The 40,769-nt window shown below is 68.7% G+C and carries 34 protein-coding genes and 1 pseudogene; 10 read left to right on the forward strand and 25 right to left on the reverse strand.

The annotated features are described in order from the left end of the window. The 14 genes from APY03_RS00100 to sctV all read right to left on the reverse strand — a co-directional run. Positions 1 to 8,895, reverse strand: an 8,895-nt coding sequence (locus tag APY03_RS00100; protein WP_157103353.1) for a DUF4781 domain-containing protein, incomplete at its 3' end; no start/stop codon positions are given. Positions 8,896 to 8,947: 52 nt separating this feature from the next. Further along, positions 8,948 to 9,979 carry an EscU/YscU/HrcU family type III secretion system export apparatus switch protein gene (locus APY03_RS00105; RefSeq protein ID WP_068672714.1) on the reverse strand — a complete coding sequence of 344 codons (1,032 nt, stop codon included), beginning with the start codon at positions 9,977 to 9,979 and terminating at the stop codon, positions 8,948 to 8,950. Between the two features lie 9 nt (positions 9,980 to 9,988). Next, positions 9,989 to 10,771 carry a type III secretion system export apparatus subunit SctT gene (gene sctT / locus APY03_RS00110; protein ID WP_068672715.1) on the reverse strand — a complete coding sequence of 261 codons (783 nt, stop codon included), beginning with the start codon at positions 10,769 to 10,771 and terminating at the stop codon, positions 9,989 to 9,991. Positions 10,772 to 10,773: 2 nt separating this feature from the next. Beyond that, complete coding sequence (locus APY03_RS00115) at positions 10,774 to 11,289, reverse strand: serine kinase (RefSeq protein ID WP_068672716.1); 516 nt, start codon at positions 11,287 to 11,289, stop codon at positions 10,774 to 10,776. Between the two features lie 2 nt (positions 11,290 to 11,291). Then, positions 11,292 to 12,629: a FliI/YscN family ATPase gene (locus APY03_RS00120; protein WP_068672717.1), complete on the reverse strand. Its 1,338-nt coding sequence runs from the start codon at positions 12,627 to 12,629 to the stop codon at positions 11,292 to 11,294. After that, on the reverse strand, positions 12,626 to 13,264 hold the full coding sequence (gene sctL, locus APY03_RS00125) for a type III secretion system stator protein SctL (RefSeq protein WP_068672719.1): 639 nt from the start codon (positions 13,262 to 13,264) through the stop codon (positions 12,626 to 12,628). The genes APY03_RS00120 and sctL overlap by 4 nt, the downstream gene beginning before the upstream one ends. Further along, positions 13,246 to 13,941 carry a SctK family type III secretion system sorting platform protein gene (locus APY03_RS00130; protein ID WP_068672721.1) on the reverse strand — a complete coding sequence of 232 codons (696 nt, stop codon included), beginning with the start codon at positions 13,939 to 13,941 and terminating at the stop codon, positions 13,246 to 13,248. The genes sctL and APY03_RS00130 overlap by 19 nt, the downstream gene beginning before the upstream one ends. Positions 13,942 to 13,953: 12 nt before the next feature. Next, positions 13,954 to 14,736, reverse strand: a complete 783-nt coding sequence (gene sctJ, locus APY03_RS00135; RefSeq protein ID WP_232081109.1) for a type III secretion system inner membrane ring lipoprotein SctJ — start codon at positions 14,734 to 14,736, stop codon at positions 13,954 to 13,956. Between the two features lie 8 nt (positions 14,737 to 14,744). Then, positions 14,745 to 15,170, reverse strand: coding sequence for a hypothetical protein (locus APY03_RS00140; RefSeq protein WP_068672725.1), 426 nt, complete (start codon positions 15,168 to 15,170; stop codon positions 14,745 to 14,747). Between the two features lie 67 nt (positions 15,171 to 15,237). After that, positions 15,238 to 15,444, reverse strand: a complete 207-nt coding sequence (locus tag APY03_RS00145; protein WP_068672726.1) for a hypothetical protein — start codon at positions 15,442 to 15,444, stop codon at positions 15,238 to 15,240. A 144-nt stretch (positions 15,445 to 15,588) separates the two neighbouring features. Beyond that, entirely contained in the window at positions 15,589 to 16,737 is a 1,149-nt protein-coding gene (locus APY03_RS00150) for an FHA domain-containing protein (protein WP_068672727.1), read from the reverse strand. A gap of 5 nt (positions 16,738 to 16,742) precedes the next feature. Next, a complete protein-coding gene (gene sctC, locus APY03_RS00155) occupies positions 16,743 to 18,614 on the reverse strand; it encodes a type III secretion system outer membrane ring subunit SctC (protein WP_232324107.1) in 1,872 nt (623 codons plus the stop codon). Further along, complete coding sequence (gene sctS / locus APY03_RS00160; protein ID WP_068672733.1) at positions 18,611 to 18,877, reverse strand: type III secretion system export apparatus subunit SctS; 267 nt, start codon at positions 18,875 to 18,877, stop codon at positions 18,611 to 18,613. Before sctS ends, sctC begins: the two co-directional genes overlap by 4 nt. Positions 18,878 to 18,920: 43 nt before the next feature. After that, the gene (gene sctV / locus APY03_RS00165; protein ID WP_083944069.1) at positions 18,921 to 20,993 is read right to left on the reverse strand and encodes a type III secretion system export apparatus subunit SctV; all 2,073 of its coding nucleotides are present in this window, start codon (positions 20,991 to 20,993) and stop codon (positions 18,921 to 18,923) included. A gap of 296 nt (positions 20,994 to 21,289) precedes the next feature. Here sctV and sctQ point away from each other — a divergent pair, with 296 nt between their 5' ends. From sctQ to APY03_RS00180, 3 genes are all read left to right on the forward strand, one after another. Continuing rightward, positions 21,290 to 22,366 carry a type III secretion system cytoplasmic ring protein SctQ gene (gene sctQ, locus APY03_RS00170; protein ID WP_068672735.1) on the forward strand — a complete coding sequence of 359 codons (1,077 nt, stop codon included), beginning with the start codon at positions 21,290 to 21,292 and terminating at the stop codon, positions 22,364 to 22,366. 17 nt (positions 22,367 to 22,383) lie between these two features. Then, positions 22,384 to 23,043 carry a type III secretion system export apparatus subunit SctR gene (gene sctR, locus APY03_RS00175; protein ID WP_068672737.1) on the forward strand — a complete coding sequence of 220 codons (660 nt, stop codon included), beginning with the start codon at positions 22,384 to 22,386 and terminating at the stop codon, positions 23,041 to 23,043. Between the two features lie 198 nt (positions 23,044 to 23,241). Further along, a complete protein-coding gene (locus APY03_RS00180) occupies positions 23,242 to 24,615 on the forward strand; it encodes an amidohydrolase family protein (protein ID WP_068672739.1) in 1,374 nt (457 codons plus the stop codon). A gap of 100 nt (positions 24,616 to 24,715) precedes the next feature. On the opposite strand, the gene APY03_RS00185 is transcribed toward APY03_RS00180, so the two are convergent. From APY03_RS00185 to APY03_RS00210, 6 genes are all read right to left on the reverse strand, one after another. After that, positions 24,716 to 25,432: an FCD domain-containing protein gene (locus tag APY03_RS00185; RefSeq protein ID WP_068673062.1), complete on the reverse strand. Its 717-nt coding sequence runs from the start codon at positions 25,430 to 25,432 to the stop codon at positions 24,716 to 24,718. A 46-nt stretch (positions 25,433 to 25,478) separates the two neighbouring features. Continuing rightward, entirely contained in the window at positions 25,479 to 26,504 is a 1,026-nt protein-coding gene (locus APY03_RS00190) for a zinc-dependent alcohol dehydrogenase family protein (RefSeq protein WP_232081110.1), read from the reverse strand. Then, entirely contained in the window at positions 26,488 to 27,066 is a 579-nt protein-coding gene (locus APY03_RS00195; RefSeq protein WP_068672741.1) for an amino acid synthesis family protein, read from the reverse strand. Before APY03_RS00195 ends, APY03_RS00190 begins: the two co-directional genes overlap by 17 nt. Positions 27,067 to 27,073: 7 nt before the next feature. Further along, complete coding sequence (locus tag APY03_RS00200; protein ID WP_068672750.1) at positions 27,074 to 28,042, reverse strand: Bug family tripartite tricarboxylate transporter substrate binding protein; 969 nt, start codon at positions 28,040 to 28,042, stop codon at positions 27,074 to 27,076. 63 nt (positions 28,043 to 28,105) lie between these two features. Then, on the reverse strand, positions 28,106 to 28,969 hold the full coding sequence (locus APY03_RS00205; RefSeq protein WP_068672752.1) for a fumarylacetoacetate hydrolase family protein: 864 nt from the start codon (positions 28,967 to 28,969) through the stop codon (positions 28,106 to 28,108). Between the two features lie 46 nt (positions 28,970 to 29,015). Beyond that, positions 29,016 to 29,579 carry a VOC family protein gene (locus tag APY03_RS00210; RefSeq protein ID WP_068672754.1) on the reverse strand — a complete coding sequence of 188 codons (564 nt, stop codon included), beginning with the start codon at positions 29,577 to 29,579 and terminating at the stop codon, positions 29,016 to 29,018. 90 nt (positions 29,580 to 29,669) lie between these two features. Here APY03_RS00210 and APY03_RS00215 point away from each other — a divergent pair, with 90 nt between their 5' ends. Together APY03_RS00215 and APY03_RS43075 are read left to right on the forward strand one after the other, a co-directional pair. Further along, positions 29,670 to 30,251: an NADPH-dependent FMN reductase gene (locus tag APY03_RS00215; RefSeq protein ID WP_068672756.1), complete on the forward strand. Its 582-nt coding sequence runs from the start codon at positions 29,670 to 29,672 to the stop codon at positions 30,249 to 30,251. Between the two features lie 14 nt (positions 30,252 to 30,265). Beyond that, positions 30,266 to 30,390, forward strand: a pseudogene (locus APY03_RS43075) (hemerythrin); the annotation flags it as partial. A gap of 67 nt (positions 30,391 to 30,457) precedes the next feature. Here the strand turns inward: APY03_RS43075 and APY03_RS00220 are convergent. After that, positions 30,458 to 31,366, reverse strand: a complete 909-nt coding sequence (locus APY03_RS00220; RefSeq protein WP_068672757.1) for a LysR family transcriptional regulator — start codon at positions 31,364 to 31,366, stop codon at positions 30,458 to 30,460. Between the two features lie 96 nt (positions 31,367 to 31,462). On the opposite strand from APY03_RS00220, the gene APY03_RS00225 reads away from it, so the two are divergent. Together APY03_RS00225 and APY03_RS00230 are read left to right on the forward strand one after the other, a co-directional pair. Beyond that, positions 31,463 to 32,443, forward strand: coding sequence for a Bug family tripartite tricarboxylate transporter substrate binding protein (locus tag APY03_RS00225; protein WP_068672758.1), 981 nt, complete (start codon positions 31,463 to 31,465; stop codon positions 32,441 to 32,443). Positions 32,444 to 32,450: 7 nt separating this feature from the next. Beyond that, complete coding sequence (locus APY03_RS00230) at positions 32,451 to 33,947, forward strand: hypothetical protein (protein WP_068672760.1); 1,497 nt, start codon at positions 32,451 to 32,453, stop codon at positions 33,945 to 33,947. A gap of 81 nt (positions 33,948 to 34,028) precedes the next feature. Here the strand turns inward: APY03_RS00230 and leuD are convergent, their stop codons facing one another. Genes leuD through APY03_RS00245 form a run of 3 tightly spaced genes read right to left on the reverse strand, consistent with a single transcriptional unit; the run spans position 34,029 to position 37,052 of the window. Then, positions 34,029 to 34,667: a 3-isopropylmalate dehydratase small subunit gene (gene leuD, locus APY03_RS00235; RefSeq protein ID WP_068672762.1), complete on the reverse strand. Its 639-nt coding sequence runs from the start codon at positions 34,665 to 34,667 to the stop codon at positions 34,029 to 34,031. After that, a complete protein-coding gene (leuC, locus tag APY03_RS00240) occupies positions 34,664 to 36,079 on the reverse strand; it encodes a 3-isopropylmalate dehydratase large subunit (protein ID WP_068672764.1) in 1,416 nt (471 codons plus the stop codon). The genes leuD and leuC overlap by 4 nt, the downstream gene beginning before the upstream one ends. Continuing rightward, a complete protein-coding gene (locus APY03_RS00245) occupies positions 36,069 to 37,052 on the reverse strand; it encodes a tripartite tricarboxylate transporter substrate-binding protein (RefSeq protein WP_162487104.1) in 984 nt (327 codons plus the stop codon). Before APY03_RS00245 ends, leuC begins: the two co-directional genes overlap by 11 nt. Positions 37,053 to 37,168: 116 nt before the next feature. Between APY03_RS00245 and APY03_RS00250 the strand changes: the two genes are divergently transcribed. Continuing rightward, positions 37,169 to 37,924 (forward strand): GntR family transcriptional regulator, encoded by a 756-nt coding sequence (locus tag APY03_RS00250; RefSeq protein WP_068672765.1) that lies wholly within the window; start codon positions 37,169 to 37,171, stop codon positions 37,922 to 37,924. A gap of 47 nt (positions 37,925 to 37,971) precedes the next feature. Then, positions 37,972 to 38,769: an IclR family transcriptional regulator gene (locus APY03_RS00255; RefSeq protein ID WP_068672767.1), complete on the forward strand. Its 798-nt coding sequence runs from the start codon at positions 37,972 to 37,974 to the stop codon at positions 38,767 to 38,769. Between the two features lie 6 nt (positions 38,770 to 38,775). On the opposite strand, the gene APY03_RS00260 is transcribed toward APY03_RS00255, so the two are convergent. After that, on the reverse strand, positions 38,776 to 39,711 hold the full coding sequence (locus APY03_RS00260; protein WP_146039329.1) for a LysR family transcriptional regulator: 936 nt from the start codon (positions 39,709 to 39,711) through the stop codon (positions 38,776 to 38,778). 61 nt (positions 39,712 to 39,772) lie between these two features. Here APY03_RS00260 and APY03_RS00265 point away from each other — a divergent pair. Continuing rightward, the coding region (locus tag APY03_RS00265; RefSeq protein WP_198161196.1) for a TauD/TfdA family dioxygenase at positions 39,773 to 40,769 on the forward strand (997 nt) is incomplete at its 3' end.

Consider the following 40,769-nt stretch of genomic DNA (forward strand, 5'->3'; position numbering starts at 1 on the left):
CGCCCAGCCGCGGCGGATCGCCGATTCCGAGAACCGGGTCGGCTTGACCTTCGCCTCGCCCAGCGGGGCATTGAAGAAGTCGGTGACGCGGGTGAAGTCCACGTCCGCCTTCTTGCCGCGGTTGGATCCGTACTCGTCCAGGTAGTCCTTGCGCGTGCCGCGGAAGATCGCGATGTCGCTCGCCACCTTGGCGACCTGGGGCAGCGCCTGGCCCCAGTTGCCTTCGGCGATGTACATGCCGCCCAGGATCGCGTCGGAGAGGGTCAGGCCGATGGTGCCGCTCGAATCCCCCCACGACGAGTACTGCGGCAGGCGCGCGATGAAGGACGGCTTGACCATGGGGGTGCCGTCCTCGTTCACGCCGGGATGCTTGACCGCGGCGGGCTTGCCCAGCCCCTTGAGGTAGAGCACGAACTTCGAGTTGCTGTCGGTGGCCTTGTAGACGGGTACCGGCTTGCCGTTCTTGCCGACGGGCACCTCCTTCGCCGCATCGGGTGCGGGCGTCCCGTCGGGATCGGTGCGGGCCGGCGTGGCGGCGGCGCTCTCCTGCTCCCCGCGCTCGCCGAAGTCCTTGCCCGTCCTGGCCTTGTAAAGGGTGGCGTAGCGGTTCGCCACCGTCGCGCCCAGGCCGGTGGCGTTGCCGATGGCGTAGTGCAGGCTGCCCTCGTTGCCGATCCACTGGCGCAGCCCGTCGGCGGTCGTGACGTCCCAGCGCCATTGCTGCGTCGGCGCGTCGAAGATCGGATTCAGGTAGAGCCGCGTGCCGGCCGAGTGGCTCAGGCCGAAGCTCAGGACCCGCATCCCGAAGAGCGTGCGCCCCATCGGCGAGTTCGGCGACGTCAGCTTCCCCGGGCTGCCATCGAGCACTTCCTGCGAGCGCGCGTCCTCCGGATTGACGCGCAGGGTTTCCGCAGCCAGCTCGATGCTGTGGCGATCGGCCTTGGGAATGCCGCGCAGCGCGCCGCGGGCGCCGGTCGTGTGCCGCTGCACGGTGTCGAGCGGAATGCCTTGCAGCACCTTGAGCGCCTCGGTGCTGCCCTCCCCCTTCGCGGCCAGCGTCCGGATGGCTTCCTGGTAGCGCAGCCGGTCGGCGTGCGGCACGTTGCGCAGTACGCGCCCGCGGAGGGCGCCGGCGTGCTGGGTGCCGCGCCCCACGTCGGGCGCGGTCGTCAGCAGGGCCGCGGCGTGCACATCCGCCGGGTTGTTCTGCAGGGTCTTCAGGGCCTCGGCGTACTCGCGGCGCAGCGCGGGCGGCACGCGCCGCAGCCAGCCGCGTGTGCCGCTGACCCGGCGTCCGCTGAGTTCCTGTGCGCCGCGCTGCAACGTCTGCAGCGCGTCGATGTTGGCGGGGTCGCGCGCCAGCGTGTCGAGGGCTTCGCGATAGCGCTCGCCGTGCCCGATGCCACGGCGCGTGGCATGCCAGCTGTCGAGCTGGTTCTTGAGCTGGAACAGCGCGGCCTCGCGCCTGGCGGGGTCGGCAATGTTCTCGATCAGCGCGAAGCTGTCCTGGTGCTTCGGGTCGAGGTGCTTCAGCAGTCGGATCTTCGCGCCCTGGCGCAAGCCGGCGACGCCGCCGCGGTAGAGGAAGGCATCGAACGCATAGCGCAGGAAGAAGTTGCGCGCACCCACGTAGGTCGCCAGCGACACGCCGGCCGCCGACAGCCCGAGCGCGCCGCCGCCCCAGCGCACCGCCGCATAGAAGGCGGCGCCGGTGCCGATCATGTAGCCCGCCGTCTTGACGAAGACGGCAGTCTTCTCGCGCGGCGTGAAGACTTTCTCGTTCGGCTTCATGGTGCTGCGCGGATCGATGAACTGCTCGCCGGGCTTCGGCGCATGGGCCGCATCCCGGTTGGCGACGCTGACCGGATGCACGCTGCCATCGGCACGCACGCCGACGATGCCGTCGACCTGGTCGTTGCGGAAGCGCCCGCTCGCAACCACCTCGGCCATCGCCGTCTTGGGTCCGATCAGGCGCACCACGCCGACCAGCGCGCTGGTGCCGTCGTTGGCCTGCGCGGCGGCGGCACGCGCCGTCTCGAAGCTGGAGTACACGTGCGAACGGTCGAGCAGCTCGAAGCCGGCATCGCGCTCGCCCTGGTTGATTCGTGCGGCTTCCTTCGCCAGCACGTAGCGCCCGCCGACGAAGTCCGGCGTACCGAGAAACGCCGGCGCATCGCCGCGCGCCCATTGCGCGAAGCGCCTGCGCAGCGGGATGTCGCGCGCGCCGTGGCCGTCCGGAGAGGACGCGGTGCTGAGGTAAAGCGTCTGCTGGACGTCGGCGTCCGTCGCCGGGATGGAGCCCGCCTCGGCCTCGGCCAGCGTGCGCGGTCCGGCGTAGGCGGGACGCGGCCGGGTGAAGTCCGACGGCCCCTCGAGCAGCGCATCCATGTCCGGCTCGCGCGTGGCGAGGCTGGTCGATTCCCCGGTCTGATGCTCGCCGCCTCGTCCGCCCGCCAGCACGGGGCCACGCCGCGACTGCAGATTGACGACGGGCACGGGCGCGGCCTGGCCGTCGGTGCCGATGCGCACGGCACCGACGATTTCGTCGGGCTCCGCCTGCCCCCGCCGCACGAGGCTCGGCCGCCCTGGCGCGGCCTGCACGCGATGCACCCAGGCACCGCCGGCCTCGGCCGCGGCGGCGCGCGCCTCCTCGAAGCTTGCATAGGTGTTGCGCCGCTTCGCGCCCAGCGTGGCACCGCCGAAGATGACCTCCTCCGCATCGAGACGCGAGACCACGAAGCGGGTCTGCGCATCCGCGGGCGCGGCCATGATCCGGGTGCGCACGGCGTCCCAGTCCGGCGTGGTGCGGACCGGGCCAGTGGGCTCGGCGCTGACGCGCACGACCGGCGCAGGCCCCTCGGTGGTCGCCGGGTCCATGGCCCGCGAACCGAGCGGACGGCCGTCCGCGCCCACCAGCCGCACGCTGCCGTCGCCGCCCAGTTGCGCCTTCAGGTTGCCCCACGGCGAGGAGGCGCGTCCGGGCACCTGCCGCGGCGTGCCCCCTTGCGCCGGCTCGGGCGCGACCGCGGGCGATGGCTGGCGTGCGGCGGGCGCCCTGGCAGCCGCCTGCGCCGGCGCCGAATCCGGCACGGCCTCGGGCAGCGCCAGTTCGGGATCGGGCCGGCGCATGACCACCTGGCGCGGCCTCGGCGCGGCCGCGGCGGCGCCGTAGTCGGGATTGCGGACGAAGGGCCGCACGAAGCGCCCTGTCGCCGCATCGATCTCGGCCCAGCCGTAGACGCGCTGCCACGGCACGGCGCCGTCGATGGCGACCTCGCCCTCCATCGCGATGGTCTCGCGCAGCGGGCCGGGGATGGCGTCGATTCGCCCCGTGCCCACGTAATGCGCGAGCACGTCGGTGCGCGAGCGCGCGTCCGGGTTCAGCACGTACATGTAGGCCGTCTCGCCCTCGCCCACCCGCTGCGGGTTGCGGGCCAGGAAGGCCTTGTTGTGCGCCACCGTCTGCGAGGTGCTGACCCAGCGCCCGGAGGTGTTGGCCTCCACGTAGCTGCCGAGGCTCGGACGCGTCACTGCGCCATTCGCCGGCCGCGGCTGCACGCCGCCCGCGGCGCGCAGTCGTTCGGGGGCCTGGGTGTCCAGCCTGAACAGCATGGAGCCGCGGTTCTCGCCGGGGTCGAAGCCCTCGGGATACAGGTCTTCACGCAGGCGCGCCATCTCTGCGTCGACGGCCGGATCGCGCGGCGGCTCGCGCAGCTGCGCGAGCGGGTCCGGCGCGGCGGACTGTCTGCGCTCCTGCCGGTGCGGCGAACGCTCGCGCCGCTGGACCGGTTCGTCGTTGGCCGCCTGCTGGCGCAGGGCCTCGTCGGAATGGCGCGCCCGCCGCTCGCCGCCGGGGCCGGTGCCGCCGTCTGTGCCGTCGGGCGAAGCGGCCTTGGTGCTGCGCGAGAGCGGCAATGCGACCGTGGTCACCGGGTCGACGTCGGCGGCAGGCTCGGCCGTGTCGTTGCGTGCCGGTCGGCGCCCGGGCGGCGGCACGACGATGCCGTCATCACCGGCGGTGGGCATGGCCGGGCGCGTATCGCGCCCTGGCGGCGGCACGGCGACGTCGGGGCCGGTGTCGGGCGCCGCAGCCCTCGCCTCCGGTGCGCCGTCCGCGGTGCGCAGCGCGACCGGCGTGCCCGCCTGCGGATCGCCCGGCGCATGAAACGTCGCCGCCGCCTGCGAGGGATCGAAGCCTTGCGCGCCACTGCCGAAACGCGCCCGGGTCGCGTCGTGCACCCGCACGTACCCCTTGGCGAACACCGGCGAGGCGAAGCCGCTGGCATTCATCGCCAGCATCGCGAACTGGCTGCTGCGCTCGCCCGGCGCGAGCTGGTCCCAGTTGTCGTGCAGGTAGCGGGCGCCCTCCTCGAAGGCGTAGGCGCTGCCCGCATCCAGCGGCCCCACCTTCTTCAGCACGCCCACCGGCAGGCTGGCGAAGGGCCGCGACATCGCCGAGGCGGGCTGGCCCCAGGCCTGTGCGCTCTGCGTGTAGCGCTGGTAGTCGGCAAAATGCCTGCCGGCCAGCGCGGCGTCGCCGCCCTCCTTGCCGGCTTCCTTGAGCGCGGCTTGCAGCGCGTTGCGCGCGCGCATGGCCTGCACGGTGGCGCGTGTCGAGGCGCCGACCACCGGCACGGCCGCCACCGACAGGCCCAGGTTCAGCCAGTCCAGCCGCGCCTGCGTGCTGGTGAAGGGATTGATGTCCTGGCCATGGCTGCCCTGCTTGTAGAGGCTTTGCGCGGAGGTGACGGTGCCGTAGCCGGCCGCCAGCAAGGTCAGCGAGCCGGCCGCCAGCATCACGCCGGGCGCCGACAGCGTTCCCAGTGAACCGACCGTGAGCACCACTCCCGCGACGAGGCCGACGCCGCCCACCACCCAGTCGATGTGCGACGTGCGCCGGAAGGTCTCCCATCCGGTCTCGGTGCGCGCGTCGCCGGTGTAGAGCTTGACGTTGCCCCGGTCGTCGAGCGTGAAGTTGCCGTCGCTCGGCATCGCGAGCTGGACGCCTTCAACCGGCAGGCTGTTGTTGGCGCGGAAGTCGTCGAGGCTGTCGTAGGTCCAGGCCTGCTCGTCGACGAACTCCACCTCCCTGCCCTTCGGATCGTCCTTGTTCTCGACCTTGAAGATCGCGGTCTTGACGATCCCGCCCTTCTCGCCGTCGAGCGCATAGACCACGGGCAGCACCGTCACGCGCGCCTTCTCGCCGCCGTCCTCGATGATCCGGTCGACGATCTTGTCGCGCATCTCCTTCTGTTCCTTGCCCAGGCCGGTGTAGAGGTCCTGGGTGCGGCGCAGCCGGTCGTTGGTGGCGGGGGCGTTCGGGTCGAGCCCGGTGGTCGGCTGCCAGCCCAGCGCGGTCGCCACCTCGTTGGCGAGGTGGGTGCGGCTCTCCATCTGTGTGGGCTGCCCGCCGTACTGCACGAAGTGGCTGTTGATGATCGACTGCGCCATGCGCGCCGGGTCCTTGTCGAACAGCCGGTAGAGCGCGCGCGGATCGTCGTGCTGTTCGGGGCTCAGGTTCTCGGCGATGTACTGGTACTCGCGCGCAGCGGCCTCCTCGTTGGCGCCGGCGGCCAGCACGCGGTCCGCGAAGCCGTCCTTGACCTTCGCTTCCTGCAGCGCCTTCCAGGTGTCGCTGCCGCTGTCCGACAGGCCGGGATGGGCCTTCTTCCAGTCGTCGTGCGCCTTCTCCGCCGCGCCCAGCTCGCGCGTGGCGACCTGCTTGTAGTGCTGGTTGCGGGCCGTGATCCAGCCGTTGCGCGCGGTCTCCGCCTTGGCGTGCATCTCGTCGGCGTGCTCGCGCGGCGGCTTGGCATGGCTCGCGTCGAGTCGGCCGGCGCGCTCGTTGGCCTCGTAGAGCTGGCGCGTGCGGTTGGCCTCCTGCCACAGCAGCACGGCGTCCACCGCCTTCTGCTCGGCCAGCGCGATGTCGCGCTCGGCCCTGGCGTCGTCGCGTGCCTGGGTGAGCCGGGTCTTGTCCCCGGTGCCCGCGTCGAGGGCGCGCTGTGCGTCGTCGAGCTTGCCGTTGGCATCGGCCACCTTCTGGTCCACCGCCTTCTTGCGCGGGCCCAGGTCGTCGGCGAAGTTCAGCTTCGGCACCGGCTTGCCGTCAGGGCCGATGACCGGCGGCGCGTCCTTCGACGGCGGGGCATCGGCCGCCGTCTGCTTGCGCTCGGCGAGCAGCTCGTCGCGCGCCTGTTGCGCGGCGATCAATCGCCCGCCGCCCACCCGCTTGTCCGTGTTGGTGTCGTTCCAGAGCTCGGCGGTCGCCGGGTGCATCTTGTAGGTGCCCTTCTGCACCACGTAGTTGACGATCCCGTCGCTGCGGCGGCCCAGCACCTCGGAGCTCTTCTTGAAAGTGACGGTGTACCCGCCGCCGCAAGGGTTGTAGCGCACCTCGATGTCGTCCGGCGACAGGCCGCGCGGCAGGCCCTCGGCATTGACCTTGCCGTCCTTGCCCGGGACGATGTTCCAGGTCGGGTCGTAGTTGTCGGCGTAGATGTCGGTGCCGATCGTCTTGCCGTAGTTGCCGCTGTTGGTCCGCTTCTCGACGAGCAGTGTGTCCTGCGGCTTCACGAACGGCGCGGCGGCATAGGCGTAGGGTGCGCCCAGGCTGGCCTGCTTCGCGTGCTCGAGCTCGAGCCGGGTCTCGTAGTCGCGCACGTCCAGGTCGAGCTGGTCGTACTTGTTCTGAGCGGCGTCCTTCTGGGCCTGGGTCGCCTTGCTGTCGGGCGCGGTCAGGCGGGTGACCTCGTCCTCCTGCGCCTCCAGTGCCTGGCGCGCCGCCGGCAGCTTGTTGCTGGTGATGTCGGCCTCTTCAGCTGGCGTGAGCGAGGGCTGCGCCTCGCCGGCCTCGCGCTGCGCATCGCGAGCCTTGGTCTTCAGGTCTTGCAGGTGCTTGGCATCCACCGTCTTGCCGGCGGCCTGGTCGTACTGCGCCTGGCGCAGCTCCCGCATGGCCTTGAGCGCGTCGGCGTTCTTCTGCGCCGCGGCCTGGTTCTGCAGGGCCACGCCCATCTGCTCGGGCGTGGCCGAGGGCGCCCACACTCCCTGCACGCCGGGCGGCGGCGCGGGGTTGCGGAGCTTGGCCTGCGTCGTCGCCACGGTGTCGTTGGCGTCGGTGAGGCTGGTGTCGATCTTGCCGGCGTTGCCGATGAAGCGCGCCGGATCGATCTTCGGGTCCTGCCCGCCATCGCCGATCAGGTCGCTCTGGATCTCCTGGAACTTCGCGGCGGCGCCATCGGCATTCGCGTTGGCGGCATCGGCCTTCTTCTGCGCGGCCCACAGGCGCGCGGTGACCGGGTTCATCTCGGTCTTGCTCTGCTCGCCGTTGCCGAGGTCGATGACGTAGTACCACTTGCCGTCGATGTCCTTGACCTGCCTGGCCATCTCGCTGCCCGGCGTGACCTCGAAGGTCCAGTCGTAGCCCTCGGGCAGCTCGGTGGTCTCGTAGTCGCCCTGCAGGAAGCCGCCGTGGTGCTTGACCTTGTAGGGCTGCGGCTGCTTCTCCTTCTCCGCGTCGTAGGCGGCCTTCGCATCCCGCAGTTCGACGGCACTGTCGCTGCGTTCCAGTTCCGCGGCGGCGTCGTCGCGCACCGCGTGCACGATGTCGCGGGCATCGATGGCGAGGTCCAGCGCGTCCTGCGCCGCCGCCAACTGCTTCGGGTCGTTGGCGGTCTTCGCGAGTTCGTAGGCCCTGGAAGCCTCACTGACCTCCAGGTCCGCGACGCGCACGTTGTAGTCGGCATTCACCGAGCCGATGAAGCTCTGCGTCTTGTCCGGGTCCTTGCGGTCGGGTGCGGTGCCGCCGTAGGTGCGGACCAGGCCGTCGAGACGGTCATTGGCCTCGTTGGACAGCTTGCGCAGCCGCGTGGCCTCGTCCTTCGCGTTCTGCTTCGCGGTGATGATGGTGTCGTTGCCGCCGGGGCCGTCGCCGAAGCTCTTGGCGTAGGCCTCTGCCTTGTCCGCCGCGGCGTCGGCATCGGCGGCGGCCTGGCGGCCGTCGGCCACCTGCTTCCTGCCGTCCTGCTGCACGTCGTACTGCTCGCTGCGCAGCTGGCGCATTGCCGGGCTCTCGGCCTTGACGACGCCGCTCGCCTGGTCGATGTTCTCGCCCATGCTCGTGGGCTCGAAGACCCCGCCCTTGTCGACCGCCGCGCGCAGCTTGTCGGCCTGGGCCCGGATCGCCTTCTTCGGGTCCTGCCCCTGGGCCTGCGCCTGCACGGCCGCGTTGCGCATGTCCTGCTGCGCGGCTGTCAGCCATTCGTCCACGGCCTTGTTGAGCGCGGCCTTGTCCTCTTCCTTGGGCTTCTCGCCGCGGGCCTGCGCGTCGAACACCGGCTTGGCGGCCTTCTCCGCCTTGTCGAGCAGGGCCTGGGTCTTCGGATTCGCGGGCCTGTCCGCGGCAGGCGCCGCGCCGGGCGGCGAGTCGTAGAGGGCCACTGTCTTCTTCGCCGCAGCGACCTCGCTCTGCGCCGCGCGCGTGCCTTCCGAGGGATCGTTCTCCGGCCGGCGCTGCTGCACGTCGTCCAGCTTGGAGCCGGCCAGCGTCTTCTCCTTGTCGCGCAGGTTGGCCGTCGCCTCCTTCTTGAGCGCGTCGGTCTCGTCCTTGCTGGCCTGGGTGCGCAGCTTCGCCGCATCGGCCTGGTCGGCCTTGTCCTTGCTCTGCGCGGCCTTGGCTTCGGCCGCTTCGGCATCCTTGCGGGCCTGGTCGGCCTTCTTGCGCGCCTCTTGCGCGAGACGCCGCGCCTCCTCGGCTTGGCGCCTGGCCTCCTCGGCGGCGCGGCGTGCCGCCTCCTCCGCCCTTCGTCGCGCTTCCTCCGCCGCGCGCAATGCAGCCGCGTTGTCGATAGCGGCCTGGCCTGAGAGCTGGGAGGAACCGGCGGGTGCAACCATGGTGTTTCGCTCGATGTGATTCAGTTCGTTGGAAGACGGTCGTCGTGGCCCATCACTCGACCCCCTGCGCCCAGCGCAGAAGCTTCGCGACCGGCGCGAACAATGACCGCGGGATGGCCTGGTCCACCGGCACCTCGGCGTAGAGGCGCTCCGCCAGTTGCGGCTCGAATTCCATCGGGACCAGGCCCTCGCCCGCGTGGCGCCGGATCTGGGCGGCGACGTCGCCCTCGCCCCGGGCGATCACGCGCGGCAGGTCTTTCTCGCCGAGGTACTGCAGCGCCACCGCGGTGCGGGCCGAATGGATCACGGCCGAGGCCATGCGCACCCGGTCGCCGAGGCTCGCATACACCGCCTCGAAATGGGCCGAGCGGCGGCGCGACTGGTTGAGCGGATCGCCCTCGACCTCCTTGTATTCCTGGCGCAGCTCCTCGACGGACATGCGCTGCTGCTTCATGAACTCGTAGTGCTCGTGCGCGTAGTCCACCATCGCCATCAGCGCGTAGATCACCACCGCCCAGCCGAAGGCCACCAGCACCATGTGGGACGCGGCGCTCATGATGGTGCCGGGATAGGCATACCCCAGCTTCAGCGAGCTGTCGACGAAGCCGCGCACCACGACATACATCAGCGCCGCGAGCAGGATCGTCTTGACGCTCATCTTCAGCAGGTTGATGAGGTTGCGCGTCGAGAAGATGCGCTTGGCGCCCTCGGCCGGGTTCATGCGGTTGACGTCGGGCTTGATCCGCTCCCAGGCCGCCACGCCGCCGACCTGGAACAGCGAGCCCGCGATGCCGGCCACGGCCGCGATCGCCATGATCGGCAGCGTGCCCCATAGCAGCGCCTCGCCGGTGTGCAGCAGCAGCTCGGCGAAGCGGTCGTCGGGCCGCGTCAGCAGCGCGGCGCTGGTGGCATGCAGCCACAGCTCGCGCAGCAGGCTGTAGAGCGTCTCGCCGCCCAGCCAGACCGAGACCAGCACCACCGCGAAGACGGTGGTGGAGGCCACGTCCGAGCTGAACACCACCTCGCCGCGCTTGCGCGCATCGCGCAGGCGCTTCGGCGTGGGCTTCTGGTCCTTCTCGGCCATGCTGCTGCGCTACAGGGTGGCCCGCAGGAAGTCGAGCACCCCGTTCTCCGGCCGCAGGAATTCCTGCAGCGACTCGTACACGAAGAAGACGAAGAGCAGCATCATCAGGTGCGCCAGCAGGCTCTTGAGCGGCTGCGAGAACACGAAGACGTTGAGCTGCGGCGCCACGCGGCTGATCAGGCCCATGCCCAGCTCGACCAGCAGCAGCACGAAGATCACCGGCGCGGCGAGCTTCACGATCCACAGGAACAGCGTGTCGCCCTGCCGGATCGCGAACTGCTCCAGCACCGCGCCCACGTTGGGGAAGAACGAGCCCACCGGCCACAGCCGGTACGAATCGACGACCACGCCCAGCATCGCCAGCAGCCCGCCGGCCGCGACGAAGAGCGTGATCACCAGCCAGCCGAGGAACTCGCCGGTGGGCCCGTTCTCGTGCCCGGCTACCGGGTCGAAGAAGGAGGCGTTGCCCGAGCCGGTCTGGAAGTCGATCAGGTCGCCCACGCTCTGGATCGCCCAGATGAAGATGCCGAAGCCCAGGCCCAGCAGCAGGCCGATCAGCGCCTCCTTGCCGGCGATCAGCACCCAGGTGCCGATGCCCACCTCGGGCATGGCGCCGGCGGCCGGCGACATGAAGATCGCGAGCATCAGCAAGAGGCCGTTGCGCACGATGCCGGTCATCATCCCGCCGGACAGGAAGGGCACGACCGCAAAGATCGCGAACAGCCGCGGCAACGTCAGCACCACCGACGAGAAGAACCTCTCGATGTTGGCGAGCTCGAGCGCGCTTTCCATGGCTACACGGTTCTCCGCGCGGCCCAGGCCTGCGAGGCCGCTTCCTCGGCAGCTTCGTCCTGGCGCGTCTCCTGCAAGGCCAGGCGCTCGGCGCGGGCGCGTTGCTGCATCTGCCGGGCCTTCTCCAGTTCGCCGCTGGCGTCGCGCAACGCCTGCCGGCTGCGGGCCAGCACCGCTTCGCGCTGCGCATGCAACTCGCCCGCCTGCACGGCCTGCTGTCGCGCCTGCGCGATCTGCGCATCGAGCGCGCCGCTCCAGGCGCCGGCGTGGCGCAGCTGCGCGACATTGCTTTGCCCGCCGGCCAGCGCGCCGACCGTGGCCTGCCAGTGCGCCGCCTTGCCCTGCACCTGCTGTTCGCACCAGGCCGCGGCCTGCAGAAGCTGTGCGTGGCTTTGCTCGGCCGCCTCGCGGTCGCGCGCGACCACGCCCAGGGCAGCGGTCTTCTGCCGCTCGCGCACGTCGATCAGCAGCTTCCAGTCGATGCTGTCGGCGTTGCTGCTGCTGCTGCTGCTGCTCATGGTCAGGCCTCCTCCTGGAAGCGCTGCAATGCCGCCAGGCAGGCCTCGTAGTCCTGCTGCGCGTCGGGTGGCTGCGCAAGAAAATTCAGCATCGCCGGCCGGGCCCGGATGGCTGCGTCCGCCAGCGCATCGCTGCCCGCCTTGTACTCGCCGATCTGCACCAGCAGCTCCATTTCCTGGTACTTGGCCAGCAGGCCGCGGAAATGCGCCGCGGCCTCGCGGTGCGCGCGCGAAGTCACCAGCGGCATCACGCGGCTGATGCTGGCGAGCACGTCGATGGCCGGGTAGCGGTTGGCCGCGGCGAGCTTGCGCGAGAGCACGATGTGGCCGTCGAGAATGGAGCGAACGTCTTCGGCGATCGGGTCGTTCTCCTCGTCGCCCTCGGTCAGCACCGAGTAGACGGCGGTGATGGAGCCTGTGCGGCCCTGCCCTGCACGCTCCAGCAACTGCGGCAGCATCGAGAAGATCGAGGGCGGGTAGCTGCGCCGCGTCGGCGGCTCGCCGCTGGCCAGGCCGATCTCGCGCTGGGCGCGCGCAAAGCGCGTGAGCGAATCCACCAGCAGCAGCACCTTCTTGCCCTGGTCGCGGAAATGCTCGGCGATGGTGGTGGCCACGTAGGCCGACTTGATGCGCTCCATCGGCGGCCGGTCGGAGGTGGAGACCACCATCACCGTCTTCGCCAGGCCCTCGGGGCCCAGGCTGTGCGCGATGAACTCCTGCACCTCGCGCCCGCGCTCGCCGATCAGCGCGATCACGTTGACCTCGGCGCTGGAGCCGCGCGCCAGCATGCCGAGCAAGGTGCTCTTGCCCACGCCGGGCGGCGAGAACACGCCGATGCGCTGGCCTTCGCCCAGCGTCAGCAGCGCATCGACGGCGCGGATGCCGGTGGGCAGCGGCGCCTCGATCATGCGGCGCGCCAGCGGGCTCACGGGCTCGCGGTGCACCGGCAGCTGCGCGCGCGTGGCAAGCGGGCCGCGCGCGTCGATGGGCTGGCCCAATGCGTCGAGCACCCGGCCCAGCAGCGCATCGCCCACCGGGCAGACATGGCCACGGCCGGTGGGCAGCACCTCGGTCAGCGCCGAGATGCCGGTGATGGGGCCGAGCGGCGTGAGGACGGCGGTGTTGCCGCGAAAGCCCACCACCTCGGCCAGCAGCGGCGGCTCGCCCGGCGTGACCAGTTCGCAAAGCTCGCCCACGTGCGCCTGGATGCCCGAGGCGTCGATCAGCATGCCTACCGCCTTGCTCACGCGGCCGCGCATCGACACCGGCGTGATGCGGCCGAAGGCCTGGTCGAGGTCGGCGACGATGTCGAGGGCGCTGGCAGACGGGGCTTGGCTCATGGCGCGCTTTCTTTGGCGGGCAGCAAGCCGCCGCGCTCCACCGCGCGACGGAAGGCCTCCAGCTGGGCCTCGACGCCGATCTCCAGCACGCCCGAGGCGGTCTGCACCACGCAGGCGCCGTGCTGCAACGAAGGGTCGGGCGCGAGGCTCAGGCTCATGGTCCATTGCGCCTCGTGGCGCAGCCGGGCCAGCACCTCGCGCAGGGTCGCCTCCTGGGCCGGCGCGACGCGCACGGTGACGAAAGGCTCGCTGCGGATCAGCGTGTCGACGCGCAGCAGCGCGGCCTCGAACAGTGCGGCCGGATCGGCGCCGGCGATGAACTGCCCCACCGCCTTGACCACGATCTGCGCCATCGACGTGCGCAGCGCCTGCATCTGGCGCTCCGCCGCCAGGGCTTCGGACACCAGCTGCGTCGCGTACTCGGCCTTGGCCTGCTGCAGGCCCTGTTCGTAGCCCTGGCGGCGGCTGGCCTGCGCCTCCTGCTGCGCCTGCTGCGAGATGCGCCGCGCCTCGCGCCGCGCGGTTTCGACCACGGCCGAGGCATCGAGCAGGGCCGCGTACTCGTGTTCCTTGAGCACCTTGCGCTCGCTCAGGAGCTGCAGGTTCTCGGTGGTGATCAGAAAAGCCAGTCCCATTGCGGCAGTCTTTCGGGAACGATGCAGGAGAGCATCAGCTCGTGGAGTTGGCGGGCCTGGCGCGGCTCCAATTGCGGCAGCGCGAGGGAAGAGACGCGCCGCGGCAGCTTGTGCTGCAGGCGGCGCAGCACCGCCTCGCCCTCGGGCGCGAAGGCGCCCAGCAGCAGGCGGTGGCCACGTTCCAGCACGATGCGGCCGGCGGCGATGGGGCGCTGCTCCAGCGCTGAATGGTTCATGCGCAGCTCGCTGAGCCGAGGCACGCGGTCGAGCACGAAGTCAACCGCGTCGGCATCCAGGCGGCAGGCCTGGCGGCGCAGTTGCCGGCCCGCGCCGGCGCGCAGGCGGAACAGCGGCAGGTGGGCGCAGAAGCCGAGGTAGGCGGCGAGCCGGCGCAGCGCGCGCGCATCGAGCAGCGCCAGGCGCTTGAGGCGCGAATCGAAGTTGTAGTCCGCCGAGGGCGGCGGCGCCTGGTCGCGCCGCAGCAGATCGGCCAGCACCGCACGGCCGCCCTCCCCCAGGCGCGCCGGCACGCGGTGCTGCGCCGGCCAGTGGGCCGGCAGCCAGCTGGGATGCAAGTCGTGCTCGGGATGCAGGTTGAAGCGCATCACCAGGCGCACCAGGTCCATCGGGCCGGGGGCGGCCTGGGGCGGGCTGGGTGCGGTGGCGGACGTGTGCATTCGACCGCCCGCTCAGCGCCTGAAGACCTGGCTGCGCGACCAGCTGCGCCAATCCAGACCTTGGCGGCGCAGAAGGCCGGGAAGCACCATGAGGCACACGGCCGCCGCGAACAGCAGGCCCAGGAGCAGCATCGCGGTCTGCGTGGAGAACAGGCCGAGCACCTGCGGCTGCGTACCGGCGTTGGTCGCCGGCGTCGCCGCGGACCGGCGCGCCTCGAAGAGCGAGAGCGAGACCTGGTCGTGCGTCAGCCCTTCGATGCTGTGCGCCACCATGTCCTTCACCGCCGGCGCGAGCAGGCGCAGGTCCACATCGGGCCGGTGCTTGATGAAGACGGCGGCCGACGAGGGCCGGATCTTCTCGGACAACGGATCGTTGGCCGGGATGACCACGTGCACGCGCGCCGCCACCACGCCATCGACGTTGCGCAGGGTCTGCGACAGCTCCTGCGAGACGGCGTAGATGTAGCGCATGCGCTCCTCGGAAGGCGTGGACACCAGGCCCTGCTTCTGGAACACCTCGCCCATGGTGGTGTAGCGCTCGGCCGGCAGGCCCTGCGTGCGCAGCACGTCGAGCGCCTGGCCCAGGCGACTTTGCTCGACTTCGACCTGCCAGCTCGTGCCTTCGAGCTTGCTCTTGGCGGCGTCGATGCCCTCGCCCGACAGGGCGGCCACGATCTCGTTGGCCTCCTGCTCGTTGAGGTTGGAGTACAGCGGGACCTTGCAGCCGGCGAGCGCCAAGAGCAGCAGCAAGGCGGCCAGCCAGCGGACGCGGGCGATGAAGGCGACGGGGTTCACCGGCCGCCTCATTGCTGGTTCTTCAGCAGCGTGCCGAACAGGCTGGTCGCGGCGCTGGCCAGCCCGGTGGAGATGTGCATCTTGGCGAACATCATGTGTGCCTCCATCGCGTGGTCGGTCATCACGAACATGGTCTTGATCGGGTCCGACAGGTCGATGGACTCGAGCATGCTGTGGCGCATCTCCTCGTAGGAGCGCACGTTGCCCGAGAACTGCGCGGCCAGCGACCTGGCTGCATCGCCGATGGCGCTGGGCCCGGCCAGGGCCGGTGGCGGGGCCTGCACGCCCTGCATCATGTTGGCGAACATGCGGGTGTCGCCCGGATCGAAGCGGGAGCCGCTCGTGTTTTGTTGCTGTTGCTGCTGCGCCGCGCCGGGCCCGGCGAGTTCGGGCGGCGGCGCGCTTGCGGCGGCCGACGCGATGGGATCGGTCATGGTTCAGCTCCTGGTGAAAAGGGAAACGCCTGCACGAGGCCTTGCGGCCGCGTGCAGGCCTGGACCATCAGGACGACTTCGCCGACTGGCGGATGTCGTTGCCGGTGGACTTGGCCACTTCGCCGCCGGCGGCGCTGGCACCGTTCACCGTGTGGGCGGTGGAGGCCGCACCCTGGATGCTGGTCGATGCCGCCATGCTGGCGGACATGAGGCGCGCGTTGTCGGCCGCGGCCTGGTTCATTTGCTGGATCGAGTTGTCGACAGAGCCTGCCATTTCATTTCTCCTGGTTGATGGGGAATCACTGGGGTTTGAAAGCCCCGTCCGGGTAGGACGAAGCCATTCCACGCGGCGCGCAGGGTCGCTGTCGCCGCATGAAATCGGGGCGCGGGTATCGGGTGCGTGGGTGGGCGCATCTCGTCACCTCGCAGGTTTGCCGTTGTTGGGCACGCCGCCGCTCAGGACCAGCCCGTCGGCGTCGATGCGCTTGAGCTCGGCGCCGGAGCGCAGCACCGAGCCCTCGTAGTAGCGGTTGCCGTTGGACAGCTGGATGTGGCGCAGGCCATTGCCGTCCTCGGTGATGCTCACCATGCGCGCGGGCAGCACGCTCTGCCAGCCTTGCCACTGCGCGCGCAGGTCGGCGTCCTTGTTGTCGGGCTGCGGCTTCTCGCGGTATTGCACCTTGTCGGAGACCAGCACGGCCGGATGCAGGTCCTCGCCCAGGCGCCGGATCTTCTGGCGCACCGCGGCATCCTCCACGGTGCCGCTCAGCACCAACCGGCCCTGGCCCGTGTAGGTGACGGCCACGCCGGGGTCGCCCACGTAGCGCCGCGCCTGCTCGACCATGTCCTCGGCCGAGTGCACGTTGACGGCGACCTTGCCGCCGAAGGGCGCCACCGCGCGCTGCAGCGTCTCGCGGCGCTGCTTCGATTCGACGTAGCCCTTGACGTTGAACTGCCCGCCCGGCGCGGCGACGACCTCGACCTCCGGGAAGGGCACGAGCGCCTTCTCCACTTCCGCCAGGTTCACGCGGCCTACCGCGTCCGCGGACGCGCCGCGCTCGCTGTCCACCCACAGGGCCGCGAGGCCGAGCACGGCCAGGAGCGCCACGATGCCGCCGGCCCAGTCGCCCACACGCGGCCCGCGGCGCTGCGGCGCCAGCGCAGCCGCCTGCGCTGCGGCCGCCGCATCGGGCGCGGCGGCGAACATGCGGTCTTCCTGCACGGCGGCCGGGTAGCTGCGGTCGAGCTGGAAGTCGATCTGGCCCACGCTCACGATGTCGCCGGCCACCACGCTGCGGCGCGGCTGCTGCATCTCCTCGCCGTTGAGCCTGGCCGAGGCGGTGCCCAGGCGCTGCATCGACACCACCAGCTCGCCGACGGTGAAGACGAGGTGCCGCGGCAGGACGTCGCCGCCGGGCAGCATCACCTCGCACTCGCCGCCCGAGCCCAGCACGTTGATGCCGGGCTTCAGCGCAATGGTGCGCCCCTTGACCGCGCCGCTCAGGAAGCGAAGGCACCAGCCGGCATTGGGGGCCGGCGCGGGGTCGAAGGCGGGGTCTTCGCGCATCGGCTTCACGCTCCGGGCGCTGCCGTCGTCGGCGTCGGCGTTGGTGTTGGCGTCGCCATCGACACGGGCGTGGCCTTTGGCGCCGGCATGGGCGCGGGCGTGGAGATGGGCCCCAGCGGCAGCACCGGCGCCGAGGCCGCGGAGCCCGGCACCACCAGGCGCGGGGTCAGCAGGTAGAAGCGCTCCATGTTGACCTGCTTCTTGTCGCTGTACTTGAAGAGGTTCCCGACGCCCGGAATGTCCTTGAGCACCGGCACGCCGGTGGTCGCGTTGGTGCGCTCCTCCGACGAATAGCCGGCGATCAGCAGGCTCGCGCCCTCGTCCACCAGCGCCTGGGTGTTGACGGTGCGGCGCCGCACGATCGGGATGCGGTCCACGGCCTGGCTGCTGAGGTCGCCGTCCACGATATCGATGGACATCATCACGCCGCGGCCGCTCTTCTCCTCGATGATCAGCGGCGTCACGCGCACCGCGGTCCCCGCGGTAATGCTGAAGAGCCCCGCGTCCTGGAAGCCGTCGACCCGCACGTAGAACTCGCTCAGGTTCTCGAGCACGGCCTCGGTGTTGTCCAGCGTCATCACCTTGGGCCGTGCGACGAAGTTGGCGTCGCCGTTGCTGGCCAGCGCGGTCACGCGGGCCAGCAGGTAGTTGCGCGCGCTGTTGCCGATGGCGGCAGTCAGCATGCCGCCCAGCGGCGTCACCGGCTGGCCGCTGGCATTGAAGCCGCCGACCTGGCCGGCCTCGGAGGTCGCGCTGTCCCAGGTCAACGGGCCGCGGTCGCCGCGCCCGGTCTGGAAGTCGCCGTGGCGGCCGTGCAGGCGCCAGTCGATGCCCAGGCTGCTCAGGGTGTCGGAGCTGATATCCATGATCGTCACTTCGATCTCGATCAGCCGCGGGCGCACGTCCATCGATTCGATGAGGCGCTGGTACTGGCCCATGCGCTCGGGCGTGTCGCGCACCAGCACCGCGTTCATGCGGGTGTCGGCCTGGAACTGGGGCAGTTCGTTGCCGAAGGCGGCCGGCATGCCCGCGCCGCCTGCGTCTGCGCTCGCCGGCCCCACGCCCGGCATCTCGATCTTGGGCGCGTTGATCGACTCGCCGCTGCGCAGCTTGATCTGCCGATTGGGCCCCACCGAGAAAGGCGCGCTGGGCCCGCGGCCGGTGCCGCTGCCGGGCGCGTTGCCGTTGCGGCCGTACAGGCTGCGCAGCACGTTGGCCACGCCCGGGATGACGGTCTCCTTGCCCGAGCGGTTGATCCTGAAGTCGGCGGCCCAGGCGTACTTCAGCGGGAACAGCCGGATCTCCGCGCCGTCGGCCAGCGCGCTGCGCTGGTCGGCGAGCTTGACCGCCTGGCGCACCATCTCGACGTAGCGCTTGGGCCCGGTCACATGCACGCTGGCATCGCTCTCGCTGATCGACAGCGGATAGCGCTCGTCGGAGATGCGCAGGCGCACCAGGGTCTCGGCAATGCGGCTGGCGTTTTCGGGCGCAATCGGCAGCACGTCGCTGCGCGAGTCGGCCGCCAGGTCGATGTAGAGGAAGGCCCCGTCGTAGTACCAGGTCAGCCCGTTGACCGCACACACGCTGTTGAGGATGTGCTGCGCCGGCCCCGAGAACTTGCCGCTGATCACGCCGCTTACCTTCGCGTCGATCACCGCCGTGATGTTCTGCGAGGAGGCGAGCTCGCGCAGGAAGTCCGCCATCGGCTTCTCGTTGGCGACGATCTGGAAGGGCCGGTTGTTGTTCCAGCGCAGTTCGGCCGCCGAAGCGGGTTGTGCGGCGGCGAGCAGCAGCGTGGCCAGGCCCAGCAGCAGCCAGGCCTGTTGCCCGGCTTTGCGGGCCTTGCGCAGGGGCATGACGACCATGGCCCAGCTCATGGCAATGACGTGAGCGTGTGGAAGGCACGCTCGGCGAAGCGCATCACGTCGCGGCCCAGCCAGCCGGCCGTGGCGATGATGGCGACCATCACCGCGATCATCCGGATCGACTGGCCGATGCTCTGGTCCTGCACCTGCGTCACCGCCTGCAGCACCGCCACGACCAGCGCGGTGACGGTGGCCACCACCACCACCGGCAGCGAGATCCAGAGCACGAGCAGCAGGCCCTCGCGGGTGATGTCCAGGATGTTCTGCGGTGTCATGGGGCTGGTGGGTTCGCTCGGTGCGCAGGGGGCGGTTCATCGATCAATGGGCTTGCGGATTGGTGACCCAGCCCACCGGCTGCAGGGCCACGTCCTCGTCGACTTCCTGGTAGGACAGCACCGGAAGCGTCGGCGCCACCGGCTCGATCAGGGTCTTGACGTAGCGGCGCACGTCGGAAGACGCGATGGCCACCACGCGGTTGGCGGTCGAGCCGAGGATGCGGCGCACCTGCTCGCGGATGTCCTGCGCCACGGCCGGGCTCAGCAGCAGCAGGTTGCCGCGCGGCGAGCGCTCGACCGCGTTCTGCACGCGCTCGAGCAGGCTGGACTCGAAGAGGATGGCCTCGAGCTGGCGGCTCGATCCCACGTAGCGGCTGGTGATGTAGCGGCCGAGGTGGATGCGCACCAGCTCGGTCAGCGCGATCGAGTCCTGCTCCTTGGGCGCCCAGATTGCGAGGCATTCGAAGATGGCGTGCAGGTTGCGGATCGGGATGCCCTCCTGCAGCAGCCGGCGCAGCACCTCGGCGATGCGCTGCGGCGAGGCCACGCGCGCCACCTCGGCCGAAAGCTCGGGCGCATCGCGCTGCACCGAATGCAGCAGACGTTGCACTTCCTGCAGGCCGATCAGCTCGCGCACGTTGCGGCGCACGGCGTGGTCGACGTGCAGGCCCACCACCTCGTGCGCCTCCCAGGTCCGGAGGCCGGGCTGCGCGCCCTGCACCCACACCACGCGCGCGAAGGGGCCGAAGGGTTCGGCCACCTGCGCGCCTGCGGGCGGCGTGGTGGCCTCGGCCGGATCGAGCAACTGCCAGCCCGGCTGCAGCAAACCTTCGGACACCACCACGTCATGCACCAGCACCTGGTAGCCGTGCTCGGGCAGGCCGGCCGCATAAGCCAGTTGCAGGCGCGGGAACACCGGCCCCAGGTCGGACTCGACGGCGGTCTTGACGCCGGAGAGCTCCTGGTCGAGGGCATGGCGGTCGACCGCGCCGCGCAGCGTGTCGGACAGTCGCACCGCCAGCGGCGAGGCGATCGCATGGGCGCTCTCGCCCTCCTCCTCGTCGATGGCTTCGCGGTGCGAGATCCAGCCCGGCGTGCGGCGCCGCGCGCGCACGCGGCGCATTGCGAAGCCCAGGCCGATGATCAGGGCCGCCAGCAGGCCGAACACCCACTTGGGGAACCCCGGCACCACCAGGAAGCTGGCGACCGCGATGCCCGCGATGACGAGGGCGCGCGGATGTGCCATCAGCTGCTCGCCGATCTGGCTGGCGAGCTGCGCGTCGCGGCGCTCGCCGCTGCCCACGCGGGTGATCACGATGCCGGCGGCGATCGAGACCAGCAGCGACGGGATCTGCGAGACCATGCCGTCGCCCACCGTGAGGATGGCAAAGCGCTGCAGCGCGCCGGCAAGCGTCATCTCGTGCATCAGCGTGCCGATGGCGATGCCCGCGAGGATGTTGACGAGCGCGATGACGATGCTCGCGATGGCGTCGCCCTTGACGAACTTCATCGCGCCATCCATCGCGCCGTGCAGCTGGCATTCCTGCTCCAGCACCTGGCGCCGCTTCTGCGCCTGCGCCGAGGAGAGCACGCCGGCGCGCACGTCGGCGTCGATGCTCATCTGCTTGCCCGGCATCGCGTCCAGCGCGAAACGCGCCGCCACCTCGGCCACCCGCTCCGAGCCCTTGGCGATCACGATGAACTGGACGATGGCGATGATCAGGAAGACCACGCCGCCGACCACCACGTTGTTGCCGACGATCAGCTTGCCGAAGGTGTCGATGATGTGGCCGGCATTGGCCTGCAGCAGGATCAGCTTGGTGGAGGCGATGTTGAGCGCCAGCCGGAACAGCGTGGTGAAGAGCAGCAGCGAGGGAAAGGTGGAGAGCGACAGCGCCGAGGGCACGTACATCGCCACGATCAGAAGCACCAGGCTGATCGCCAGGTTGCTCGCGATCAGCAAGTCCAGGAGCGGCGTCGGCAGCGGCAGCACGAAGAGCGCCACCACCACCACCAGCAAGCCCGCGAGCAACAGATCGCAGTAACGGCCGGCGTTGGCGAACAGGTCGCGCAGGCTGCCACGGTACGGCGGCAAGGATCGGGCGGGGCTCGCCATGGTTGTTTCTGTTTGGTTTTGCTGGCCTTGCGATCCGGCGCAAACACGCCGGCCTCGAACGTGAAAAAGATCACGTCGCGGCGGACTCTAAGTGGCACCCTCTGTTTACGGCAACCACGAGTTCTCGTAGGAACCCGCGCCCGTGTCGCATCCGCAGCACTACGGATTTGCGTACTACCTCGCCTGGGTTGCTTTCGCTAAGCTGCGCCGCGATGCGACAGCGGCCCGCTGCCCGCGCGGAAAGTGGACAGTGACAGGACCCAGCGATTTGCAGCGACTCTTCAACGAAAGCACGCATGCCCGCGCAGGCCGCTGAGCCGGTGACCGAGCTCGGCGAGGCGCGCGCGCTGCCGCGGGCCGAGCCCGCGAACGTGCGTGCGCTCAACCGCCTGTACGGCGCGGCACCGCCGGGCGAGCTGGTGGCGCGCGATGTGCGCTATCGCCTCTCGTGGCGGCACGAAACGGGGCCGGTGCCCATGGTGCGCGAAAGCTTTCGCTTCAGGCTCGGAGCGCATGTGGGCCACCTGGGCCTGGATGCGCCGAGCCTGCAGTCCCTGCTGGGTGAACGCCGCCTCGATCTGCTGCCGCGCGAGCTGCGCTACATCCTGCTGGCCGACGCGCTGCATCGGGTGGCCGATGCGCTGGAGAAGGCGCTGCGCCTGCACTTCGAATGGCAGCCGCAGGAGGGCCCCGATGCCGTTGCGCCGCCCTGCGATGCGGAGCGCGCGGCCTTCTTCGAGGCCACGGCGGTCGAGGGCGGCGCGGCCTTGCGCGGCTTCGTCCAGTTCGACGACGGCGGGACGCTCGATGCCTTGGTGCCGGCCGATGCCGAGCGGCACGCGGTACGTGCAAGCATCGTCTTCGATGCGCTGCGGCTGCCGGTTCATTTCGCGATCGGCAGCACGCCGATCCAGTTGCGCGAGATCAACAGCATCCGCGCCGGCGACATCGTCGGCATCGAGCAATGGAGCTCCTCGGGCGGCGCGATCGTGGTCACGGCCGCGCTCGGCGGCTCCGGGGGCCGGCAGCTCACGGCCTTTGCCGAGGGCTCGCGCATCACCGTTCAGCAAACCAGAGACAGCGCCATGAAAACAGACTCCCCCGCCCCCACCGCCGACGCCAGCGTCAACCTGCCGATCGATCGGCTCGATGCGCTGGAGGTCACGCTGCGCTTCGAGGTCGGCGAGCTGTCGTTGTCGCTCGGCGAATTGAAGAGCATCCGCGCCGGCCACGTGTTCGAGCTCGGCCAGCCGCTCAATCGCAGCCCGGTGCGCATCCTGGCGCACGGCAACGTGCTGGGCAAGGGCTACCTGGTTGCGGTGGGCGACCGGCTGGGGGTGCGCGTGTCGGAGTTCGCGCCCGGCGAAGTCTGAGCGGGCCGGCGGCGAAGATGCAGGGCGGACTCCCCGAACCCCTCACGCTGGTCGCGCTGATCGTCGCCTTCGGCGTCGCGCCCTTCGTGGCGCTGATGGTGACCAGCTACACCAAGCTGGTGATCGTCTTCGGCCTGCTGCGCACCGCGCTGGGCCTGCAGCAGACGCCGCCGAACATGGTGCTGAACGGCATCGCGATCATCCTGTCGGTCTACATCATGGCGCCGGTGGGCATGGACGTGGGCGACGCGCTGCGCCATCGAAACTTCGGCGCCAAGGGCGAAGGGCTCAACGACATCGTGGCGGTGATCGATGCAGCCAAGGCACCGCTCAAGGAGTTCTTGCAGAAGCACACGCACGAGCGGGAGCGGCAGTTCTTCCTGAAGTCCGCGTCCAACATCTGGCCGCAGGCCCGCGCCGAGCAGTTGCGTGCCGACGACTTCATGGTGCTGGTGCCGAGCTTCACCCTGAGCGAGCTGACGCGGGCCTTCCAGATCGGCTTCATCATCTACCTGGTGTTCGTGGTGGTGGACCTGATCGTGGCGACCGTGCTGCTGGCGCTGGGGATGTCGATGATTGCGCCGACGACCATTTCATTGCCGTTCAAGCTGCTGTTGTTCGTGATGCTGGATGGATGGACACGGCTGGTGCATGGGTTGGTGTTGTCGTACCGGTGAGCGGCACATCTGCGAACCCCCGAACGCCGCTTCGACGTCGACTGCATTGCACGCTGGCGTGCGTCAGCCAGTGCGGTCAAGAGCGGGATGGCCCCGACGGCTTGGTGGAGCAGAATCGGGAGGTCTCGTCGAATCCAAGGGGGCTCATGGCGCCGTTGGCGGGCCGGCGGGGCTTCTCGATCAAACCGGGGGACCACCATGCATGACAGCGACCCTGAGGGCAAGCGTCTTCCCATCAAGCTCGACAGCACCTCGAATGGCGAGTTCGCACCGGTGCCGCTGTGGCCGGCGAACATCGAAGCCAACCGCCTCGCACACGAGGCCGCGGCAACCAACGCGAAGCGGCTGGGATGCTCGAAGCGAGCGTTCCTGACCTCGTCCTGTGGCGCGGCCAGCACGCTGCTGGCCTTCAACGCGGCCAACGCCGCGGCCGGAAGGACCGGCGGCTTCTTCGAGCTGCCCCGCGACGCCGGGCTGGATATGCAGCTCGCGCGCGCGCAGGTCGGCCCCGCCAGGCAGGAGTTCATCCTCGACGTCCAGGGCCACTTCATCGACACGCCGAAAGGCAATTCCAAGAGCGCAGAGGTCTTCCTCAAGGACGTGTTCATGGACAGCGACACCGACGTGATGGTGCTGTCCTTCGTGCCCTCCGCCCGCGACGCCGAACCCGTCACGATCCAGGCCGCCGACGAGGTCCGCAGGCTGGTCGACAAGCTCGAGGGAACGCACCGGCTGCTGCTGCATGGACGCGTCAACCCGAACCAGCCCGGAGACCTCGAGGGCATGGACGAGTTGCACGAGAAATGGGGCATCAGCGCCTGGAAGACCTACACGCAGTACGGACCGAGCGGCAAGGGCTACTTCCTGCACGACGACGTCGGCATCCGGTTCATCGAGAAGGCTCGCGCACTGGGCGTCAAGAACATCTGCATCCACAAGGGGCTGCCGTTCGGACGGCGCTCCTACGAGCACAGCCAGTGCAGCGACATCGGCGTCGTCGCCAGGCGTTACCCGGACGTGAATTTCCTGATCTATCACTCGGGCTTCGTCAGCACGGTGACCGAAAAGGCCTACGACGCGAGCGGCAAGAGCGATGGAATCGACACGTTGATTACGTCCTTGCGCAAACACCAGGTCAAGCCGAACAGCAACGTCTATGCGGAGCTGGGCAGCACGTGGCGCTTCCTGATGCGTGACCCCGAGCAGGCGGCTCACGCCCTCGGGAAACTGATCGTCGCGTGCGGCGAGAACAACGTGCTGTGGGGCACGGATTCGATCTGGTACGGCTCACCGCAGGACCAGATCCAAGCCTTCCGGACGTTCCAGATCTCGGCGGAACTGCGCGAACGGCATGGCTATCCCGAGATGACGCCTGCGCTGCGGGCCAAGATATTCGGTCTCAACGCCGCGAACGTGTACGGCTTGACGCCGACGGAAGTGAAGCGATACACCGCCCGCGACCCGGTCGCCCGAAAGCGCATGGCCTACCTGGAGAAGCCCGATCCTCACTTCAGGACCTACGGGCCAAAGACGCGACGCGAGTTCCTCAGGGGGTTGGATCCCGCTGTCTGAGCAGCGCAGCGGAGACTGTTGGCGCAAGAGGCTCTCACCCGGTACGTCTCAACGACTGGTTTCCGCTCGCACCGTCGATTCAGCCGATCGACCCGGATCGTCACGCGGCGACTGCGCGGCGCATGGCGGCTTCGACGTTGCGCTGCGTGCCAAGGATGTGCTCGCCGAGCAGCGCGCAAGCTGTATCGGCATCACGACGCAGCGTGGCCTCCATGATCTTGCGGTGCTCGCTCGACTTGCGCCGGCCGACTTGCCGGTGGCGCGCCGAGAAGCGACGGTAGCGCTCGGCCTGGTCGAACAGGCTCGCGCTCCATAGCCGCTGGCGTTCGGAAGCGCAGGCAGCAATCAGTGCCGCATGGAAATTCCGATGCAGCTCGCTCCATTCCTCGTCCAGGATGACCGGTCCATCGCTCAGGCGAGATTCGATCTTCTCGAGCCGGTGGAAGGCGGCGACGATCGCGCCTTCCCAGCTGTCGTCGCCGCGTTCGATGGCACTGCGCAGCGCCTCGACATCGAGCATCAGCCGCATGTGCGTGATGTCGGCCAGGTCCTCGGCGGAAATCAGCGCGACGCGAAAGCCCCTGCGCTCATCCGCCTTGACCAGGCCTTCCTGTGCTAGACGGCTCAGCGCTTCGCGCAGCGGGCTGCTGGAGAACCCGTAGTGCCCCTGCAGATCGTCCAGCTTCAGCTTGCTCCCCGCCTCGAACAAGCCGGTCAGGACGTCGCGGCGCAGGCGCCTGAAAGCCTGCTCCGCAAGAGGGGTCGATGGCTCGGAGGCGACCGCGACGAGTGAGTTCATAAGATGAATTTTATGCATGATCACTCGGAGCTTGCAAAGAGCCGGAGACGACTCGCAGGTGCGATCAAGGCATCAGCACGATCTTTCCCGGCATGCCACCGCTGTCGAGCAACTCGTGCACACGGCGCGCCTCCGACAGCGCAAAGGTCGCGACCTTCGGCGCGCGAACGCGGCCTTCAGCCATCAGGGCGATGGCGGACTCCATCAAGCCGCGGCGCTGGCTCGCATCCACATCGATGGCGTGGATGGAGAAGGTGCGCACAGCGAGGCTCCTGCCCAGCAGCTTGCGAAGTTCCTCGAACACGTCGCCGGCAGGCGGACCATTGACGATGTTGTAAGAGACCACCATGCCGCAGGGTGCCAAGGCGCGCAGGCAGGCGATGAAGAGCTCACCGCCCAGGTGATCGAAGGCCAGGTCGACGCCACGACCGTCCGTCAGCTGCATCACTTTCTCGGTCAGCCCATGTGGATCGCTCTCGATGACCTCGTGCGCACCATTGGCCAACGCGAAGTTTCTCTTCTCCGGGGTCGAGGCGGTTCCGATCACACGCAGTCCGCGGTCGCGGGCGACCTGTACCAGCGCCGTCGCCACACCACCGGCCGCACCGGGCACCAGGATGGAGGTCGCCGGCAAATTGCCGTTGCTCGACAGCATCGCCAACGCGAGCTGGAAGTTTCCGAGGCTGACGGCATCCTCGAAGCGGATCGAGTCGGGAAGGACGAAAGGAGCGGCCTGCGGCACGCAGATGGCCTCTGCATAGCAGCCGCCGCGCTGCGCCAGTTCACGCGCGCTCACGAGCACCCGCTGCCCCACCCGCAGAGAACTCACGCCGGGGCCGATCGCGTCGACGACACCGGCCATCTCGTTGCCGGGGGTCGCCGGCATCGGCGGCATCCATTTGTAGGTGCCGTTGCGGATCAGGACGTCGGGCCCGCCGGCGCCGATCGCCATGGCCTTGACCCGCACCTCGCCTGCGCGGGGTTGCGGCAATGGCAGCTCGACGAGTTGCAGGACTTCGGGCCCGCCGGGGGCCTGGAGTTGAATGGCCTTCATGATGTTCGACCAGCCTGCCTCAGCGCTGCCCGTCATGGACGGACACCTGGTCCTTGGTCAGCCCGCCGAGGCGCGCATGCACGCGGCCGCCGGTGCCCATCACCAGCGCGAAGAGGATCTCGTTGGGCCGGGGCGCGTCCTGGATGCCGATTTCCATCGAGTTGTAGTGACTGCGCACGTAGGCCGCGTGGACGTAGTGCAGCGGCACCATGATCCGGTAGCCCGTCGCCGCCACCGCCTTGGACGACGGGACGATCGCCTTCGGCTCGCCCAGCACCTCGCGCATGGCCCAGCCGCCGGCCTCGTGCCAGACGGCACCGTGCTCCAGCTCTCCGTTCACGCCGACGATCGCGGCCTTGCTGTAGACCTCGACCTTGTCGCGCCCGAGCGTCTCGATCAGCTCGGTCGCCAGCAGTGTTCCCAGGGAGCGCAGCTCGGCCATGAAGGGAATCAGGTCGGGTTCATAGCGCCCCGCATAGGGGTTGCGGATGACCGCGCAGGCAGCGGCCAGCTTCAGGGGCGTGTCGACCGGCGGCCCGCCCTCGTGGTAGATGGTCTCGATGGCAAGACTGCGCTTGCGGATTTCGATCAGGGACATGAAAACCTCATTGCCTTGGAATGTGTGCATCGTTCACGACGGCCGTCCAGCGCTTCAGCTCGGCGCTCACCATCGTGGTCATTTCTTCCGGCGTGCTGCCGCGCGCTTCGCCGCCCATGTCCTCCAGGCGTGCACGGACGGCGGCCACCTGCAGGGCCTTGAGTGTCTCCGACCGCAGTCGCTCGACAATCGGGCGCGGCGTGCCGGCCGGCGCCATGAAGCCGGCCCATGAGCTCACGTCGTAACCTGCCACGCCCTGCTCCGCCACCGTCGGCACCTCGGGCATTGCGCTCCAGCGCTGCGCGCCGGTGGTGGCCAGCGCTCTCAGCTTGCCCGCCTTGATGTTGGGCATCACCGCCGTCGGCGGCGCGACGATCAAGGGGATCTCGCCGCCGAGCAGCGCCGTGACCGAGGCAGCATCGCCGCGATAGGGAACATGAAGCAGCTCGGCCTTCGCGCTCTTGACCAGGAGCTCCCCCGCCAGGTGGTGCGTGGAGCCGATGCCGGCCGAGCCGTACGAGATGCTGCGTGCATCGGCACGCGCGGCAGCGAGCAGCTCCGCGAGGCTGCGGTAGGGTAAATCGGCACGCACCACCAGCAGGAACGGAAAGAAGGTGACCGTGGAGATCATCTGGAAGTCCGACACGGTCTGGTAGTTGAGCTTGCTGTAGAGCGCCCCCGCCACCGCGTGCCCGCCGGTGGCCAGGAGCAGCGTGTACCCGTCGGGCCGGGCGCGCGCCACCGTGGTCGCCGCGATGGTTCCGCCCGCGCCGGTCTGGGCCTCGATCACGAAGGGCTGGCCCAGGCCCTTGGCCATCTCCGCGCTGACCACGCGCGCGATCGTGTCGGCATTGCCGCCTGCGGCGAAGCCCTGGTAGATCTTGATCGGCTTGTCCGGGAAGTCCTGGGCCAAAGCTGTGATGGGTGCCGCGCAGGCCAGGGTCAGGCCTGCGGCAACGAAATGTCTGCGCCGCATGGTGCTTGTCTCCGATTTGTTCTGGGATGAAGGCCGCATTCTTCAGCGGCCTTGCGGAAAGGCTCAGTCCTGCTGGACGATGGGGTTGCGAAGGATGCCGATGCCCTCGATCTCCACCTCGCACACGTCACCGGGCTTCATGAAGCGTTGCGGCTTCCTGCTCCAGCCGACGCCTGCAGGCGTGCCGGTCGCGATCACGTCGCCGGGCGTGAGCGTGAAGATCGTCGAGGCGTAGTTGATGAGCTTCGGAATGCTGAAGATCATGTGCCCCGTGTGGCTCGACTGCACGACCTCGCCGTTGAGCCGCGTCTCGAGCTTGAGTTGACGGCCGGGCTCGATCTCGTCAGCGGTCACCATCCAGGGACCGAAGCCGCCGGTCGATTCGAAGTTCTTGCCTGAGGCGATCTGCTTGGCATGGAACTGCCACTCGCGCACGCTGCCGTCGTTGTAGCAGGCGTACCCCGCCACATGGTCGTAGGCGTCCGCCTCGGCGATGTTGCGCCCGCCCTTGCCGATGATCACGGCGAGCTCGCCTTCCCAGTCAAGCGATTCCGATACGTGCGGGCGCACGATCGGCTCGTTGTGCGCGCACTGGGAGCGCCAGACGCGCAGAAAGATCGGGGGCTGCTCCGACAACTCGCGCTGCATGCCCGCCGCCAGCACTTCCTGGTGATGGTCCATGTAGTTGCGCACCGCGCAGACGATCTTCTCGGAACGGGGGATCACTGGCAGAAAGCGGATGTCGGCCAGTTTGGCGGCGACCGGCAGGCCTTCGACATGCTGCGCCGCTTGCGTGTACTCGCCCGAGGCGATGTAGTCGGCCAGGCAAGCATGCTGGGGGCGCGCGGCGCCGAGGTCGACGACGCCGTCACCGACGACGGCGCCCCAGGTTTCGCGGCCTTGGTGGACAAATGACAAAAGCTTCATGAGAACTCCAGTTGGGATGGGTGGTGAAGAAGGGCTGCCGCGAACGTCAGGCAGCGGATGCGGTGGGAGCAGGCGACTGCGCCTCGAACCGCGCTTGCCACTGCGCGAGCGGCATGAAGGTGGGGTCCCGGCGGCAGGCCTCCTCGGTCTCGCGCATCAGCGTCTCGTCGTCCTTGGAGAGATCCAGCGGATCGCCATGAGGCTGCGCGACGTAGAAGGGCGTATCGACATAGATCTCCACCGTGTTGCCTTCGGGGTCGAGCATGTAGACGGACAGCGCATTGCCGTGGTTGAGGCCGCGAATCTCGGTGGCGCCCCGCTCGGCCGCACGCGCCGAGATCTCGCGCAGGTGCTGGATGCCCGGCACCACGAAGGAGACCTGCATCACGGTGCTGAATCTGGCTTCCACGGGCCGGCCCGAGGCGAGCACCAGCTGGTGATGCTGGTCCGCGCTGGCGCTCATGAAGACCAGCTTGTTGCGGAAAGTCCGCCCCTCGCCCCGATCGGTGACGGTGAGGTCGAAGGTCTCGGTGTAGAAGGCCACCATCCGTTCCAGGTCGGTGACGAAGATTCCGAAGTGCGAAGGCGTAGGCCGGTTGACCTTGAGCATGATGTCTCCTGCTGTTGCGCTGTTTCTCTTCTTTGTGCATTTTGCGGCATTTTATGCATAAACTCCAATAGCTGTACAACTTTGATTACCATGCACCAACAAGCCTCTACCACCCGCACCCGTCTGCTCGGCATCTCCGGCAGCATCCGAAGCCAATCGAACTGCACCGCGGTGCTTCGCAGCCTCCAGGCGCTGCTGCCGGATTCGACGTCCATCGAGCTCTTCCCGCTGAACGAGATCCCGCTCTACAACGCCGATCTGGACGGCGCCGCGCCGCCTGCGGCCGTCGCCGAGCTGAAGCAGGCGATCTCGCAGGCCCACGGGCTGGTTGTCTGTTCGCCCGAATACAACTACGGCATGCCGGGCGTGCTGAAGAATGCGATCGACTGGGCTTCACGTCCCGCGTTCGCCTCGCCGCTGAAGGGCAAGCCGGCGCTGGTCATGACGGCCTCCCCCGGCAGCGCCGGCGGCGTGCGCGCGCAGGCGCAGATCCGGGATGCTTTCGCGGCCACCCTGGCGAGGCCGGTGGTCCGTCAGCACGTGGCGATCGCGAACGTCGCCGCACAGATCAGCGACGGCCGCCTCGTCCACCAGCCGACGCTGGACTTCGTGAAGCTTGCACTCGACGATCTTCTGGCCGAGATCGCGCTGCTCGGCGGCACCGGCAGCTGATCCAGCGCACGCGGTCGTGGTTTCCCGACACGCCGACTACCTGGACTCCGCCCTGGCGGCATGGATGTGCAAGCAGCAGTTCGGCGGCAAACCCGTGGTGCTGCATCGACCTGGCGGGGCCCGCGATACGACGGGCTGAGCGGCGCGTGCCCAGTCGATCGATCTCGCCGATTGAGGGGGCGTCCCCAGGCTTTGCGCCGAAGCCCCTACTGCAACGAGAGACTGACGGCGCGATGCAGCTGGGCGAGCGCCGACGGGTCGACCATCGACCGCTTGCGTGCGACCCAGTAAGTCGACCATCGCGTGCCCGGCGATATCAGCGGCCTGACCGCGTAGACATCGCGGTCGAGGTACTCGCCCGCATGGCGCGGCAGCACCGCCGCGCCGAGGCCCTGCCGAACGAGTGCCAGGGCGGTCGAATAGAGCTGCACCTCGTAGCCAACCGTCAAGTGGCGTTCCCGCGCCAGCTGATCCAGCAGGAGAGCACGCCACTGCCCGCCGTTTCGCCCCACGAGAATGAGCTCGGTGCCCTCCAGGTCCTGCCATCGAACGCCCTTTGCGCGTGGCGGCACCTTTCCGGCGAGCGGATGGTCGAGGGCGCAAACGACGCACAGAGTGTCGCAGATCAAGAGCTCGGACTTGAATTCACCCGACTGCTTCAGCGAGGCGTCGGTCGAGCCGATCACCACGTCGGCTTCGCCTGACACGAGCAGATCGGTCAGCAGCATGGCCGGGCGGTCGATGACTTCGACGCGCAGGGGCAATGCCTCGTCGTGCAGCCGGCGCAGCGCACTGGGAATGAAGGTGGCCGCCGAAAGCGAGCCGGCGCCCAGGCGGATCACCGCCGAAGCCGTGTGCCGGCCCGCCTTCACGTCCTCCACCGCACGGGCCACTTCCCGCATCGCCTGGTGGCCCGCGCGCTGCAGGTGCTCGCCCGCTTCCGTCAGGCGTGCCGTGCGGCCCCGCACCACCAGTCTTGTGCCGAGTTCGGCCTCCAGTTCCCGCACCAGGATGCTGATGGCCGACTGGGTGACGAACATCCGCTCGGCCGTCCTCGTGAAGCTGGCGGTTTGCCCGATGAGCTCGAGGGCTTGCAGTTGTCGCAGCGTTGGCATGAGGCAAACTCATTCATGGATGTGTATTCTTAATTTTACTTATCCAGCCGGCCGCAGCACCATCTCACGCATCGTCACAGACCGAGCGAGCACCGCATGATGGATCCATCCCGCAGAAAAATTCTCGTCTCGAGCGCGGCGGCACTGGCGCTCTCCTCCAGGGCATGGGCGCAGCCGGCCTACCCGTCGAAGCCGATCCGCATCGTTGTCGGCTTCCCGGCCGGAGGGGCACTCGACGTCGCGACGCGCGCCCTGACGCAAGCGTTGGCCGTCGGGGCGCTGCACCCCATCGTCGTGGACAACAAAGTGGGCGCAGGCGGAACGATTGCCTTGACCGAGGTGGCGCGCGCCGCGCCCGACGGCTACACGCTCGGCCTGGGAACGACGTCCAACCTGGTCATCGCCCCCTACCTGTACCCGCGGCTTGCCTACAAGGCCGAGGCCGATCTCGTGTCGCTGGGCGAATTCGCACAGGGCCAGAGCCTCGTCTATGCGAGCACGAACTCCGGCCTGAGGACGTTGAGCACGGCCATCGCGGCAATGCGCAAGAATCCCGGCAAGCTCTCCTTTGCCTCGCCGGGCACCGGAACGACCGCGCACCTGTCCTTCGAGATGTTCAAGGCGCGCGACAAGCTGTTCATCGTGCATGTGCCTTATCGCGGCACTCCCCAGGCGATGAACGCAGTGGCGAGCGGGGAAGTCGAACTGGGCGTGGACGCCATCGGTCCGGTGCTCCCGCTGATCCGGGCCGGCCGCGTCGTGCCGCTGGCCCAGAGCGGCGAGCGGCGCTCGGACTTCCTGCGCGACGTTCCTACCCTGAAGGAGCTCGGATTTGCCGAGATCGTCGGGACCAACGGTCTGAGCCTGGTGGCACCGGCCGCACTGGGCGATCCGGTGCGCACACTGATCCAGGCCGAACTGCAAAAGGCCGTCGAGCAGCAGGAGTTCCTCGCGCACATGAACAACCTCGGCCTGCAGGCGGCCTTTCGTACCGCCTCGGAGGTTCGAGATGGCATGAAGGCGCAGCAAGCCTTTTGGGCACGCGCCGTGCGGCACTCTGGCGCCACCAACGATTGAGCCAGCGATGATCTACTTCGGCGACATCCACAATCACAACGCCCACGGCTACGGCAAAGGCACCATCGAGCGCAGCATCGATATCGCGCGGGAGCATCTGGACTTCTTCGCCTTCACCGGCCACTCGAGCTGGCACGACCTCACCGCCATCGAGAACGGCCGCGAGCGGCACTTCATCGACGGGTTCCGCCGGCTGAAGGAGACCTGGCCGCGCGTGCAGGAACGCATCGCGCAGGCCAATGCCCCGGGTCGCTTCGTGTCCTTCCTCGGCTTCGAGTGGCACTCGAACATGTACGGCGACCAGTGCGTGATCTTTCCCGGCGACCACCGACCCATCAAGTACACCTCGAGCCTGCAGGGCCTGCGCGAGTTCTGCCTCGACGAGCGCGCGCTCATGATTCCGCATCACCTGGGCTATCCCCGGGGGCGGCGCGGCGTCAACTGGGACGTCTTCGATCCGGCCTGTACGCCGGTGGTCGAGATCTTCTCCTTCCACGGCCTGTCCGAGCACGATCGCGGGCCGCACCCGATGGTGCGCGGCTCCCCTGGCGGGCGGCAGACGCAGAACACCGTGCGCGCTGCGCTCAACGCCGGCTTGCGATTCGGCTTCGTCGCCTCGACGGACAACCATGCGGGCTTCCCTGGCGCCTGGGGTGAGGGCTTGCTGGCCGTGCACGCGGATGCGCTGTCGCGTGAGCACGTGCTGGACGCGGTGCGGTCGCGCCGCACCTATGCCTTGACCGGCGACCGCATTCGCCTGGATTGCAGTCTCAACGGCGCGCCGATGGGCGCGATGGTCGCTCCAGCGCGGGAGTACCGGCTGCAGGCCGACATCGAAGCGGCGGACGAGATCGATGTCGTCGAACTCGTGGTCGACGGCGAAGTCCTCGAGCGCTTCTGGCCGCGCAAGCCGGCGCACAACGCCGCGCTGGAAAGTGGCGAACCGCTGTTGGTGCGGTACGAGTGGGGTTGGGGGCCCTGGGGGGAACTCAGCCTCGACAGAATCGCCGATTGGCAGCAGCGGATCGGCATCGAGGGAGGACGCCTGCTGCGCGTCGACAAGTGCCTGGGTGGGGGTCCCTATGACGAGGACCGCAGGCACCGCATCGCCCAGGACGGCGACTGCGTCGACATCCGCTCCTACACCTCGCGCCGCAACGCCTTCGCCGACGTCGCGACGCATGCCGTCGTCTTGCAGATCCAGGGCGATGCGGCCACCGAGTTGACGATCGAAACGCAGCGCCCTGCCAGGCTCTCCCATCGTGTGCGCCTGCGGGAACTGCTGTCGGGCTCTGCCAACTTCCACGTGGGCGCCTACGGCACCGAAAGCTTCCAGTTCCACCGGGCCGTCGTGCCTTCGGACTGCCGGATGGCGATCGACCTCGCGATCCCGGCGAGCGCATTGGCAAGCTACGCCTACCTGCGGGTCCGGCAGCTCAACGGGCAGCTCGCCTGGGCCAGCCCCTTCTTCGTCGCCGCCCGACCCGCGCGACGCGCGAGCTGAGCGTGCTCAACTCCTTGCCTTGCCGACCAGGCGCAGGCCCGGTCGAACTTCGCGGCGATGCGGGTGAAGCAGGTGACACGCCTATCGGACGACCGCCGGCCATTCCCACGGTCGCCTGGCCTTGGCGGATTGCTGGAAAACGCTGATCTGGTCGGCTCGCCTGAGCGTGACCGCAACCTCGTCTTCGCCGCGCAGGAGCATGGTTTGCCGGAAGGACGGGAGTGCAAAAAGATACTCGCTCCCGTCCGGCGCGACCAGAGCCGATCGCTCGACGTCGAGCAGAAAATCCGCGCCGCTTGCGGCGAGCGCACCCAGGTGTTGCACGGTCTCGAAGTCGAGCACGAGCGCAAGCATGTGGTTTCGAAAGCAGTTGTCCTGGAAGATCTGGCCAAAACTCGGCGCGATGACGCAGCGGATGCCAAAGGCCTTCAGCATCGTCGCAGCGGTTTCTCTGGAACTCCCGCATGCGAAATTGGGCCCTGCCAGCAGGAATCTCGCTTGTCTGAACGGGGCCTGGTTCAGCACGAACTCCGGCTGGTCCGCGCCGGTGCCGTCATAGCGCCACGGCCCGAAGAGTCGTTGTGCAAGCTCGGCATCGCTGCGAATCCCGGCCGGTTGCATGCCATCCGGCGCGCGCACCAGAGGCGCGATGATGTCGGTGTTGATGTTCGGCGACAGCATGGCTGCGGCCGGGCCGCGCAGCTCGACCAGTGCGCTCATCGCAAACTCTCCGACGGCAATTTGCGCGGGTCCGCGATGGCGCCGGCGCAGGCGGAGGCTGCTGCAAGCGCGGGGCCCGCGATGTGCGTGCGGCTGCCCGGTCCCTGACGGCCGGCGAAGTTGCGGTTCGCGGTGGAAACGGCCCGCTCGCCGGGAGCGATGACGTCGCCATTGGCGCCCAGGCACATGGAGCAGCCTGGCGTGCGCCAGTCGAAGCCTGCATCGATGAAAACCCGGTGCAGCCCTTCGGCCTCGGCATCGCGCCTGACCTGCTCCGAGCCCGGTACGACCCAAGCCTGGACATGTGCCGCGACGTGCCGCCCGCGGAGCACGGCGGCGGCGTCGCGAAGATCCGGCAGGCGGCTGTTGGTGCAGGAGCCGATGAAGACCCGGTCGATCGGCAGGCCCTCGATCGCTTGCCCGGGCCGCAGGCCCATGTAGTGCAGCGACGCTTCCATGGACGCGCGACGTCCGGCATCCCTTTCGCAGGCAGGGTCAGGCACGCAGCCATCGATGGGCAGCACCATGTCGAGGCTGTTGCCCCACGTCACCTGGGGCGAGAGCTCGCTTGCGTCGATTGCAACCTCCCTGTCGAAGCGCGCGCCGGCGTCCGTGGGCAGGGTCCCCCAGTCCGCGACCGCGGCATCCCACATTGCGCCACGAGGCGCATGCGGGCGGCCTGCGAGCCATTCGCAGGTGGTGTCATCGGGCGCGATCATGCCGAAGCGCGCACCCCATTCGACCGACATGTTGCACAGCGTGAAGCGCGCCTCCATGGACAGCCCGCGAATGGCGCTGCCCGAGTACTCGACCGCGAAGCCATTGCCGGCGTCCACGCCCAGCGTCGCGATCAGATGAAGGATGAGGTCCTTGCCACCCACGCCGTCCGGCAATGTGCCATCGATGCTCACGCGCTGCGTGCGCGGCTTTCGCTGCACGGAGGTCTGGGTCGCGAGGATGTGCACCAGCTCGCCCTGGCCCACCCCCCACGCGAGCGCCCCAAGCGCTCCGTGCGTGCAGGTGTGGCTGTCGCCGATCGCGACCGTCAGCCCCGGCAAGGCGATGCCGAGTTCAGGCGTGATCACGTGCACGATGCCATGTCCGATGCTCCCGATGTCGAACAGGCGGATGCCGAACTTCCGCGTGGCCGCGCGCAATGCCACGACGTGGGGATTGTTCGACTGTCGAGGATCCGGATCGCGTGGATCGGAGGAAATCGAATGATCGGCAGTGGCGAAGGTGAGCTCAGGATTGCGCACCGCCAGGTTGCGCTGGGCGAGATGGGTGAACGCGTTGCCGTTGAAGTCGGGCACGACGTGGCGGTCGACGTGCAGCAGCGCAAAGCCCTCGCCGAGATCGGCGACCACATGGCGCTGCCAGACCTTGTCGAACAGGGTGGCTTCAGTTGACACGGGCGCCGGACTCCTTCACGGCACGCTTCCAGTGCTCGACATCGCGTCGTATCACTTGCGCGAACTCCGGGGCCGACGATGCCACCACGGACATCGCCTGCTGAGCGAGTTGCTGGCGAATCTCGGGCAATGCGAGCACCTTCACGACGTCGGCGTTGATCTGGTCGAGCAGGTCGGGCGCCATGCGGCCGGGGGCGATCAGGCCGAACACGCTGTCGTAGCCGGTGCCCTTGACGGTCTCCTCGAGCACGGGGAATTCCGGATAGAGCTGGTTGCGCTGAAAGTCCGTGAGGCCGAGCACCTTGAGCTTGCCTGCCTTCACGTGCGGCAGCGCCGATTCAAGCACCACGAAGCCTGCGGGAATCCGCCCCGGCAGCAGTTCGCGATAGGCCGCGTTGCTGCCGGAGAAGGGCACATGGACCATGTCGAAGCCCCTGCGCACTTTCAGGAGCTCGCCGGTGATATGGCCCCCGGTGCCGACACCCAGCGACGCATACGACAGCGCGCCCGGGCTCGCCTTCGCCTGTGCGATGAGACCTTCGAGGTCGTGCGCAGGGAAAGATGGATGCGCGACCAGCGCGCCCGTGATATTGCCGATCTGGGTGACCGGCGAAATGTCCTTGAAGGTGTCGTATGGCAGGTCGTTGCGCAGGCTCGGATTGATCGTCAACGCGCTGATCGCCACGCCGAGTGTGTAGCCGTCGGGCGGAGACTGGACTACCGCCTGTGTCCCGATGATCGTGCCGCCGCCGGGCTTGTTGTCCACCACCACCGGCTGGTTCCAGAGCTGCGAGAGCTTGAGCGCGATCGGGCGAACGATCGCATCGGTGGCACCGCCGGCCAGCAAGGGCGAGATCAGGCGCACGGTGCGAGTGGGCCGGAACGCGGGCGCTTGCTCGCCTTGCGCCAGGGACGGGGTTTGCCAGGAGGCGGAAGCGGCTGCGGTGGCCAGGAGCCAAGCGCGCCTGGTCATGCGCCCGTTCGGCCGTGGCCGCGCCGAGGCAGGTGAATCGTGTTCGTGCATCTGTCTACTCCGTCAGTCTCAATTGTATTGATGTTAATACAAATGACGCTGATAGCATCCGTCACATGCAGCCTGCCGATTCGCTCCCCGGAGCGCCGCTCCATTTCCAGATATCGACACTCATCAAGGACGGCATCGCCAGCGGCCGCTATCACCCAGGCGATCAGTTGCCGACCGAGGAGGCGCTCGGCGCGGCCCACGGCGTTTCACGGGTGACCGTGAGGCGGGCTCTCAAGTCCCTGGAGCTGCAGGGACTCATCGAGCGAAAGGCGGGGCGCGGCACCTTCGTCTCGGCAAAGGCCTCGGTGCTGAACCTTCCAGCACCCATCGCGCCCTACCTCGAAAGGGTGGCCGAGCGCCGCGCGCTGAGCAGGCCCGTGGTGAAGGAGTTCGACTTCGTGGCGGCCCCACCCGATGTGCGCAGCGGATTGCAGCTTCCCGATGGGGCCATGACGCTGCGAGTGGTTCGGCTGCGCCTCGTCGGACGCCTGCCCATCGTGCACACCACGCTGTACCTGCCCGAGGCGCTCGGGCGCCGGTACAAGCGCAGCGACTTCGGCCAGTCGGCCCTGTCGGAGCTGCTCGCCCGCGAAGGACATGTCTATTCGAAGATCGACATGGTCACGCGCGCCCGGCTTGCCACGCCGCTCATCGCCCGGCTGCTGCACGTCGAGGTAGGGGCCGCGCTCGTCGATGTGCATCGGATCGGCTACGACGCAACAGGCCGGCCGATCGAGTACCAGCAACTGCAGGGGCCGCCGGATCGATTCGAAACGCACGTGGTTCTCACGCAACCGCACACGGAGGCGGGCGGTACGTGAGCCGTCGCGGATCGCAACCGACGGAATCGCCCTAGACTGAAGCCCGCATGAACAACACCTTGCTCAAGGGCCTTGCCGTCCTCGAACTTCTTTCGCGCAGCCGCCAGGCGCTCGGGTTGACGCAGATCGGCAAGGAACTGCAGATGTCGAAGAGCAATGTGCATCGACTGATGCAGGCGCTCGTGGAAACGCGCTTCGTGCTGCGTGACGAGGAAACCGGCGCCTACACGCCTTCGATCAAGCTCTGGGAGCTCGGATCCGCGGTGCTCGGCAAGCTGGACCTGCGCCGCCATGCGGAGCGCCAGATGGAAAGCCTCATGGAGTTCGCCGGCGAGAGCGTGCACCTGTCGGTGCTCGATGGCATGGAGGTGGTGTACGTCCACAAGGTCGACAGCGAACGTCCGGTACGCGCCTATACGCAGATCGGTGGCCGTGTGCCCGCCTATTGCGTCGCAACCGGCAAGGTGCAGCTCGCGTTCGGGCGCGAACACGTGCTCGAATCCGCGTGCGCGGCCCTCAAGCGCCACACCGACGCCACGATCACCGACCGCGAAGAATTCCTCAAGGACATGCGCAAGGTCCGTCAGCGCGGCTATGCCGTCAACCGCGGGGAGTGGCGCGAAGGCGTCCATGGCATCGCGGCGCCCATCATGGATGCACGCGGTTTCGTGATCGCCGCCGTGGGCATCTCAGGGCCGGCTGAGCGATTTCGCAAGGCGGTGGTGCCAGGTTGGGCCGATGCGGTGATCGCGACCGCGGCAGACATCTCCGACGCGCTCGCCGGCGAGCGTTCGCCCGCCGCGTTGAATCGGCTGCGCTTCGGAAGCACCCACGCGCCCCCGTGAGCCATGTCAAGCGGCCGCGTGCCGCCCGCGTCGCACCGCAGTGACCGCCTCGGTCACGGCCGAGACGAACGCCGTCGGTCTTTGCGCGAACGCCAACAGCGTGAGCTCCACGCCCGGCATCGCGGGGTTCGCACTCAGGATCTCCAGCTTGCCCAGGGACACCTCGGTGCCGTAGTAGTCGCAAGGCAGCAGTCCCACGCCCTCCCCCTGTGATACCAGGCGCGCGATGACTTCCATGCTGTTGCAGGTGATCGCCGGCTGGAAGCGCACGCCGCCGGCCTTGAACCACGCCTTCATCGCCGCGTGGTGGAAGGACTCCTGCGAAAAGGCGATCACCGGGTAGGCTGCCAGGTCCGCTGGCGTGATTGCGCTGCGCGCTGCGCCGAGCGAGGGGCTCGCCATCCACGCAAAGCGTTCCTCGCCGACCGGCTCGCATCGCAACTCGTCGTCGTCCGGACGGCCCGCAATGATCGCCACGTCGAGCTCGGCGCCGCGCAGCTTCTGCGCGAGCACCTTGGAAAGCGCCACCTCCACCTGAAGTTGCAGCGCCGGATGCCGGGTGCGCAGTTCACGTACCAGCGCCGGCAGCCAGGTGCCTGCCACGACGCCAACGACGCCGAGCCGCAGCGTGCCGGTGAGCGACGCGCGATCGGAAATGCGCTCGCGCAGCTGTTCCAGTGCGCCCACCACCTGCCGCGACATGGCGAACAGCTCGCGGCCCTTGGCCGTCAGCTGCGCCCTGTGCGTGCTGCGGTCGAACAGCGCGACGCCGAAATAGTGCTCGAGGTCTTTCACCCGCGCGGAGACCGTGGACTGCGTGGTGTGCAGCGCCTCGGCCGCCGCCGCGAAGCTGCCCTTCTCCACGACCTGAAGGAAGGTTTCGAGTTGCTTGACGTTCATCGCCGGCAGCGATGGATAGCCATCGCCCGAATTCGTTGGCAAGTCTAGCGGAGGCCTCCTAGACTGCCTCGCATCGATTCAACACATGCATTCAGGAGACTTCATGCAAGCCACAGGCAACATCCTCAGCGAAGCAGAGCACAGCCCCGCCTGCATCATCCCGCGCACGCGGCTCGCGGGCGGGGTCGTGTGGGACGCCGCAAGCCTGAGGCCGACAGACGGCATCGTGACGCTCGAAGTTGATGCCCTGCACGAACTCGAGGGTGTGGTGGCCTTGCTCCGAGAAAATCCCTTGCCCGTCGAAATGCTGGGGCCCGACGCCTTCCGCATCGATGCGTGCCGCCGCATGATGGCGCGCGTGCGCCAGACGCTGGAGACCGGTGTCGGCTTCGTGATCATCGACAAGTTGCCCATGGACGTGTTCTCCAAGGAGGATGCCAAGGCCATCTACTGGATCCTGTCGCAACTCGTGTCGCGCCCCGTCGCGCAGAGCTGGGACGGCAAGATGATCTACGACGTGCGCGACCTCGGAAGGCCTCCGGGCAATGGCGTGCGGCCCGACGTGACCAATGCCGAGCAGAACTTCCACACCGACAACAGCTACAACCTCTGCGCGCCCGACTACGTCGCCCTGCTGTGCCTGCGCCCGGCCAAGGAAGGCGGAATCAGCAGCATCGTCAGCTTCCACACGGTCTACAACGAGATGCTCGCGAGGCACCCGGAGCTGATCGATCGGTTGTTCGCGCCCTACCTCTTCGATCGCAACCGTGAGCATGCGCCGGAGGCGCCGCCGGTCATCAGCCACCCCCTGATGCAGATGACGGACGGACGCCTGACGAGCCGGCTCTCGCACCGCCATGTCGTCAACGGCTACAGGATGGCCGGCATCGAGCTCGACGGGCTGGGCAAGGACGCGCTCGAAGCCCTCGAAGCCACGATGAACCAGCCGCACCTGATCCGCGAGTTCTTCTTCGAGCCGGGCCAGATCCAGATCGTCGACAACCGTCGGCTGGGCCATCGCCGCACCGGCTACACCGACTTTGCGGAGGATGACCGCAAGCGCCACCTCGTGCGCCTGTGGCTGCGCTCGCGCGGCCGCC

Origin of the sequence: Variovorax sp. WDL1 (assembly GCF_001541225.1) — a bacterium.
Classification (GTDB): Bacteria; Pseudomonadota; Gammaproteobacteria; order Burkholderiales; family Burkholderiaceae_C; genus Variovorax.

What these genes read in the sequence shown, in the direction of transcription:
- APY03_RS00105 (WP_068672714.1), bottom strand. Translation starts at nt 9,979, where the DNA reads ATGGCCGAGAAGGACCAGAAGCCCACGCCGAAGCGCCTGCGCGATGCG.
- sctT (WP_068672715.1), bottom strand. Translation starts at nt 10,771, where the DNA reads ATGGAAAGCGCGCTCGAGCTCGCCAACATCGAGAGGTTCTTCTCGTCG.
- APY03_RS00115 (WP_068672716.1), bottom strand. Translation starts at nt 11,289, where the DNA reads ATGAGCAGCAGCAGCAGCAGCAGCAACGCCGACAGCATCGACTGGAAG.
- APY03_RS00120 (WP_068672717.1), bottom strand. Translation starts at nt 12,629, where the DNA reads ATGAGCCAAGCCCCGTCTGCCAGCGCCCTCGACATCGTCGCCGACCTC.
- sctL (WP_068672719.1), bottom strand. Translation starts at nt 13,264, where the DNA reads ATGGGACTGGCTTTTCTGATCACCACCGAGAACCTGCAGCTCCTGAGC.
- APY03_RS00130 (WP_068672721.1), bottom strand. Translation starts at nt 13,941, where the DNA reads ATGCACACGTCCGCCACCGCACCCAGCCCGCCCCAGGCCGCCCCCGGC.
- APY03_RS00140 (WP_068672725.1), bottom strand. Translation starts at nt 15,170, where the DNA reads ATGACCGATCCCATCGCGTCGGCCGCCGCAAGCGCGCCGCCGCCCGAA.
- APY03_RS00145 (WP_068672726.1), bottom strand. Translation starts at nt 15,444, where the DNA reads ATGGCAGGCTCTGTCGACAACTCGATCCAGCAAATGAACCAGGCCGCG.
- APY03_RS00150 (WP_068672727.1), bottom strand. Translation starts at nt 16,737, where the DNA reads ATGCGCGAAGACCCCGCCTTCGACCCCGCGCCGGCCCCCAATGCCGGC.
- sctC (WP_232324107.1), bottom strand. Translation starts at nt 18,614, where the DNA reads ATGAGCTGGGCCATGGTCGTCATGCCCCTGCGCAAGGCCCGCAAAGCC.
- sctS (WP_068672733.1), bottom strand. Translation starts at nt 18,877, where the DNA reads ATGACACCGCAGAACATCCTGGACATCACCCGCGAGGGCCTGCTGCTC.
- sctV (WP_083944069.1), bottom strand. Translation starts at nt 20,993, where the DNA reads ATGGCGAGCCCCGCCCGATCCTTGCCGCCGTACCGTGGCAGCCTGCGC.
- sctQ (WP_068672735.1), top strand. Translation starts at nt 21,290, where the DNA reads ATGCCCGCGCAGGCCGCTGAGCCGGTGACCGAGCTCGGCGAGGCGCGC.
- sctR (WP_068672737.1), top strand. Translation starts at nt 22,384, where the DNA reads ATGCAGGGCGGACTCCCCGAACCCCTCACGCTGGTCGCGCTGATCGTC.
- APY03_RS00180 (WP_068672739.1), top strand. Translation starts at nt 23,242, where the DNA reads ATGCATGACAGCGACCCTGAGGGCAAGCGTCTTCCCATCAAGCTCGAC.
- APY03_RS00185 (WP_068673062.1), bottom strand. Translation starts at nt 25,432, where the DNA reads ATGCATAAAATTCATCTTATGAACTCACTCGTCGCGGTCGCCTCCGAG.
- APY03_RS00190 (WP_232081110.1), bottom strand. Translation starts at nt 26,504, where the DNA reads ATGACGGGCAGCGCTGAGGCAGGCTGGTCGAACATCATGAAGGCCATT.
- APY03_RS00195 (WP_068672741.1), bottom strand. Translation starts at nt 27,066, where the DNA reads ATGTCCCTGATCGAAATCCGCAAGCGCAGTCTTGCCATCGAGACCATC.
- APY03_RS00200 (WP_068672750.1), bottom strand. Translation starts at nt 28,042, where the DNA reads ATGCGGCGCAGACATTTCGTTGCCGCAGGCCTGACCCTGGCCTGCGCG.
- APY03_RS00205 (WP_068672752.1), bottom strand. Translation starts at nt 28,969, where the DNA reads ATGAAGCTTTTGTCATTTGTCCACCAAGGCCGCGAAACCTGGGGCGCC.
- APY03_RS00210 (WP_068672754.1), bottom strand. Translation starts at nt 29,579, where the DNA reads ATGCTCAAGGTCAACCGGCCTACGCCTTCGCACTTCGGAATCTTCGTC.
- APY03_RS00215 (WP_068672756.1), top strand. Translation starts at nt 29,670, where the DNA reads ATGCACCAACAAGCCTCTACCACCCGCACCCGTCTGCTCGGCATCTCC.
- APY03_RS00220 (WP_068672757.1), bottom strand. Translation starts at nt 31,366, where the DNA reads ATGCCAACGCTGCGACAACTGCAAGCCCTCGAGCTCATCGGGCAAACC.
- APY03_RS00225 (WP_068672758.1), top strand. Translation starts at nt 31,463, where the DNA reads ATGATGGATCCATCCCGCAGAAAAATTCTCGTCTCGAGCGCGGCGGCA.
- APY03_RS00230 (WP_068672760.1), top strand. Translation starts at nt 32,451, where the DNA reads ATGATCTACTTCGGCGACATCCACAATCACAACGCCCACGGCTACGGC.
- leuD (WP_068672762.1), bottom strand. Translation starts at nt 34,667, where the DNA reads ATGAGCGCACTGGTCGAGCTGCGCGGCCCGGCCGCAGCCATGCTGTCG.
- APY03_RS00245 (WP_162487104.1), bottom strand. Translation starts at nt 37,052, where the DNA reads ATGACCAGGCGCGCTTGGCTCCTGGCCACCGCAGCCGCTTCCGCCTCC.
- APY03_RS00250 (WP_068672765.1), top strand. Translation starts at nt 37,169, where the DNA reads ATGCAGCCTGCCGATTCGCTCCCCGGAGCGCCGCTCCATTTCCAGATA.
- APY03_RS00255 (WP_068672767.1), top strand. Translation starts at nt 37,972, where the DNA reads ATGAACAACACCTTGCTCAAGGGCCTTGCCGTCCTCGAACTTCTTTCG.